Genomic DNA, 56,111 nt, shown 5'->3' with positions numbered 1-56,111 from the left:
GGCAGCGCGCCGGGCCGGTCCATGACCTCCTCGACGATCCGGGCGGTCAGCTCGCGTTCGACGATGAACCCGGCGACGGCCGCGGGCCCGGTGACCGCCTCCCGCAGCTCGGTGGCGGACATCGGCCCGATGAGCAGCCCGCAGTGGCGCAGCGCGTCGACGAGCCCGGGGTGGTCGGCGCACTGCCCGTAGAAGTCGGCCCGCATGGCGATCACCACGTGCAGCCGGGAGTCCGGCTCCCTGGCCGCCAGCAGCAGGTCGATGAACCGGGTGCGCTCGGCGCGGTCCCGGCAGAGCGTGAAGACCTCCTCGAACTGGTCGACGATCAACCAGCTGTCGGGAGCGCCGTCCCCGGGTGTCAGCAGGTGGCCGTAGGTGGCCGCGGGCCGCTCACCGGGCGTGAGGATCCGGACGACCGCGGGGCGCCCGCGCTCCCCGGCGGCCTCCTGGAGGGCGGGGATCAGCCCCGCCCGCAGCAGCGACGACTTGCCGCTGCCGGACGCGCCGAACACGGCGGCGAACCGGTGCTCGCACACGAGGCCGAGCAACTCGGCGACGAGCCGCTCACGCCCGAAGAAGAGTTTGCGGTCCCCGGGTTCGAACCGGGCGAGTCCGCGGTACGGCGAGGTGGCGTCTCCGCCGGACCCGGTGGCAGCCGCCTCCTGCGTCTCCGCCGCCTCCTCGGCGGCCGCGCCGCGGCGCGCTTCCCATACGTCGGGGTCCCCGTCGCACGCCTCCACGTAGGCGCGGACCACCGCGGCCGAGGGCAGCCGCTCACCCGCGGCGGCGCGCGAGAGCGCGGACACCGACAGGCCCGTACGGTGGGCCATCGCGCGGTACGAGGGACTGCCCGCCTTCTGCCGCAGCAGGCGCAGTTCATGGGCGAACAGCTGCACCGGACCGGCGCTCGGATCGACCGGACGTTCTGGACGACCCAATGGAACTCCCAGGAAAACCCCTCAAACACAATCTTGGCCGAACTATGACCGACCGGGCGAGGCGACGACAATGCCCGGCCCGGTGACGTTGGTCACCGGGCCGGGCACGAAGCCGCGGGGGCCTATGCGTGCTCGTACACCGAGATGTGGCTCTTCCAGTTGAAGACCGTGTCCGGGATATAGGTGCCGCCGGGGGGGAGTGATCAGGAACTGGTCGTCGCAGCCGGTGTTGGTCAGGCACCTGCTGCCCTGGCCGATCAGGTAGCCGATGGCGCCGTCCCCGTTGATGTGCGGGGTCTCGGCGACGTCCCAGTTGTAGTACGGGCTGTTGTAGTTGCCCGAGTACAGGTCGTCGTGCACGGCACGGCCGGAGGCGAGGGAGGGGATGCGGAACCGCACCCCGTCGGCGATCGGCCGGCCGCGCTTCTCGGCGATGACCGGCTCGATGGAACCGCCGCCGTTGTAGGCGACCGGCAGCGTGGCCCGGATGCCCCTGCCGACGTAGGACTCGTCCAGCTTGTCGAGGCCTGAGAAGGTCACTTCCGGTTCAGGTAGCCGTCGGTCAGGTACTGGAAGGCCGGCGCGCCGACGAACCCGCCGACGAGGGACGCGAACCGCACGCCCCACTCGCAGCCGACCGGACCGGTGAGCGAGCAGATCAGTGTGGAGCCGAGGATGGTGATGACCGCGTCCGCGGGCCTCCTTCTTCTTGGAGGCGAGGACCGCCACCTGGTGCGTGGTGAGCGCGTACGAGGTGATGGAGACCGTGGTCGTGGAGGAGCCGGAGTCGTAGGCCGCGCTCTGGACGACGGGCCCGTTCGCCACCGGCCGTACCTGTGCGCGGTGGGCGGCCTCGACCGCGTCGACCGTCCCGTCGCAGAGCTGCGTGACCGAGGTGGACGTCTTCCTGTCCGCGTCGGACAGGCGGCTGCCGAAGGAGGCGTCGAGAAGGGTGGTGGCCAGGGCGGTGACGAGCACCGTGACGAGGAGTGTGCGTGTTCAATCCCCCCTTCCGAGGCGGCAACAACTCGGTGACCTGGGGACGAAACACCCTGCCGTGTCCATCGAAGGGTTGAATCCGGTCCCGGCGTTCGGGCGACGCGCAAGAGGGCCACGTCGCGCAAGACTTGCCGAGCCGTCGAGCCCGAGTCGCCGACGACATCACAGGTCGGACACGAGGAGAGGATCCCCACCATGCCCACGGACTTCAGCAGGCGCCGGCTGCTCGCCGCAGGCGCGGGTGCAGGCGTGGCGCTCGCCGGTGCCGCGGCCGGCCAGGCGTCTGCCGCACCGGGCGCCCGAAGCTCCGGGGCCGCTGCCCTGCCGGGTGTGCGAGAGGAGCGGCGCTCGCTGGAAGAGCTGTACGAGGCCGCCGTGGCCGAGGGCGGCAAGCTCGTCCTCTACCAGGGCGGCGACGTCGACAGCCAGGCCGCAGCCGTCCGGACCGCCTGGGCGGCCGCCTTCCCCAAGGTCGACCTGACGGTCGCCGTCGACTACAGCAAGTACCACGACGTCCGCGTCGACAACCAGCTCGCGACCGGCACCCTGGTCCCCGACGTCGTCCAGCTGCAGACCCTTCAGGACTTCACCCGCTGGAAGCGCCAGGGCAAGCTGCTCCCCTACAAGCCCGCCGGCTTCTCCGAGGTGCACCAGGGCTTCAAGGACCCCGACGGCGCGTGGACGGCGCTGATGGTCATCGCCTTCAGCTTCATGTACGACATCCAGGCCGCCGGCGCGAACGCCCCCAAAACCCCGGCCGACCTGGTCGACGCCCGCTGGAAGAACGCCATCGCGTCCTCCTACCCGCACGACGACGACGCGGTCCTCTACCTCTACTCCCTCTACCAGCGCACTTACGGATGGGACTGGGTAGCCGCCTTCGCGGCCCAGCAGCCGCAGTTCGCACGCGGCACCAACTCTCCCGGCGCCGCGGTCAACGGCAAGCAGAAGATCATCGGCGTCGGTGGCGGCGGCGGCGCGGCCTCCGCCTCGACAACGGTGAAGTGGGTGCTCCCTGACGAGGCCCCCTTCATGGCCTGGGGGCAGCGCGCGGCCATCCTGAAGCAGGCCGCGCATCCGGCAGCGGCCAAGCTCTACATGAACTGGCAGCTGTCCGAGGCGCGTCAGAAGGCAGCCTTCAACGGCTGGTCGGTCCGTGAGGACATCACCCCGAACGCGAGCCTCAAGCCCGTGTGGGACTTCCCGAACGCCAACATCGACGGCTTCCCGGCGTTCATGGAGGACCGTGCCGGGATCGAACGGCTGAAGCAGACCTTCGCCCTGTACTTCGGCGAGGTCAAGGGCGACCCGTCGCCTGGGTGGCTGGGCCTGCACCCGGGGCGGTGACCGCGGCACAGGGTGCTTTACCCGGGACACACAGGGCGCGTTCTACACTTCTGGCTTCGTTGTCGACTGCGTCCCCCGCCGCAGGGAGCCCGTGTGTCCCTCTCCACCCCCCTCGCACGCCGTCGGCTGTCCCCGGCCGTGCGGCACCTGCCCCACCTCGTCTTTCTGCTTCCGGTCGCGGGCACTCTCGTGCGGCTCGTCGAGCTGAACAGCCAGGTGTGCTGGAAGGTCGCACCGGCAGTCACCGCCCTCGGCCTGCTCTACATCGCCGGACCGGCCCGCTGGGACCGGTTCGGCGTGGCGGGACGGCCGGTCTGGCTGTGGACACTGGTGCTGCTGTGGACCTGGACGGCCTGGCAGATTCCGGTACCACTGGCCTTCGCCTACACCTGGCTCGCCGTCCCACTCGCGGTGCTCGCGCTGCGGATGCCCGGGCGCGGGGTGACAGGTGTGACGCTCGGCGCGATCACGGCCGGGCTGCTCGCCACGCTGGTACGCATCGGCGGCGCCGATCTCGACGTGGTGGCGCCGCCGCTCGCCGCGCTGGGCGCCACGGTCGTCCTGTACCGCTCCCAGCAGCGCCTGAACAGTCAACTGGCCGCTACTCGCGGCGAGTTGGCGAGGCGTCAGCGCGATGCCGGGCGACTGGCCGAGCGGACCCGGATCGCCCGTGACCTGCACGACACCCTCGCGCAGGAACTCGCGGGCAGCCGCATGCTCCTTCAAGCCGCCGAACGGGACTGGGCACGCAACCCCGACGCCGCCCTGCGCCGGGTGCGTGCCGTCTCCCAGGCCCTCGGCGCGCACCTGGAAGAGACCCGCTGCATCATCAGCGACCTCACACCGCCCGCACTGGAGCGGGACGACCTGGAAACCGCCCTGCGCGGCCTGTGCGCCGGCACTCAGCCCTCCACCACGGCACCGCGCACCGCGTTCCGCACCGAAGGAAAGCCGCACCTCCTGCCTACCGAACGGGCCGTGACGCTGCTGCGGGTGGCCCAGGGCCTCCTCGCCAACGCCCGCGAACACGCCCGGGCGACCCAGGTCCAGGTCACCCTCACCTACGAGGACGGCGGGGCGGCCGTCGAAGTCCACGACGACGGACGGGGCTTCGACCAGCGCACCACCCAACCCGCCGGTCCGGACCGGGGGTTCGGACTGGCCGCCGCCCGCGAACGGCTGAACGCCCTGGGAGGCACGCTCACCGTCGACAGCGCCCCGGGCCACGGCACCCGCGTGCGAGCCGTGCTGCCCGCGGCCGACCGCGTCCTGGCCGGCACACCGTGACCGAGCAGGCGCTGCGGATCCTGATCGTCGATGACCACACGGTCGTACGGGCCGGTCTGCGCGCCCTGCTGGAGGGCGAGCCCGGCCTCACGGTGATCGCCGAGGCCGGCGACGGCACGGAGGCCGTACGCCTGGCCCAGCAACTGCGGCCCGATGTGGTGCTCATGGACCTGCGTCTGTCGGACGCCGCCACCCCGGCCGACGGCCACGGCGGCATCGAGGCCACTCGCCGCATCACCGCCACCGTGCCGGGGGCCAACGTCGTCGTGCTGACCAGTTACAGCGGTCGTGGCGACGTCGTGCGCGCCGTGGAAGCGGGCGCCAGGGGCTACATCCTCAAGGCCGGTCCGCCCGAGGAGTTGTTTCGTGCCGTGCGCGCGGCGGCAGCCGGCGGTATGGGCCTGGCCCCCGAGGCGGCGGCCCGCCTCGTCCACCGGGCTCCCGACCCGGCACCGGCGCTCAGCGAACGGGAGACCGAGGTCGTGCGACTGCTCGCTCAGGGACTCAGCAACCGGGCGATCGCCAACTCCCTGTTCCTGACCGAGGCGACGGTCAAGACCCACCTGGTCCGGATCTACCGCAAGCTCGGCACCGAGAACCGGGCCGGCACGGTCAGTGAGGCCGTCCGGCTCGGGCTGCTCGAACTCGACGCGGGCTGACCGGCGGCAGCGCTCTTGGCGGGGTGCACGCCGGGTGGTGCTGCGGTGAGCCCCGCGGGAGCCGGTTGTTCCGCCGGGGCCACGGGCATAGCCGGCGCATGGCGAGACCGGAGGACGACGAACAGCGGCGACAGGCGGATGCGGGGCTGTGGGAGCACCACCTGCACACCGACACCATGGTCTTCCAGCGCGGCAACCTGTTCCTCGTCGCGCAGTCCTTGCCGGCGGTGGCCTGCAGCACCACCGCCGCATCGGTCACCACACATGCGGCAGCACGCGTGATGGCGGGCTTCGGTCTGGCGCTGACCGCCGTCTGGGCCTCCGGTACCACCGCTGTCTGCTCATCGTCACGTAGGGATAAATCGTTTGTGTGTTTCTTGCACTGTGGTGGATCGCCGTCATCGTGCTCGTCGTCTGGCTGCTCGGCTTCGTCATGCGCTCCGCGGACACGGGTGGCCGCAAGGGACGCTGGTATCGCTGGTAACCCGCCAAGCACCAGCATGCCTGTGGGCCCCGGATGCTCAGGAGCCGACGATGCGGCGCACGTTGTCGACGGCACCGCAGCCTGCCTTGAGCTGTCGCTCGCGCTCTTCCAGGAACGCCTGGCCCAGCTCCTCACGGCGCTCCATGGCCACATTCTCGCGCGCCCCGTTGAGGATGGTGCGCTCCTCCTCGTCGGCGTGGTGCGTGACGGCCTGCACGAGTTCTTCCAGCTTCTCGTCCCACTCCTGCGAGCCGACCTCATCGACTTTCAGGAGTTCCAGGAGTGCCTTGTTGCCCTCCTCGTGCTCCTCCTCGCCGTGTTCGACCTCGTCGTCGTCGATTTTCTTGTAGCGCTTGAGGGCGGGGTAGACCTTCGCCTCTTCCGCCAGGGCGTGCGCGATCAGCAGGTCGGAGAATTCGCGAAGGGCGGCAGCCCGGTCCGCTTCGACGCTGCGCATCAGGCGAAAGAGATCCTCCATCCTTCGGTGGTCCTGGAGAATGAGTTCAACCACGTCTCGTGTGTGCGCCATGGGAGCAGGAATCACTTTCGTGCGGGGACCTTGCAGGACTCCAGCTACCCCGTCCTGCGGTTTTCAGCAGGGGTACGGCGGCGTCCCCCTCTCGGATGCCGCGCGCACCGAACGGATCAGCGACTGGCCCTGATCCGAGGACCGCACGAGGCCGATGTCAGTGCCGTACTGAACAATGCGCAGAAAGCGAGATCAAGATCGCCCGCACCGGGTAGGTGATCGTGCGTCCCCGCGGCAGAAAGGCCACCGTTGATGCAGTCCACGTCCGGCACCCAGGGAGGTCTGACGACGCTCCTGCCCTTTCGCAGTCGACCCTCCACGCCGGTGGGTTCCACGGCCGCCGAGGTGCTGCGCGTCATGTCCGATCCCCGCACCCCCGTCTTCCTGACGGTGCACGCCGACGGCCGCCGCAGGTACAGCTACTGGCAGCCGTTCGACCCGGACACCGGCAGGGGAAGCTGCTACGTTGCCCTGCCCACCGCCGACTGCGACGCGTTGTACTCCTCCGCGAGGATCAGCCTCGGCGAGCCCGTGGTCGATCCGGCCAGGACGACCTACCGCGTCCGGCCCGTCCGTACCCCAGCCGCTCCGGTGCCCCGCGTACGTCCGGTGCGCACCGTGCCCCAGCGAGCGCGCGTGGCCTGACCTGGTGCATCGTAGGGTGCCCCACTCCTCGCTCGTCCCCCGGCGGGCGACATGCAGATGTCCTTGGGGTGGCTGAGCGTGCGGAGGTCGTCCTGCGCGACGTGCATGGTGGTGACGGATGGGGCCGGAGATCTCCTCGTGGACGACATGTTCGGCCTCTACGACACCGCCGTACAGGCCGTCCGCCGCCCACCTGAAAGCCGGCCGCATCCATCTCCGCCACGGGCGGGTGCGGGTGCGGTGCGGCCGTGCGCCTCACTCTTGCGGCGAGTGCGGCGAGTGCGGCGGGGTCGGTGCGGACGGCGTGGCCGATCGTCGCAGAAGGTGTTCGATGAGGCGCTCCTTGGCCAGGGCGAGGTGGCGACGGTAGGTGCCGTAGGGCACGCCGAGTCGGCGGGCGGCCGCCCTGTGGGTGCGCGCGGCCGTGATGTAGGTGGCGGTGAGCGCCTCGTGGGCCTTGACGCCCGCAGGGTCGATCGGCAGCGCGTCGAGGGCGGTGATGATGGCGCCGCGCAGGTCGGCGGTCGGGTCGGGTGAGCCCGGCGGCACGAGAGGGGAGTGCAGCAGGGCGCTGGTCGCGAATTCGCGGGGAGCATGCCAGGTACGCAGGGCATCGAGCACGCCCTCCGCGAACGCGTCGCGCCCCGGCCGGTCCTCGCCGACACCGGGCGTGGCGGCGGTTGCGGGCCAGGTCGTCACGGGTGTGACCGTGGTGCGAGCCCGGTGCTGCACCCACTGTTCCACTGTCTGCCGTCGCCAGTCCCGGCCGAATACGTGCTGCCGTCGCCCGCCGAGGTCCACGGCCGCCACCTCCGGCAGCCCGGCCTCGGCGAGGTAGCGTCCCCACCGGTCGGCGTCTTCGAAGACGGTGAAGGTGACCGCGCGTCCGCGCGTCCTCATCTCCTCGCCGATCGTGCGCCGGCTGATGAGCTCCATCAGGGGCGAGGGCCGCTGTTGCCCGCCGGGTTGCACCGCGAAGCGGCGGATGCCGAGGTGTTCACCCGGCCCCAGGGGAGCGGTCGCCTCCACGAGGTCCCAGACCGCTGCGATCACCGGGTCCTCGGCCCGGTCCTCGGGCAGGGGGGTGTCCAGCCGCAGAACGGCCATGAACGACACGGGTGCGGGAGAGCCCGTACAGCGGTGGACGCGGAAGGCCTCCGGCTGGCGGCGCACCCAGTGCGCGACCGCTGCCGCCGATGCCGGGCCTTCGGCTTCCTCGGCCATGCGCAGCACGCCGGGCACGTCCTCGGGTCGCAGCGGGGTGTCTTCGATGTGCGGGTGCATGCGGTAGTTGTAGAGATTGTCCGGTCCCTCCTGGTGGCGGAAGAGGAACATCCACTCCGCGACCCGTAAGGGCGCGTCGTCCTCGGTGGCGCCGCGTACCGCCCGTAAGCCCGCGAGGGAGATGCGGACGCGGATGTCGTCGTAGCGCTCGGGGTCCCGCCAGCGCAGGTCGGCCTCGAGCGTTGCTCGCACCGCGTCGTGGGGGTGCAGCCCTTGGGAGGTGGCCTCGATGTAGGGCAGCTGGCGCAGCCAGGAGAACACCGTGTCGGTGTCCTCGTCATCCAGCACCGCCCGCAGCAGTGACTCGCGGGTGACGTAGGCCTGCGCGACGACCTCGAGGGCGCGGCGGTGGACGGCGCTGGGGAGGTCGCCCACCAGCCTCTCGACCAGGGTGGTGAGGACGTCGCCGGTGGGCTCCCACGGCGCGCCGGGTGCGGACGGGGGCAGGGAGGCGGCCAGGGTGAGCGCGAGCGGACTGCCTCCGGCGAAAGCGACGAAGGTGCTGCGCTGCTCGGCGGGAACGCCCCGGGCGGCGAGCAGGGCGTGGGACTGCGCGGCGTCAAGCGGCCGCACGGCGAGAGCGGTGAACAGTTGCGCCCACCCGGGGTCCAGCGACCATTCGGCGTCGGGGGCGACCCTGCCGGCCACCACCACGACCGCGTGGTCGGCGAGCCGCGGCAGGAAGCTCTCGCGCAGCCACGCCTCGAGTGGCTGACACTGCTCGAAGGTGTCGATGAGCAGCACCGCACCGGGTTCGGTGCACGCCGCGGCCGCGGCCTCCTCCAGCCGACGCGGATCGGCGTCCAGGAATCGTCCGTCCACGTGTACCACGCGGCGGCCGGCGATCTCGGCCTGCCGGGCGGCGTAACGCACCAGCGAGGACTTGCCGATGCCGCCGGGCCCGTGCAGGTACGCCACGAGGGGAGCGTCCGCCGCGCCCGACAGCATCCGGTCGAGGACCGCCCGTTCCGGCTCCCTGCCCACCAGCGCACCGGCTCGTGCCGCGGCCAGCCGGCCCCCCAGTCCAGCCGCTCCCAATCCGGGCTCCTTCTTTCGGGTGCCGTGATGCCTCCGCGGCCCGGCAGGGACGGACAGTTACGTAAGTAGCAGAGCTATTTTCAGGGAAACAGCATGGCCGGCACAGGCAATCGCCCCTGTTGGTGGATCGGCGGACCGGGCGGGAACGAGACCGCCGCGCGCACTGTGCCGGCCCCGGGCGTCAGTGTCCTTATGCTCCACTTTTGCGTCGGCGAGGCGCGGCCGAGCGAGGCGGCGTCGAGCGCATGTGGTCGCGGACCGGCGCCAGCAGCCGGGCGAGAGCCTCGACGTCGTCGCGCGAAAGGGGCTCGAACAGGAGGCCGCTGACCACTTCGATGTGACCGGGCAGCACCTTCGCCAGCAGAGTGCGCCCGGCATCGGTGATGGTCACGGTGATGCTCCGCTCGTCGTCCGGTGAGGGAGCGCGGACGACCAGGCCCTCCTTCTCGAGCAGACCTACCTGGTACGTCAGGCCGCTGCGGCTGTAGACGACACCGTCGGCCAGGTCGGTCATGCGGTGGCTGCCGGTGGGCGAGTCACCGAGGCGGGCCAGCAGCTGGAACTGCACGTAACTGAGATCACCGGTCTCGCGCAACTGCTGCTCGACCGCGTGCCGGAGCAGGCTGGTCACCTCGACGAGGTCGAAATAGGCGCCGAGCTGCACGGGGTCCAGCGACGGCGGCGAATCAGGCATGCCCCGAAGTCTACTGCTTCGAATTCGAAGAGTATGGCGTGCCGTTCCAGCTACCACGGGTGGCGCTGGAACCGGGCTCCTCCGCGACGTGTGGGCAGTGTTGGACCCGACTGGGCACCGCAGGCCATGGAGATCGGGCAGCGGAGTGCCGAAGGGTTGCGCACAGGAGGACGGCGCCGCCGCCCACGGATCCCGAGGACCGGCCATGAGCATCCCCCATCTCGCGCAACGTGAGGACCACCAGCAGCTGGAGTGGATCGGCGGGAGCGTCTTCAGCATCCTGCTCGACGCCGAGGCGACCGGTGGGCAGCTGACCGTCGGCCGCTTCGACGTCAGCAAGGGCGAGGCGCCGCCGTTCCACGTGCACAACAACGAGGACGAGGTCTTCCTGCGGCTGTCCGGTTCGGCGCTGGTGTGGGCCGACGAGGAGGAGCACGAGCTGCGGGAGGGCGGCATCGTCTTTCTGCCCCGGCGCATCCCGCACGGCTACCGCATCACCTCCGAGAAGGCGGACCTCCTGCTCATCTCGACTCCCGGGGGGCTGGAGAAGATGTTCCGCCACGCGGGCCGGGACCTTCGGGAACCTCGCCCCGAGGGCTTCGAGATCCCCCTGCAGCTGCTCGCCGAGGCCGCGGAGCTGTCCGGCAACGTCGTCCTCGGTCCTCCCCGGTGACCTCGCCCAGCACTTCTCCCGCGGCCGCCGCGGCCTGGACCGGCACCACTTGCTTCGAATTCGAAGCAGCTGTACTGTCATCACCAGTTACTTCGAATTCGAAGCAACTTGTCATCTTGGATCGCAGCGAAGGTGAGAACAGCAATGAAGGCAGTACGTTTCCACGAGTACGGCGACCCCGGCGTCCTGCGCTACGAGGACGTGGAGCTTCCCGTCCCCGGGCCCGGTGAGGTCCGCGTCCGCGTGGCCGCGACGTCGTTCAACCCCGTCGACGGCAACATCCGCGGCGGCTTCATGCGCGGCCCCATCCCGGTGGAACTGCCCCACACCCCCGGTATCGACGTAGCCGGCACCGTCGATGCGCTGGGCGAGGGAGTGCACGGACCCGCGGTCGGCGACGACGTTGTCGGCTTCCTGCCGATGGACAAGCCCGGCGCCGCGGCGCAGTACGTCATCGCCCCGGCCGAGATCCTCACGGCGGCGCCGAAGAGCGTCCCGCTGGCCGACGCCGCCGCACTGCCCCTGGTGGGCCTCACCGCGTGGCAGGCCCTGTTCGACCACGGCAAGCTGACGGCCGGACAGCGGGTGCTGATCAACGGCGCGGGCGGAGCGGTGGGCGGCTACGCCGTGCAGTTGGCCAAGAGCACTCCTGCCTACGTGATCGCCACGGCTGGCCCGCGCAGCGCCGACGCGGTCAAGTCCGCCGGTGCCGACGAGGTCATAGATCACACGACCACGAGTGTGATCGACGGAGTGACCGAGCCGGTCGACGTCGTGCTCAACCTCGCACCGGTCGACCCGGCCGAACTCGCCGCGCTCGTCACGCTGATCCGTCCGGGCGGGGTCCTGGTCAACACGACGGTGTGGATGCCCGCCCCCAGCGACGAGGAGCGCGGCGTGCGCGGCATCGACCTGTTCGTCCGCAGCGACGCCGACCAGCTGGCGCAGCTGGTGGCACTGGTGGACCGCGGGGAACTGCGCGTCGCCGTCGCCGAGCGGGTGCCGCTGGCCGAACTGCCGGCACTGCACGCCCGCGCATCAGAGGGCGCGGTGCACGGCAAGGCCGTCGTCGTCCCGCCCGCCGGCTGATTCCGGCGCGCGGCGTCCGCGGTCATCACCGCACCAGGACTGAACGTCGCAGCCCGATACGCCACGATCGCCGTCGCCGGTCCCCTCGTCGCCGGCGATGCCCGTCGGCGGGCATCAGCGTTCCGACGCCACGTGTGTCGTGCACGCCCGCCGTCACGAGAGGTGTACCGGGCTGGGAAGGAGCTCCCGGGCCGGCACCGGTTGCCACTGAACCTCGTGGGTGCGGTGATTCCGTACGACACGGCCGAAAGCCTGGTCACCGAAGTGGAACGCGAAGGCGTAGGTACGGGGGGCGAGGAGCTGGGCCAGGAGGGTTTCGCGGGCCTTGAGCACTTCTTCGGCATGCACGTCCGGGCCGGAGGGCCACTCGGGGTGGGTGAGCTGCGCGGGAGTGTGGAAGGCGTCTCCGAGGATCAGAACGCGCCGTCCTTCCGACGCCGCGATCACGTACGTGGTGTGTCCGGGGCTGTGGCCCGGAGTGACCAGGGCGGTGACACCGGGCCAGACCTCGTCGCCGTCGTCGAAGCGTCGCAGGACTCGGGACATCGGCACCATGAACCCCTCCCACGACGGGGCTCCGACCGGGATCTCGCCTCTCCAGAACGGCCCCCACTCGGCGTCCGCCACGAGATAGTCGGCGCGCGGGAACGCCCTGCGCAGTTCCTGGTCGGGGCCCTTCACGAAGCCGAGCCCGGTGTGGTCGGTGTGCAGGTGCGTGAAGGACACGGTGTCGACGCTCGCGGGTGGCACCCGCAGCGCCCGCAAGGTGCGCAGCAGCGCACCGCCTCGGGAGACGCCGAGTGCCGGCGGGAGCACGTTGGCGCCGAGCCCCGCGTCCACCAGCAGCCTCCGTCGGCCCCGCTCGACGAGGACACCTCCGGCCGAGGCGGCGATACGGCCGGACGGCGCGAGCGCTTCCGGATGGGCCCTCCAGTACGCGGCGGGGACAGCGGGGAGAAACCCGGCCGGGTCCAACTCCATGGCGGCATCGACCACATAGGTGAGCCGTACGTCGCCCAGCGTGAAGGTGCGGACGGCGGACTGGTCGCCCAACGCGCCGATCCGGGGGCGGTGTGGCACGGCGTGCGCGGTGCCCGCGGGCCCGCCCAGGAGCGGGGCGGTGAGCGCCGTGGTCGCGAGTGCGTTGCGCAGCACTCGGCGGCGCGGGAGGTCGGGGGTGTGCGTCATGGCGGGACTCCGGTTCGCGGGGGAGGGCGGCGGGCGCGGAAGCTGTCAGCCGGTGTTGCGCAGACCCGCGGCGACGCCGTTGACGGTGAGGAGCAGGGCCCGGGAGAGCAGCGGGTCGGGCTGTTCGCCGGCGGCGGCCGCGTCGCGCTGGCGCTTGAGGAGGGTGACCTGGAGGTAGGAGATCGGGTCGAGGTAGGCGTCGCGGATGGCGAAGGTCTGCTTGAGGACCGGGGTGGCGTCGAGGAGTTCGTCCTCGCCGGTGATCTTCAGGACCTCGCGGACGGTGAGTTCGTGTTCGGCCTCGATGTCGGCGAAGACGTGCTGGAGTTCGGCGGGGACCAGGGTCTCGACGTAGTGGCGGGCGATGCGCAGGTCGGTCTTGGCGAGGGTCATCTCGACGTTGGAGATGAAGTTGCGGAAGAAGTGCCACTGTTCGTGCATCTCGTCGAGCACGGTGTCCAGGCCCGCCTCGCGCAGGGCCTTGAGTCCGGAGCCGACGCCGTACCAGCCGGGGACGATCTGGCGGGACTGGGTCCAGCCGAACACCCAGGGGATGGCGCGCAGTCCGTCCAGGGAGACTCCCGAGCCGGGGCGGCGGGAGGGCCGTGAGCCCAGGTGCAGGTCGGCGAGCTGGTCCACCGGCGTGGAGGCGAGGAAGTACGTCGGCAGGTCGGGGTCCTCGACCAGCCTGCGGTAGGCGGCGTGGGCGGCGTCGGAGACGACGTCCATCGCCGCGTCCCAGCGCGCGAGCGCCTCGTCGGACTGGCGGGGCGCGGTGTGCAGGGCGGAGGCCTGGAGGGTGGCGGCGACGGTGAGTTCCAGGTTCTCGCGGGCCAGGGAGGGCACGAGGTACTTGTCGGAGATGACCTCGCCCTGCTCGGTGACCTTGATCTCGCCCTCCAGGGTGCCCCAGGGCTGGGCGAGGATGGCGTCGTGGGAGGGGCCGCCGCCGCGGCCGACGGTGCCGCCGCGGCCGTGGAACAGACGCAGGCGCACGCCGTAGCGGTGGGCGACGTCACGCAGGCGGCGCTGGGCGCGGTGGATCTCCCACTGGCTGGTGGTGATGCCGCCGAACTTGGAGGAGTCGGAGTAGCCGAGCATGACTTCCTGGACGTCCCCGCGCAGCGCGACCAGGCGCCGGTAGGAGGGGTCGGAGAGCATGTCCTCCAGGATGGTGTCGGCGGCCTTGAGCTCGTCGGTGGTCTCCAGGAGCGGCACGATGCCGATCTTGGCCCAGCCGGCGTGCAGGTCGAGCAGCCCGGCCTCGCGGGCCAGCACCGCGGCCGCGAAGACGTCGTCGGCGCCCTGGCACATCGAGATGATGTACGACTCGATGACCTCGGGCCCGAAGACCTCCAGGGCCCGCTTGACCGTCTGGAACACCCCGAGGGTCTTCTCCCCGGCCGCGTCCACCGGCGCGGGACCGAGCATCCGACGCGAGGTCAGTTCCTTTCCCAGCAGGCGCAGTCGGTAGTCGCGGGGCATGTCGGCGTAGCGCCAGGACTCCTCGCCGAGGCGGTCGAAGAGCTGGCCGAGGGCGTGGTGGTGGGCGTCGGCGTGCTCGCGGACGTCCATGGTGGCGAGCTGGAGGCCGAACGCGGAAAGGGTGCGGATGGTGCGGTCCATGCGCCCGTCGGCGAACAGGCCGCCACGGTGTTCCCTGAGCGAGCTCTGGATCAGGGTCAGGTCCTTGAGTAGTTCGCTGGTGCCGAGGTAGTCGCGGCCGTCCTCGTGCGGGATGCCGCGGGCCAGGCGGGTCTTGGTGTTCTCCAGCTTCTGCCGGATGCAGGTGGCCTTGAGGCGGTACGGTTCCTCGGCGTTGAGCCGCTTGTAGCGGGGGCTGATCTCCGGCAGGCGCTCCAGGTCGGCATTGAGGGACTCCAGGAGTTCCTCGGTGGCGCCGGTGTAGCGGATGGAGTTCGACAGGAAGCCGCGCAGCTCGTCGATGAGCTCCAGGGCGTCGTTGATGCCGTGCTCGTGCTGGAGGATCAGGACGTCCCAGGTGACCTGGGGGGTGACGTTGGGGTTGCCGTCGCGGTCGCCGCCGATCCAGGTGCCGAAGGTCAGGGGGCGGGTGGCGTCGGGGATCCGGACGCCGACGCGCTCCAGTTCCGCGGTCAGGTCCTCCAGGACGTCCCCGACGGCGCCGGCGTGCAGTTCGTCGAGGTAGTAGATGGCGTTGCGGGCCTCGTCGGCGGGCTCGGGGCGTACCACCCGGAGTTCGTCGGTCTGCCAGACGAGGTCGATGTTCTCGGCCAGACGGGTGTCGTGGCGGCGGCGGTCCGCCTCGATGACCGGGGTCTCCAGGAGGGTGGCGATCCGGCGCAGCTTGTTCAGCACCGAGCGGCGGGCGGCCTCGGTGGGGTGGGCGGTGAAGACCGGGCGCACGTTGAGGTTGGCGACCGCGCGGACGAGCAGTTCCGGCGCGATCTCCGCGCTCTGTCTCACCACCCGGGCCAGCGCCGACTCCTCCCGAGCCCGTCGGGCCCGCAGCTCATGGCCGCGGTGCACCTGCTCGGTGACGTTGGCCAGGTGGAAGTAGGTGGAGAAGGCGCGCACCAGCTTGGCGGCGGTCTCCAGTTCGATGCCGCGCAGCAGTTCGGCGGCGGCCTCGCCGTCCTCACGGGTGAGGCGGCGCACCTTCTCGACGAGTTCCAGCAGCTCGGGGCCCTCCTGGCGGACGAGGGTCTCGCCCAGCAGGTCGCCCAGCCGGCGGATGTCGGCGCGCAGGGCGGCGTTCGGGACGCGGAGGTGCATGAGTACTCCCTGGGGTGTGGCGTGGACGGAGCCGGGTCAGGGCGTCAGCAGCCGCGACGGGTTGCCGGAGGTGATGGCCTCGACCTCGGCGGGCGTGAGCTCCGCCTCCGCGAACCACTGGCGGCTCACCGCCAGCCAGCCCGCGAGGTCCGGCTGATCCGGCTGACCGAGATCGGAGCTGAACACCACGTTCGGGTGAGCGCGCACCACGTCTGCGAGGTGCTGGACGTCCCGGTGGCCCAACAGGAGGGTGAGTGCGGTGAGTTCGACGTACAGACCGGGGAGTCCGGCCAGCCGGGACAGGTCCTCCGGGGTGAGGCCGGACATCGGATGGGTGGCGTGCGTCAGCAGCAGACGCGGCAGCTCCAGGCGTACCGCCTCGTCGATCACCCGGAGCGTCTCCTCCCGGTCGCAGTGCCCGGTCGCCAGAACGACGGGCAGGTCGCGGGCGGCCCGGAGGACTTCGCGCACCGGCCGGCTCAGCCGGCCCGAGCCGTCCAGCACGCGATCGCCGCGCCAGCGGTCGGTGTCCAGCAGCGGATGGAACGGCTCTCGGCGCAGAGCGGACCGGTGTGCGGGTCCGACCAGGGTGGGCAAGTGCACGACCAGCCGAGCCGGAGCGTCCGGTCCATGGGCGTAGACCGCCTGTTCCACCACCTGGGGGCGAACGCCGCCGACGAGGTCGTTGAGCACGACGGCACCGGACACGGGCAGGCCCTCCTGGCGGGCTTCCCAGGCGCTTGCCGCCGTGGACCCCAGATGGCTCTTGATCACCACCCAGCCGTCGACCGCGGCGTACGCCCTCCCGGCGCCACCTGTCGTCAGGCGGCGCCGGTAGAGGTCTGGCCCCGCGTGGTAGTGGACGTCCACCACCCGTCGCGTCGGCTCACGCATGGGCGGACCGCTCGGCCGGACCCTCCCAGGGCTTGGCGTAGCCGAATTGCCGACGAGCCTCGTCCAGCCGCAGGCCGTTGGCCACCGCTTCGGCGATGGCGGACTCGGTCCCCTCCACGCGTTCGGCCCGGTCGGCCACCTCGGCCGCCCGCTCGGCGGGCACCACGAGGACGCCGTTGTCGTCGGCCACCACCACGTCTCCGGGCCGTACGGTGACCGCGCCGGCCGTGATCTCCCGTCCCGTCCCGGCGAGTTCCACGCGGTTCTTGCCGCTCACCATCGTGGCTCCGGTGCTGAACAGCGGGTATCCGGCGGCCCGGATCTCCGCGATGTCCCGGGCCGAGCCGTACACCGCGGTGCCGCGCACGCCACGGCTCTGTGCCACGGACGTGAGCAGCGACCCCCAGTTGGTGCAGCTGGTGCTGCCGCCGTTGTCGACCACCACGAAGGAGCCCGCGGGTACGTCGTCCAGGTAGTTCGCCGCGTTGCGGAAGCCGCCGTCGGACGTGTTCACGGGGCGGTAGGTGACCGTGTACGCCAGCCCGGCCGTGCGGGCTCCGGGCACGCGCGCGGCCACACCGGTGAGCACCCCCTCGATGCCGAGGCTGTCCAGCGCGTCGGAGACCGAGGCGGTGTCCAGCGCGGCCAGCCGGTCCACGACGTCCATGGGGACGGCCGCCACGGGCTCCCTCTTCTCGGCGGGCGTCACCGCCGACTCGCCCTCGCGGCCCGGCAGTTCGCGGGCGACGGCCAGGGCCACCTGCCGGGTGCCGGCGGTACCGCCCAGGTCGTACGTGACGGTCGTACGGGCCCGTGCGACGGCGCGTACGGCGCCGCGCAGTTCCTCGCCCGGTACGGACAGGCCGAGATGGTCGAGCATCTGCGCGACGGTCAGCAGCATCGCCATCGGGTTGGCCCGGTCCTGGCCCGCCATGCCGGGGGCGCTGCCGTGCACCGGCTCGAAGTAGCTGCCGTGATCGCCGATGTTGCCGCTCGGGGCGAGTCCGAGGCCTCCCATGACGCCTGCGCCCAGGTCGGAGAGGATGTCGCCGAACATGTTCTCGGCGACGAGGACGCCGAACCGTTCGGGCCTGCGCACCATCCACAGGGCGACGGCGTCCACGTTGAGGATCTCGGTCTCGATGTCCGGGTGGTCGCGGGCGATGAGTTCCAGACGCTCCCGCAGATGGTTGCCGCTGTGGCGCAGCACCATCGGCTTGTCCACGACGGTGAGCCTGCGGTGGCCGTGCGCCTCGGCGTACGCGAAGCCGAAGCGCAGGAGGCGGTCGATACCGAAGCGGGTCTGCAGCCGGAGCGTGACGCTGGTCCCCTCGGGGCCGGAGGCGGTGGCGTTGGGGTGGTCGCGCACGGTGTCCCACAGGGCGCCGTCGAGGCCGTGGAGGTCGTAACCGGCGTACAGCCCCTCGGTGTTCTCCCGGATGACGGTGAAGTCGAAGCGGCCGTGATCCAGGTCGGTGACCGGGCGGATGTTCGCGTACAGGCCCAGGCGCTGGCGGAGCTGGATCACCGGGGAGACGAACTCCCTTCCGGTGCCGCGCAGTTCGGGGGCGAGTTCGGCCTCCGCCTCGCGCAGCGGCTTGCTGGTGATGGCGCCCAGCAGACAGGTGTCGGTCTCCTCCAGGAGTTTCCAGGTGCGCTGGGGCACCGTGTCGCCCTCCTGACGCCAGCACTCCCAGCCGATCTCCCCGAAACGGAACTCCAGGGGGAGGCCGAGCCGGTCCACGGTGTCGAGTGCGGCGGAGACCACCTCCGGCCCGACTCCGTCGCCGGGGAGGACGGCGATGCTCTTCTTCGGGGGCGGCTGGTCGGTTGCCGACTTCATCGGATTCCCTTCTCCCACAGGAAGGCCTCGACGAGCGCGGCCACTTCGGTGGGCTGTTCGAATTGGGGGCGCATGCCGGCCTCCGGGGCGACATGCACCGTGTGGTGCGGGGCGGCGGCGGTGTGCCGGCGGGTGACGAGTTGGGAGCGGCCACCGACGATCTGGAGCAGTGGACCCCGGTGCGCGAGCACGGCCTGCGAGACGTCGATCCCGCACAGCAGCCGCATTCCGGCGGCGAGCCTCCGAGCCGCGACCGCGTCGGCGGTGACGGGCTCGGCGTCGCGGTCGGCGGTCGCGGTTCGGGTGCCGCTGCCTGTGGTCGTGGGCCGGGCGCCGGAGGTGGTGCTCGGCGGCCGGGTGCCGCGGCCACCGGCGAGGGGCCCGGTGCCGGCGGCGCTCCCGGGCCGGGAGGCGCCGTGGGCGACCGGCTCGGTGTCGAGAGCCGGCGGACCGGCCGGCAGGACTCGGTGGTTCAGCAGAGCGAGCGCCGCCTCGGCGTCGCCGGTGGAGGCCAGGTCGGCGATGGCGGTGAGGCGGGACTCCAGCAGGGGGTCCGTGCGGGCGGGGCCCGAGACGAGGAGGGCGGCTGTGGCGGGATCGACGTACGGAAGCAGGGCCTGCGCCACCGCCCCTCCCAGCGCGTTCCCGCACAGCAGGTCGACTCGGCCGAACCGCGGCAGCAGCGCGCGCCAGCGGGCGACGAAGGAGGCCATCGAGTCGACCTCCTCGTCCCACAGGGAGAGCGTGTCCACCACGGTCACCCTGAGTCCGGCGCCGGTCAGGGTCCGGATGACGGGGGCGAAGAACGCTCCTTCGTCCCAGCGAGGGGTGACCGGGGCGAGGACGAGGGCGTGGGCCGTGCCGACGGCGGTCCGCGGTGCGAAGACCGCCGTCGGCAGGTCCGGTCCGGTGTGGATCACCGGACGGTGGCGAGGGTGCGCGCGGTGGCGATGGCCTCTCCGTGCTCGCCCAGCAGGGCCTTGCGGTGCTCCACGGACAGGTCGTAGCGGCCCAGCACCAGGTCCGGCAGCGGCAGCGAGGGCCTGCCCTCGGGAATCTCGGCGAGCAGGAGGTCCGCCAGTTCCAGGACGGGGGCCAGGTCGAGCCGCGCGGCTGCCCCCGGATCGGTCCGGTCCAGGTGCGCCAGCCACTGCTCGGCGATCAGGTTGCCCGGCCCCTTGCCCATGCCCTGGATCGACGAGTCCATCCAGGTCGCGCCCGCGGCCACGGCACTGATGGCATTGGCGAGGGCGAGCCCCAGGTTGTTGTGGGCGTGCAGTCCGACCGCGCCGCCGGTGACGGACCGGGTCAGGTTGGTGAGGTCGGTGGTCTCGACGGGGGAGAGGCTGCCGTTGGAGTCCGCCAGGTAGACGAACTCGGCGCCGGCGTCCGTGGCCGCCGTCGCCACCTCGACCACGTCCCGGCCCGTCCACTGGGTGATGCGGGCGAAGTTCACCCCCACCGTGAAGCCGATGTCCCTGGCCTGGCGGATGTAGTCGAGGCCGGCCTCGTAGCCCTCGGAGGGCAGGATGACCCGGACGAGACGGGCCCCGGCCGCGTACATGGCGGGCAGGTCGTCGCGGGTGATGTTCTTCGGGTGGAGGATCACCGCCACCCGCTGCGGGCCTATCTCCTGGGCGACCGCGGCGATGTACTCGTCGTCGCCGCGGCCCGTCAGCCCGAGGTGGGGCATCGGGGCGAACGAGCCCTTGCGGTAGGCGATCTCGACCCAGTCGAACCCGCCCTCGACACTGAGCCTCGCGTGCTTGAGGGCGTAGGCGAGCGGGAAGTTGAAGCCGTTGCGATAACCGCCGTCGCGGAGCGTGACGTCGATGTTGACGATACTCATGGAGTCTCCAGGTGACTGACGTGAGGTGGGGTCAGACGGACTGGGCGGCGGCCGCGTGGTGTGCGGCGATCCGCCCGAAGATGAGCGAGCGCAGAACGGACGTGGCCGGCGGGTAGGCGTGGTAGAAGAGGCCCGTCGCCTCACCGGCCGCGTACAGACCCGGGATGGCGGTGCCCGAGGGGGTGACGACCCGGGCGTCGAGGTCGGTGCGGATCCCGCCGTAGGTGAAGCAGATCGCGGCGGTGACCGGGACACCGATGAACGGCGCGGTGTCCAGCGGGGTGGCCCAGTTGGACTTCGGCGGGGTGAGGCCGACCGTGTGCTTGCCGTCGGGGCGGGTCGGGTCGAACTCCCCGGGAGCCACCGCCGCGTTGAACTCGGCGACGGACTTCTCCAGCGCCTCGGCGTCCACACCCAGCTTCCCGGCGAGCTCCTCCAGGGTGTCCGCCTGCTCCGGCGGAAGGTCGCTGAGCAGCGAGTTCATGATGCCGGGGATGGCCAAGGTCTTGGCGTCGGCGATCCAGTACGCCTCCTGGTCCTGGTTCTTCCAGATCTCGTAGCCGAGGTGCTCGAAGGTGTTGTCCCAGGTGTCGCGGCCCTCGTCGAAGAAGCGCTCCAGCCGGCCGTTGACGAAGATGCCCGCCGCGAACCCGTACAGCACCGAGTCGGCCTTCGTCGTACGGCGGTCCACCGGCTCGGCGTGGATGCCGTCGAACTGCCCGGCGGTGTCGGCACCGAGTTCCAGCGCCATGCGCAGCGCGTCACCGCGGTTGTTCGCGATGCCCGGCGCGATCAGCGGGAGGTCGCAGGCGCGGTCGCCGACGTAGCGGGTGAGCATCTCGGTGTTGCCCTCGAAGCCGCCGCAGGCCAGGACCACGGCCCGGCCGGTCAGCCGCCGGGTGCGTCCGTCGGCGCCGCGGACCACCACGCCGTCGACCGTGCCGTCCTCCGCGGTGGTCAGCCGCAGGGCCTCCGTCTCGTAGTGGATGTCGACGCGAGGGTCCTTCTCCAGGGCGGTGCCCAGGTGTTCGACGATCGAGGCACCGCCGCCGCGCGGGCTGGCGGGCGGCGCCATGGACGGCGTACCCCCGTCGAAGGTGTGGGGGAGGGGGAAGTCCTCGTAGGCGATCTCGACGCCGTGCTTCTCCACGAAGGCCAGGGTCTGCGGGGTCTCCCGCTCGACGGCGCGGCAGTAGTCGATGTCGGCCAGGCCGCCCGAGACCCGGCCGACGTGCTCGGCCCAGTCGGTGTCGAGCCGCCGCTGCTGGTCGACACGGAGGAAGGCGCCCGTCCAGCGGGTGGCGCCGCCGCGTTCCGCTTCGGTGGAACGCTCGAGCACGGCGATCCGCGCGGGCTGCTCGCGGCCTTCGGTGGTCTCAGCGAAGGACAGGGCGGCCGACAGGCCGGCGGCTCCGAATCCGACGACGATGAGGTCGTACTCGGCGGAGTTCGAGGCTGACATGGGTCTCTCCTAAAGGTGTGACACGTTGTGGGGCGGGACTGCGGGCGGGGTCAGCGGTTGGGGGTGATGACCCGGCTCGTGCGGTAGAGGCGGTACTTGGCACCGGTCGTGGTGGCGGCGAAGGCCTGGTAGCGGCGCTGGAACTCCGGGTCGTCGAAGATGGCGTCGAACCGCTTCTGGTCCGTCCAGGCCGCGAGGTTGACGATGGCGTCGCCGTCGACGCTCGTCAGCAGACGCGAGCCGCGGAACCCCTCGGCGGTGGCGGCGACGTGGTCCACGGCCGAGGCGAGAGCGTCGACGCTGGCCGGTGCGTCGTCGGTGGTGGCCACATTGATGAGCAGCACGCTGTCGTCCGGCTCGGCGGCGGTCACGACACCGGGGCTGGCCCCCCGGCCCTCGAAGCCGATCCGCTCGTAGGAAGCGATGCCGAGCCGGTGCCACGGGTCGCTCTCGATCAACGTCTGTACGAGGGCCTCGTCGAGGTCGGCCGTGACGATCACGGCGCCGCCCTCGGGGCGGGGACCGCTGAGCAGGATGCGTCCCTGGTCGGCGTGTTCGCGCAGCCATGCCTTGTGCTCGGGCAGATGGGCCGTGACGGTCTCGCGGGGGACGAGGTAGGTGAGGGTCAGGACGTGGATCATGAAGGGCTCCGGTCGGTGTTTCGAAGGTCGTTCAGGCGAATGGGGTGCTGCTCACCGTGAGGGCGTGAGCTTTCCGGCGAGTCCGCGCAGGATCGTTTCTGCCTCGGCGACGGTGTCCCGGACCACGCTCGCCGCGGGCCGCACGTCCTGGACGAGGCCGATCACCTCGCCGGCGAACAGGGCGCGCTGTGCCGTGTCGTCGCGGGCGACCGCGGCCGCCCAGGCGGGTTCCACCTCGGCGCGCCGGGCCGCCAGTTCCGCGTCCCGCCCGGTCCACTCACGGGTGAACGCGTTGCCGACCGACCGCGCCTGGTACATCTCGTTCCAGGGGATGCCGCGGACCACGTCGAAGGCGCGCGTGTCGACGGTGTCGGCGGTGGCGGCGGACACCAGGGAGGCCTTGAAGCCGGCCGTGCCCATCGACTCCTCGGTGAGGGCGAACCGGGTGCCCATCATCACGCCGTCGGCGCCCAGCGCCAGCGCCGCCGCCAGACCCCGGCCGTCCGCGACACCGCCGGCGACGACCACCGGCACCATGCCCTGGGCGAGGTCGACCACGGCGGGCACGAGCGGCAGGGTCGCCAGCTTCTTGTGGTGGCCGCCGGCCTCGGCGCCCTGGGCCACCAGCACGGAGGCCCCGGCCTGCAGGGCGACGGCCGCCTGCTCGGTGTCGTGCACCTGTACGACCACATGCGCGCCGCTCTCGGCGGCGGAACCCACGTACCGGCGCACCTGCTCGGCGTCGCCGAACGACAGGGCGATCACCGGCGGCGCGTAGCCGAGCACCTTGTCCCACAGGCCCGGACGCTCGTCGAAGGTGAACATGACACAGCCGACGCCCCAGACACCGCCGCTCTCCGCGGCCCGGGCCACATGCTCGTCGATGAAGGCCGCGTCGCCGTAGCTCACGCCCACCAGGCCCAGCCCGCCGGCGTGGGTGACCGCGGTGGTGAGCTCCGCGCCGGACACGGAGCCCATCGGGGCGCAGACGACCGGATGCTCGATTCCCAGCAGCTCTGTCAGTTTGGTCGAGATCACGCTTCTCCCCTGTATCCGGCACTGCCGGTGAGATTGCTCAGAAAGTGAAGGCGAAACGCTGTGGTTTCACGTTGAAGAGCTTAGATTCCGGCGCTGTTCGGCGTCCAAGACGCAAAGCGCGTGGCAGATATACGGCTGAGCCTATGGGTAATGCGCGGCCGTTCAACGGAATGAAATATTCCGCGCGTCGGAAACGAAAAAGCGGCCCGGATCCGTGAGGATCCGGGCCGCTTGACCAAAGAAAGGTGTGAGCGGAAAGAGGGTGAGGTGCGAGGTACGGAAAAAGGACTCAGGTGAGGAAGGGCCAGCCGCGCAGGGCGGCGGCCCTGCTCAGGAAGTGGGCCGAGCGGGTCCCCGCCAGCGCGGTGACCGCCAGCTGTTCGCGCGGCGCGGCCCTGGTGGGCAGAGGGCGCCAGACGAGCTGGGGAGCACTGTGCACGGCGAGCCGGGGGCGCAGGGCCACGAGGTCGCCACCGGTCTGGAGCGCGTGCACGAACAGGGCCTGCTGGTCCTGGTCGACAGGGTGCAGCGCGGCCTTCCAGCCCAGCGCGGCGAGTTGCGCTGGGACGCTGTCCGCATAACCCGGAGCGCAGCCCTCGTCGTACCACAGAAGCCGCTGCGTGGAGAGATCCGACCAGGTCAGCTCGGTGCTGCGGGACAGCGGATGGTCGGCGTGCAGGACGACTCCGAGTGGCTGGTCCCAGACCACGGCACGCACAAGACCGGGTACCGGGACCGGTAGCCGCACGATGCCGAACGCGATCTCGCCGTGCTGGAGCAGCTCCGGCTGGTCCGCCGCGCCGACCGAGCGCATGCGCAGGGGCGGTCTGCCCCGGCTCGCGGTCCAGTCGGCGTCCTGTCCGGCGAGCCCGTGCTGCACCTCGGCGAGTACCTCGGCCGGCACCCCGCCGCAGACCCCCACGGGCCAGCTGCGGGGCGACGGCGCGGCGGCCGCGATGGCGGACCGGAGTTGCTCCGGAATGCTCTGGATTTCCCGCAGAAATGCCCGTCCCCCTGTGGTCAATTCAACCCCGCGTGAACTTCGGATGAACAGCGGAGCGCCGATGCGGTGCTCCAGGCGTTTGATCTGCTGGCTCAGACTCGGTTGCGATATACGCAATTCCTGGGCTGCTCCGGAAACGGTCCCGGCACGGACCACGGTCAGAAAATACCGAAGATGTCGCATGTCGAAGTCATCGACATGCTCGGCGTGGGCGGTCGCGCGCCGAACCCATTCGGGGTTCGCATCACCCTGGGTACTGCCGGAGTTCGTGCGGTCGAGCGACGACGGCCCAACCCTTTCGTCCAGCACGCTCATGAGCTTCCCTCCTTCACGACATGTCGACCGGTGACTGCGAGTTGATCTGTCCTGTGCCGGGCGGAGGCCGCCCGCACAGAGTCGGGGAGCCTCAGCATGACATAAAAACCTTCCCGAAGGTATTTTTAATGGATCCGCAACAAACTGCTCATCTGGCGTGCACCTTGTCCGCCGCCTCCGCCTCCTGTCCCTCCGGCAGCTGCCGGGGGTCACCCGAGAGCGCGTCCAGGAGCAGCCGCCACACGGCCTCCCAGGCGGCCGCACCGCCGCACCCGGCCGACCCGAACGACACATGGAGCGCGCCGTGCATGGCGGCCAGCAGCAACTGTGCGACCAGTTCGGGCGGATGCGGGGGCATCCCGCCCTCCTGTTGCGCGCGACGGATGAGGGCGACGAGGTTGCGCCGAACCTCCTCGAAGACATCCGGTACCGCGCGGCTCAGGTTCGGGCAGTCGGTGGCCAGGCGCAGCGCCGCCCGCAGCCGGACATCCGCCTTGAGCCGGTGCGCGAGATCCAGGACCAGTGACTCGAGCGCCGTCCGGGCGGCGACGCCGGGTGTGTCCCGGGTCAGCAGCATCTCCTCCCACACCTCGTGGGACTGGGAGAGCAGGGTGCCGGCGAGGATCCGCTTGGACGCGAAGTGCCCGTACAGGGCTCCTTTCGTCATCCCTGTCCGCGTGGCCACCGCGTTGAGCGTGGCCCTGCTGTACCCCTGGAGAGCGAACTCCTCGGCGGCGGCGTCCAGTACCTTCTCGCGGGTGTGCCGCGCTCTTTCCTGCTTGGCCATGCGGGTGTCCTCCAGTGTTGATGAGGACATAAACATACCCTCGCGAAGGTATTTTTCCGGGAGAGGAAATCCGGCCGGACATCAGCCGTTTCCCGAGGCCGGAACGGGTGGCCCGGAGGTGCGGCCGTGGGCCCGGGGACCCACCTGTCCGCCGAGTACCGCCCACCCGGCCCGTGCGGCCTCCCGGGCCAGCGCGGCGGAGCCGCCCACCACCACCGGGTGCCCCACCGACCGGAGCATGGCGAGATCGCTTTCGTGGTCGCCGTACGCGTAGCAGTCCGAGCCACGCGCCCCGCGGGCGTGCACGACGGCCGAGACGGCATCGGCCTTCGCCTGTCCGATCATCGGCCGGTCGATCTCTCCCGTGAGGACGCCCTCGTCCGTCACCAGCTGCTCGGCGCACCGCACCTCGGCCCCGCCGAGGTCTTCCGCCACGGCCTCCAGGAGCGGCCGCAGCGAACCCGAGACGAGGACGACCTCGTGGTTCTGGGCCCGGTGCCGCTCGACGGCCTCGATCCCGGCGGTCACGAAGGCCCGCGCGCCACGGCGATGCGTGTCGTACCAGGCGCGCGCCGCCGACCGCAGGGTGCCGAGGGGGACTCCGGCGAACCGGCGGTAGTACTCCCGGTTCAGTGTGCCCCGGTCCACGCCCGCCGCCGCGCGGGCCCGCAGGTCGGGCACGTGGGCAGGGATCGGCCAGATGCCCGAACCGGCCCAGAAGTCCCAGAAGTCGAGCATGGTCTTCGCGGCCAGCAGGGTCTCGTCGACGTCGAAGAACGCGATCACGCCAAGCCGGCCGGCGGCGGGCGTCGCCGTGAGGTCGCCGGGGGCCGTCGGCGCCGTACGGTTCACGACGGGCCACCCGTCCCGCGGCCCAGCACCGCCTCCGCGTACGCCCTGGCCGCCGCGTCGGGATCGAGCGCGCCGTGGCCCGCCACGGCCGTCGCGTCCCGCCAGGCCTGCTGCAGAACATGGTCCGGCGACTGCGCGCGCAGACCGGCCGAGCGGAAGAGGGCGTCCACCGCCTCGCGGCACAGCGCGGCCGCGGTCACCGCGTCCCTGCGGTTCTCGGCCACCGTCAGCGGGGTGATCTCGCCGTGGTCGGCCCGCTCGGCGGCGTCGCCGAGAAGCAGCGCGGCGGAGCGGATCCGTGCCGAGGCCTCGGCCAGTACGGTGGGCGTGGCCGGGTGCACGGACGCCGCGGCCCTGCGCTCGTCCGTCCATTCGCGCAGCGCCCGCCGGGCGAGGCCGAGCAGGGGAGCGGCGAAGATGAGCGCGGCGACCATGGGATAGGGGACCGTGTGGCAGCGGGCCGCACCGGGTTGCGGGCGGAGCAGGGCGTCCAGGGTGAAGGAACGGCGGCCGGGGACCCGGACCGCGTCGGCCGTCACCGTGTTGCTCCCCGTACCGCGCAGGCCCGAGGAGTGCCAGGTGTCCACCACCGACAGCTCCGCGCGGGGGACGGCGAAGATCCTGTGCTGCCTGCCGGTCTCGCCGGGCGTCCAGGACGCCAGCAGGACCCAGTCGGCGTGGTCGACTCCGCTGGCGGGCCGCCACGCGCCCTCGAGGACCCAGTCGCCGGCCCGTGCCGTCGCGGTGCCCTGCGGCGGCACGACCGCGGCGGCGATACGGGCGTCCGGCCCGCCGCCCCACAGCTCGTCCTGTCCCTCGCGGGGGAGGTAGGCGGCCAGCCGGCCGTGCGCGGCGTACAGCGCGGAGCACCAGGCCGTGGCGGCACAGGCCTCCGCGACCGCGGCGGTGGCGGCCACCAGCTCGGCGAATTCGCCGGCCGCGCCGCCCAGGCGGCGCGGCACGAAGTGGCGCGGGAAGCCCGCGGTCGAGACGGCGGCTGCGACGTCGGAGGTGAGCCTGCGCCGCTCCTCCGCTCGCGGTGCGTCGCGGCGGGCGAGTACGGTCAGTGCGGCCGTTTCTAGGTGGCTCGGCGTGGGGGCGACCGTCATCGTGCCGGTCCGTTCCGTGATCAGCATGCCGCTCCCACGGGGCTGCGGTCGGCACGGGGCGTCGTGCACACCACGCGCGCGGACGCCAGTTCACGGTCTCCCTGCACGGCCCGCAGCGCGAAGGAGGGCCGCCCGACGCCACCGTGACCGTCGTCGTCGGGCTGCAGCGTGATGGCCACCGGCTGGTTCAGCTCGCCGAACGAGGTGAACCGGGTGATCAGCGTCCGCACGTGCCGTCCCGCGTCCGCGGCCCCCGCTCCGCGTGCGTCGGCAAGGGTGATCGCCTGCCCAAAGGCCTCCACCAGGGCCATGCCCGGTATGTGATCCGACGGGTGGTCGAAGAGCACGGGATGCCCGAGGTCGAGCTGGAGCCACCACCGGTCCGAGCGGGTCGCGTCCGCGGCCAACAGGACGTCGTGCTCCCGCAGCCCTCCGACACGGGCTGCCGGCACGGGCAGGGTGTCGGGCGGTGCCGGCTCACCAGACGTGCTGGGCAGGGGTCCGCCCCGCTTGCGCAGCACCGCGTAGCGGCGCGGTTCCATGACCTCCCAGCGGACCCGGGCCCGCCCCGGCCGGCGGCGCGCGGTGTGCACCTCGGCGTCCAGCTCCAGCCTGGTCCGGCGGGCGGGTCCCGGGAGGCGGCGGCACCGGATGTCGAGACCGAGCGCCAGCGGCGCGGGGTCCACCGGGGGCAGCGCCTCGTCGAGTTCCACGGCGACCTCGTCGAGCACGAACGGGTGGCCCTCGGGGAGGCCGTGGAAGCGGTGTGACAGATGAATGGCCGCCTGCCGCGCGGTCTCGGCCAGGAGCACGGGGTCGCCCGACGGGGCCCCTCGGTGGCCGAGGAAGTGGTCACGGTGCCAGACGGCGGAGACGGCGAACCGGTCCTCGCCCAGCTGCGCCGCGTCGGTCAGCAGTACTTCCGCGGTGGCGGACTTGTGTACCGACTCACGCGGCACCGGGTGCGCGAAACTCAGCCCGCTCCAGGGGTTTTGGAGCAGGGTGTCCGGGGGCGAGTACGGCGTTAACGGTGGTACGGCGTGCACGTTACTGTTCCTCCCCAAGTCGCGCCGGCGGGAGTGAGCCCGCTATCGTCCCGTCCCCACGGGAGGCGCCTCCGTAAAGATACCTTCGAGAAGGTTTCTTGCCGAGGGTGTTCTGCGTCACCCTGGTCGAAGCCGCCGTACAGAGGAGCCGCACCATGTCAGAGTCGTCCCCGGCCTTCTCCCCGTTCGTCCAGAAGAAGATCGTGACGAGACGGGGACCGGAACCCAAGCAGGATCGGTCCACCCGCACCAAGCAGCTGGTACTGACCGCTGCGTCCGAACTCTTCGCTGAGCACGGATTCCGGCACACCTCGGTCAAGGACGTCGCCGACCGGGTGGAGATGACCAAGGGGGCCGTGTACTTCCACTACCCGACCAAGGAGGCCCTCGCGGTCGCCGTGGTGGAGGAACACTACGGTCGGTGGCCGGCCCTGCTGGAGCAGGTGGTGGCGGAGGGGTACGGGCCGATGGACACCGTCGCGGAGATGCTCGCGCGGGCCGCGATGGCGTTCCGGGACGACGTCATCGTGCAGGCGGGCGCTCGGCTTCAGATCGAACGCCCGCAGATCGACGCCCAGTTGCCGACGCCGTACCTGGACTGGACCGAGCTCCTGGAGTCCCTGCTGGTGTCCGCGCGGGAGCGCGGCGAGCTGCGGGAGGAGGTCCGGCCGGCGGCGGCCGCACGGTCGTTGGTCGCGGCCTTCTTCGGCACGCAGCACATCTCGGACGTCCTGCACGACAGGGCGGACGTGGTGGACCGCTGGGCCGAGGCGAGTGAACTGCTCTTCGGCGCGATCCGTGCGCGGTGAGGACGACGGCGCGCGGGCTGTGGGGTGCGGGCTGTGGGGTGCGGGGTGCGGGGCGCGGGCTGAGGGCTGTGGGGCGCGGGCTGTGGGGTGCGGGGTGCGGGGTGCGGGGTGTGGGCTGAGGGCTGTGGGGTGCGGGGTGCGGGGTGTGGGCTGAGGGCTGTGGGGCGCGGGGTGCGGGCTGAGGGCTGCGGGGTGCTGACCGAGGGCTGGGGCGACCCCGGGCTCCGGCCTTGGCGGCGTTCGGCGGCCGGCCTTGGGTCGCCGCGGCGGGCTCGGCGAGCGCGTCAGGACGTTTCGCCGGGGCGGGCACAGAGCGCGGCGGCGCACCGCGGCCGTTGCCGTGATGCGCCGCCGTGGCGGAGGGACAGTGAGCGGGGCCGGCGGTCAGGCCGGCTCCGCCCCCTTGCGGCGGCCGGCGGCGACCACCAGCCCCCCGACGACCGCCAGGGTCATCAACACCACCCCGAACACCGTCGCGCCGTCCGTCAGCCCGATCGCGTCGCTGAGGTAGCCCGCCGACACCGGCAGGACGCCCGCCGGGATGTAACCGCCCACGTTGAGCGCGGCGTTGGCCTCGGCGAGTCGCTGAGGGGCGATGGTGGAGTTGAGCAGGGAGAGGCCGCCGAGCTGGCCCATGCCCTGGCCGGCGCCGGCCAGCAGGGCGGAAACGATGAGCACCGCGACCGACGAGGTGTGCACGGCGACGATCAGGGTGACCATGCTGAGGGTGGTGCTGACCGCGCCGGCGGTCAGGATGGTGTGCCTGGGCAGGCGCTGTACCGCGAACTGCACACCCGTGGCGGCCAGGAACATCGCGAACGCCATGGCTCCGGCGACGATCCGGCTGGTGGTGCCGAGCAGACCGGAGAGGAGGGAGGGGCCGAGAGACAGGACGAAGGACGTGGCCGTGATGCCGGGGGCGAACACGGCGATCCCCAGGGCGAGTTGCAGACCGTTGCCGCGGGGCACGCCGGGCACGCGGATCCACGTCCCCTTGGACGGTCCCTGAGGACGTCGTACCGGCATGCGCAGCACCGCGAGGAACGCCGTCGCGAGCAGCACCATCTCGACGAGGAACACGGTGACGGTCGGGGAGGGCGCGGTCTCGGACAGGATGCCCGCGAGGAGCGGCCCGAGCCCGGCCCCGAAGACCATCGCGCAGGAGGCGAGCAGCGCGGCGAGCCGCTTGCGGCCCTGTCCGGCGACGTCGGTCACGGCGGCCATGCCCGCGGAGACCACGGCACCGACGGCGATGCCCGTGAACAACCGGGCCACGATCAGCGCGGCCACGCTGGTGGCGGTCGCGAAGATGACGCACGCGGCCAGCGCGAGGCCGAGCGCGGGCAGCAGGACGGGCTTGCGGCCCACCCGGTCGGACACGACACCGGAGACGAGCAGGGATCCGATGAGTCCGACGATGTAGAAGGCGAAGACCACGGTCAGGGTGCCCTTGGAGAACCCGATGTCGCGCTGCCACAGCACATACAGCGGGGTCGCCGCGTTGGACAGGACGAAGACCGCGGTCACGGGCCAGGCGGCCAGCCACACCCACCAGGTGGGCGTCGTCGGCTCCAGGGCCGCCCCGGCGTGCTGTTCGCCCGCTTCCCTCACGGCCGCTGTTCGGCTTTCCGGCATGACAGGTTCCTCCAGCTGTGAAGTACGAGTTTTCTCGAACATAGCATGCAGTACGATCGGAGTCGTACATAGGAATTGGCAATAGGAGCTGTCCGTGCCTTCGATCAAAGTGCTGCCGGAACCCACAGGACTGCCCGAGGCGCTCCCGGAACCGGCCGTGGAGGAGCTGCGGCTGGAAACGGTGCTGGGCGCTCTGAGCGACCCCCTGCGCCTGCGTATCGTGCGCAAACTCCTCCTGGAATCAGAGCAGTTCGACCATTCGTGCGGCTGGTTCGGTCTCGACCGCCCCAAGTCCTCACTGACCCACCACTTCAAGGCCCTGCGCGAGGCGGGCGTCACCCGCCAGCGCCAGTACGGCCTGGAGCGCCGCAGTCACGTCCGCGTCGACGATCTCAACGCTCGCTTCCCCGGTCTCCTCGACCTGGTGGCCGCCTGGACGCCGGACGAGGGGTGAGCGCGTCCGCCCAGGGGAGCTGTCCGTCGGTGGTCGGGCCTGTGGACTCGGCGCCCTTTCCAGCGGCCCGGGTCGGATCCGCGTACGTGTAGCCGTACTTCCGCATACGGCGTGATCAGGCACGGAAGACTCTCACCACCCGCGGAACCTGCTGCGCGTCGCGGCAACTGCCGATGTTGATCGCGCCGACGAGTTCCCGGTCGCCGATCCTCCGCGGGGCTCCCGACAGGGCCGCCGTGGCCTCAGCCTGGCATCCGCCCGCCGGGACGGTGCGTCCGATGACCTCCTTTGCGGCATGTGCGCCGTCCTCGTGGAGGCCCGTCAGGACCAGCATCTCTTCCAGCCGTGGGTTCGGCCCGGACCCTCCGGTTTGGTCCGGCCAGGCATCGTGCCGGGAGCGGGCTGGTACGCGAGCGCCTGTTCCGGGAGCGGGCCGTGCTCACCGCGTCCTGTGTGGAGCGTTTCGGCCACGGCTGGTCCGTCCCGGCGGAAACCGCGCCCGGGTGCTGCTTCCGGCCGGCGCGGCCAGGGGCGAACGCGTTTCACCCGTGAGGCTGAATTGCTCGTCAGGTGTGGGCGGATGGCGCATGGCGGCGGACGGGTCAGGAGATGGAACGGGGAGGGGCGTTGGTGACAGCAAGGAGAGGGCATGTGAGTGCCGTCGCGTTCAGCGCCGATTTTTCCTCGGAACGCCAGTGGGTCGCGGGCCGGTCCTGGGCTTATCCGGACGGCGGGCCCACCAACCAGGGCGACAACAAACTGGATCACCTCACGGCCGACCCCGCCTACTCCCGGCTGGGCACGTTCAGGGCCCGGCGCAGGGCGGACGGCCTGTGGGACGCAGGGCTGCTGACCACTGAGGGGAGCGCCGAGGGGTTCATGGTCCGTACCGGGGACCACCTGGAGACCACCGTACGGCTGCCCACCGCGCTGGGGGCCTGGCCCGCCGTCTGGACCTGGCGGGACGGCGGCAACGAGGTCGATGTCTTCGAGTACCACCCCGACAACCCTGACCTTTTGGAGCTGACCAATCATGTACGGCGGGGCCAGAGTTATGTCCGCCACGAGGCGGTGCGTCCGGGAGCCGTCCTCGATCTGGGCGTGACCTTCGGTCGGCGCAGTGTGGTGTGGACCCTCGACGGCGAGCGGATCTTCGCCGACGGACGGGGAGTCGGCTCGGGCTGGCAGGCCTACCTCATCGTCAACCTGTCGGTGTGCGCGGGCCGTTACCACCCCGCGCCGGAACCCGAGACCGCCGAGATGTCCTACGAGGTGCGCAGTCTCGTGGTCACACGGCCGCTCGGTGGCCACCTGACGGACGACCCGTCTGAGGATGCTTGACCCGGATCAGGCTCACAGTGCCTGTCTTCCGGGCCCGTGCGGCAACGCGGGCTCTGCCGGTAAGAACCGAACCCCGGGCGGAGTGCTCGGCTGCGTAGGTGGCGTTGCGAACTTCTTGCGGTCAACGGGAGTACGGCGTCAACAGCGCGCGAGCTGGAGGTTGGCGGTCGAACGACTGCCACCGTCCATCCAGCTGCCGGCCCGCCACGGGCACCGGAGGCCTGCACTTCAGTCGTGGATGTCGGGGCGGGAGACGGCAGCCTCGGCGAACAGGCGGCGATAGAAAGGGCGGAGGCCGTCGGGGACGGCCAGGGACTGGAATGCCTCCGCCACCGGGAGAAGACGGCGGTGAGCCATCTCGAATCGTGGGTCCCACGGAGCCAGACGCACCTCTGCTCGCCACATCGACCGGACCAGCACCAGCCCTTCCTCCGGGCCTCGCACGCAGACGCCCCGGCTGAATCCGAGGAGTCGGCAGTCCATCACTTCGGCGCAGGCTTCCTCACTGACCTCGCGGCGCATCGTGTCGACCCACTGCTCATGCGGCTCGGGGCGACCGCCGGGCAGGCCCCACCGCTGTCCATCCGGGCTGACCATGACGATCCGATCGCCGACGACGCACACCGCCTCCGCGCCGTGTGGCGTACCCGGCGGCGGGCCAGAAGGGGGATACCACGCAACGCGGCATTCCTGACCGTTGATGAACGCGGTGAAGTAGACGCCATTTTCAGCAATGTCGTTCATGGTCGACGTCGGCTTCCAGCGCGGCGGCCGGAAAGCGCCGTGCGCCCTCGTCGACGAGCACGGGGCCGCTTCGGCGGTGTCGAGTTGATCTGCCGTGTGCTGACCGCACACGGCTGCGAGATCGCCCCTTCCACGCAGGCGCTGCCGCGCGTCACAGGGTGGAGGTCGTCCCCTGGCCGGCGGCGCTGCCCGCGAGCCACTGGTCCCATCCCAGGTTGAAGTCGGCGTAGCCGTTGTCGGCCGGGGCCTTGCCGCGGGGTGAGCCGGTGATGGTGATGGGGTCACCCTGCTTGACCTGGCCGTAGAACCACTTGGCGTCCGACAGGGACAGGTGGACGCAGCCGTGCGAGCCACGGGCGCTGCCGCTGCCCGGGTTCGGGTCTCCGGTGGAGTAGTGGACATAGGTGCCGGACTGGGTGAGGTGGATGTCCCAGGGCAGTGTCAGGTCGTAGTAGTTGGCGCTGCCCTTGTCGCAGCTGATCCCGACACTGCAGGAGGTCATGTGGACCTTCTCCTGCTTGTCGATGACGGCCATCGTGCCGTCCCACGTCGGATATTCGGCGCTGCCCGCGTTGATCGACAGGGTGCGCACCGGCGCGCCGTTCCGGGTCACCTTCATGGTGTGGCCGGTCACCGAGACGTCCGCGCGCACGTCGTCACCGATCTTGAAGGTGTGCGTGTAGTTGTGTACGCCGTAGCGTCCGTTGCCGTTGCTGACACCCGTCATGTCGGCGTCGATCTTCACCGTCGTGCCGGAGGGCCAGTATGTCTTCGGGCGCCAGTCCGCGCGCTTGTCGCCCATCCAGTGCCAGGCGCCGACCACCGCCTGTGAGGCACTCACCTTCATGTGCTTTTCCACTGTGGCCCGCGCCTTGGCCGCCACAGGGTTCGTGAAGATCACCGAGATCGGCATGGCCACGCCGACCGTGGTTCCCGTCTGCGGGGTGATCGTCTCCAGCAGCATCGGCGGGCCCGCGGGTGTCGTAGGTGACGGAGAGGCGCTGGCGCTCGGCTGTGCGGACGCCTTCGCGTCGCCCCCGCTCGCCTGGTCGCTGCCGCCCCCGCCGCAGGCACTCGCGCCCATCAGCGTCACACCCGTGACGAATGCGATCCATATGCTGCTCTTGCGCCGTCCCACGAACTGCCCCGGTCTGCTCGCTCTTCGGCCCTGGCGGGCCCGTCTCCCTGTCAGACAGGGAGGGTGTGGGCCGCAGTTCCGCGCATCGCGTAAAACGTGTCCCAAGGCTTGGTGCGGGAGCGTCGTGCGGCCGCACGGGCCGTACCTGGCAGCGGCTCGCCTCCACCCGGCCCGGACGGTGCTGATGACCGACGCCGAAGCCGCCGACCGGATCACCACCACGGCGGCCGGAGACGACTGACGCCGCCGCGAACACACCTCGGGCCCCGGGAACAAAAGCATCCCCGGGGCCCGGTGTATGGCGTCGTGCCGTTCACCGGGAACGGCACGACGCCCTTACGCCTCGTTCGCGCCCGTTGTCCCGGGCGTGAGTGACATGGCAGGTCAGGTGAGCCAGGAGTTGGAGGCGCAGGCGGAGGCGGTGACCCACACATGGGACATGATGTTGTCGTCCACGGGGCCGACGGTGCTGCCGTCGCGCTTCTGGAAGACGTTGTCCCTCAGGTTGTCCGCGTACTTCTCGCCCGGTGCGAGGCAGGTGTACCCGCTGATGTCGCTCTGTCCCGGGTAGTAGTAGAAGGCGACGACGTCCTTGCCGCCGATCGTTCCGCTGTTCATGACGGACGAGGCCTGGTTCTGGTCACCACTGGTGAACGGGCCCACGTTGTCGGACCAGTCTGCATCGTTGCCCTGGGTGGCACCGAGCAGCGTTCCCTGGCAGTCGGGGTCGGCCCAGGCACGGACGTACCCGTCCCGGCCCGGCCACTTGGCGTTGCAACCGGCTCCCTGGACCGAGGCCTGAGCTGAGGTGGCCGGTACCGCGAGACCGAGCGCCGCCAGGCCGATGACCGCGGCGGCTGTTGCGAACTTTCGCATGATTCTCCCTTTTGTCTGCCTCGTTCGAGGCGCACTGGTCCTCTTGCCGGACCAGCGTGGAAATCTGTGGGGTCAGGTCCGGGGGCCGACGATGCCCGCGGCCCGGACGTATGCCTCGCGTTCGATACGGCGGCTCGTGTCCAGCGCCTGGCCGTAGCGGCCGCGCAAGGCGTTCACGTAGTGCTTCTCGCGTTCCTTGCCGATGGCGGCCAGCGATGCGGTGCGGGCGCAGGTGGCATCGGCGACGGCGAGCCGCCGCTCGGCTGCGAACGTCTTGTCGGACGTGCTGCGCAACGCCCGTTCCTTCGCTGCCTGACGTGCCGCTCCCGGGTCCTTGTAGGGGTGACCCGCGCGTTCCATGCACCTGGACCAGACGTGCAGCGCCGCGACGAACTGCTTGTCCCGCATCACCTGGGGGACGTAGAGCGGCTGCAGATTCGAGGCGATCTTGTTGGCCCGGAACCACACCACCGGATCGCCGTACAGCCGTTTCTCGGCTTCGGCCACGCATCCGCCCATCTGTCGGCGGATGGTGGCGCCGTTCGGGAGCTCCGCCGTGATCTCCGGCGCGCTGATCCCGCCGTCCAGAGCGTCGTCGTACGCCTTCCGCCGCTCGTCCGAAAGGCCCTTGCGGTAGACGAGGTTGGGGTTGGCGAGTCGTGCGCGGTCCTCCTTGGCCGCGATACGGCTGCCGTACCCGTGCTTGCGGGCCCAGGCCACGTCGTCCGCCACATAGCCGAGCGTCCGGCTCTCCTCCAGACTCGGCCGCTCCGCCTCCCAGTACCTGAAACCCTGCCGGTTCAGACACTGCTTGATCAGCCGCTGCTCGGCATCCGCGATCCGCAGCTCCTGCGCGTCGGTGAGCCCTTCGTCGGCCGTGGACGCCTTGGCCTGTGCGGCCGGTGAGGTGCGCTGGACCGCATCGGTGTCTGCCGTGCAGCCGGTCAGGACGAGGGAGGCCAGTGCGGCGATCGCACCCACCGTGGTGGTCGCGCGTGCTGTGCTGCGTCCACTCGGTACCACCGTCCAGGGTGGGGCGTCGGCGCGCTTCATCGGCATGCTCCCGGGGGAAGTCGAACTGGGTTGTTCCTACGAGCCGTTGACGCTCCGGAAGGCACATCCGTATGACACTCGGACCGGTCTTTTCTCGCGCAGCCCGGCGTCCAGCGCTCTACGGGAGGCACCATCGGACCGCCCGAAGCCGTCCGCGCCTGCGGAACTTACGGCGCGAACGGCTCTACGACCGGCCCCGACGGTCGGGAGTTCATGTGTTCCCGCTGACGCCATGGTTCGGAACACGGGGAAAGTCGTCCCGCGCGCCGGGCCGGTCCTACTAAGGTTGCCCCTATGCGTTCCATGATCCTGCCGCCGCCCGTCCACTAGCGGACGCCGCACCGACCCGTTTCGACCCCGCCCAGTCGGCGGGGCGGTTGATGCTGCCCGCGGACGTGGCCCCCTTCCGGCGATCCATCGTGGAGACGCACCCCATGACCTCGTACGCCCTCACGCCGCTCCGACGCGGCTTCATTTCCGTCTCAGCCGCTGCCGTCGCCTGGGGAGCCGGCGGCGCGGCAGCAACTGAGCTGTTCCGTACCAGCGGCCTCGGCCCCATGGCCGTGTCGTTCTGGCGGTTCGCCATCGCGACCATGATCCTGCTGGCGCCGCAGGTCCGGAAGACGGCTCCCGTCAGGCCTGTCTGCTGGCGTACCGCCGTACCCACCGGCGTCGCCCTGGCGGCCTATCAGACGGCCTATTTCGGCGCTGTCCAGGAGGCCGGACTCGCCCTCGGCACCCTGGTCACACTCGGCGCGAGCCCGATTCTGGTCAGCGCCGGAGCACACTTCATCCTGGGTGAACGGCTCACCCGGCGCGGTGCCGCCGCCATGGGGATCGCGCTGATCGGCCTGTTGATCCTGGTCACACACCCGGTTTCCGGTCCCCGCCCGCTTGTGGGCATCACGCTGGCCCTGCTGTCGGCCGTCGGCTACAGTGCCGTCACTCTGTGGGGCCGCCAGGCAGGCAATACGAGCCAAAGTCCGGCCACCTGGGGCGCCGGAGCCCTGTGCCTGCTGCCCTTCGCCTTGATGCAGGGAACGTGGCCCCGCGCCGAAGGCGCCGCCGAGTCCACCTTCTGGCTGGTCTTCCTCGGCGTGGTGCCGACCCTGCTGGCCTACCGCTGGTACTTCAGCGGACTCACTACGGTCCCCAGCACTACCGCGGCCGTGCTCGTGCTCCTCGAACCCGCCACGGCCGCGCTCCTCGCCGTTCTGCTCGGCGAGGAGATCAGCACCACGCTGGTCCTCGGATCGTTTCTGCTGCTGACGGCCATCGCTGTTCTGGCCCGCGAGCGATCATGAACTCCTCGCCCTCGCCCTCGCCCTCGCCCGAGACTCATGCACGGTTCTTGACGTGATGAAGCGGCGTGGGCCCGTCTCCGTGGGTGTCCTGGGCACGTCCCAGCCGGCCACCGCGGCACGGGAAGGAGGGGCCCACGCCCGAGCGCGTGCGAAGACCACCTACACGCCGGTGCCGACCCGCACGGGGAGGGGCCGGTGACGGCGTGTGGGACGGACGACGGCATACGACTGTGCGCTCACTGCGGTGCAGCCGGGAGGTACCCGTGTTGTACGGCGTAGACGCCGGCCTGGAAGCGGCTTTGGGCGCCGACCAGTTGCAGGAGGTTGGTCGTGATGCGGCGCACGGTGCGGGTGGAGACTCCGAGGCTTGTGGCGATCGCCTCGTCCGTTCGCCCCTGCCCCATCTGCCGGAGCACTTCGGCCTGTTGCTCGGTCAGCTCGCCGGGGACCCGTTCCGGTAGCACGTTGAGCGGTTTGGACGTCTGCCAGACCTGGTCGAACAAGGTGTGCAGCAGGGAGAGCATGCCGGCATTCGTCACGATGATCGCCCCGGCCCCTGTGTTGCCGGAATCGCAGGCGATGAGTGCGGCCCGCCGGTCGTGGAGGATGACCCGGTTGGGTAGGGTGGGCGAAGTGCGAATTTCGGCGCCGAGGTTTTCAAGCCACTGAGCATGTTCCGTCGTGGCGCGGTCACGGCGAATGCTTTCGAGGTACACGGTCCGCATCTGTACACCGCGCTCCAGCATTCTGGAGTTCAGCGGCCTGGAGGCGCGCATGTTCTCAGTCGTCTGCGGGCCACCAGGAGCGAAGGTGAGGAACTCTTCGAGAACCCTGGCGTGAATCGTGACGATGTAATTGCGGATCGCGTCGATTCCCTCGAGGTATTCCACTCCGCCGCTCGAACTGGAATGCTTTTGCGTGTAGTACGCGATAAGTTCGGCAGCGGCGGCCTGGGTTTCCTCGACCTGTTGCTGACGGGCTACCAATTCCGCCTGCTGGCGCGCGAGCAGCGCTTCCAGACCGAGCAAGGGGTGGACGGCCTGCACACGCACATCATCATGGCTGGATACGCTGACCAGCGCCAACTCACTCAGTCGGTCCAGGGAGCTTTGCACTATGCTGACGGGTACGTTCAGCTGTGAAGCCCACTGATCAACGCCCCCTGCTGGATCGGACAAGAGCAGACGATAGACGGATTCGGTTAATGAGTCTATTCCGAGTCCTGCCAGCATGGGATCCCCCCCGGTTGCGATGCCCGGACCTGCAAGCCCGGGAACCCGAGAGTAACCGAGAATCACCTCACGGTCATAGTTTTTGGGGATCTCTTAGACGAGCTGCCGGCGGTGTCATGGGCTCTCCTTCCGGCTTGTCCATGTGAGCCCCGGAATGTCAGCCGTAGGATCTATGACCTGCTCCTCGGCGCGGATCGAGAACATGCTCCGGCTCCGCGTCCCGCCCCTCCTACCGGAATCTCCGCTTCCCTGGCGGTTGCTTCCGGAAAGCGACAAGGTCAGTGACGAACGCGGCGCCGGGACCGTGTCACGCGTTCCGCAACCGGCCGGCGGACGTCGGCCACCGTCTCGACACGGTCCGGCAGGAGCGGTGCAAGGTCCCCAAGTCGGCTTGGCTGCCGCCCTGCTGAGGCCAAGCTTCCATGGCGACTTCTGTGCATCCACCCCGCGGTGGCGGCCTACAGTGGGCGCATGAGCTGACGGGAATCCCCTGTTTCGACTCGGTATTCCTCCACGCCTGCTTGACTGGCCGGAGGATGTCGTTCTCCAAGGCCGGTGGTTGGGCGGGCTCTTGGAGGGGGTCCCGCACACTCGACCGGTACAGCGGTCGCGTCCGACCGCCGCGAGTGCTGGAAGCCTGGAGGGCTCTCACCGCCGCCGGGCGCAGTACGGTCTCTGGATCCCCGGCGCGCCGGACCGCGGAGCCGGTCGGTTCGGATCCGGGGCGCGCGGAATTTTTACCGGAAGTTCCCACTCGACGTCGATCACACCATGAGGACCTACGTGTATCTCGTACACATTCATCTGGTGCCCAACCCTCACGGTGATCGGTTACCCGGCCGCACGCGTGCAGCCATCACCGCTGCCGCGGCAGGCATCGCCGATGTCGTGCACGTCGCCCTCCATTCCGGTGCCAGACCGGGACCGGTCATCGGCGTCTATCTCGCGATCGCCTCGCTGAGGGAAGCGGAGGCGGCCGCGCTGGACATCTGGAACGCCGCTTGCGCCAGCCACGCCTGGCTGCGTGATTGGGAGCTGGTACAGGCCGAAGTGCCGATCATGCCTGGTTACGACTGGTGAGTGGGCGCGCCCGAAGGCTCGACGACGCCTGCTCGCTCCGCCGTCTCGACACGGTCCGGTGAGTCCCGCCACCGGTGAAGCGCTGTCTATGACCGCCAGTGGACATGGCCGCATTGCCCCCGCCGTCCCCCCTTCAACCCGGTGCGCTCGTGACCCAGACTCGATCTCGGAAGAACGACGCGACATCTGATGAACGGGGACAGTGAAATGGATCGAATGAGAGCGGCGGGTACGGCAGCTGTGACAGCCGTGCTCCTGGGCGTGAGTTCGTGGGCCTTCACCGGCAGCGCCGCCGCCGAGGCCGGCCACGTGGTCAGCGCTCCCGACGCCGTCGTACAGGCCGACGGGCTCCACAGCGGGGAAGATGACGCCGGCTGGCAGTGACCGGTCGGGGCGACTCGTGACACCTGTCCGAATGCCCCGTTGACCGACCCCGAGTCGGCCGGCCCCGGCCGGTATGTCGAGACTCGGTGCTCTCTCTCCGGGGCGCGACCGCCCCGTCGATCCCCTTCCGGGGCAATGGCTTTGTCGAATTCTGCGCGCGTGTGCATCCATGCACCGGCGCTCACCCGCGTGACCGCACACACAAGGACTCTCTCCATGGATACCCGTGAGCTCCCTGCCCATGTCACAGTGCCGCACGATCCGATCGCCTTCGTCGACGAGGTGTCCAGCTGGCTGACGCGTGACGCCGCCGACGTCGACGCGCACTTTTCCGGCGAGTACCGGGACCGGCTGACGGCCGGAGTGGACCAGCTGAACGACAAGGTCCTGACGGGAGACCAACAAGCCCTGTACGCACAGCAGTTGCTGCTCTCCAGGATCTATCAGATGCACACCGTGCTTCCGGAGGGCACGACCGCCGAGGGCTCTGTCTTCGTGTCCGAGGTGACGCGGCAGCTCGAACGGGCCACCGCCCAGGCGGAGGACGCCTGGATCGACCCCGAGCTCCTCGACCAGGCCCCCGACGAACCGCGTGCCTATCTGTCCTGGCTGAAGCAACTGGCCCGCGGCCACCGGGTGTTCAAGCACCCGTACTACCACGAGTTCATCCGCAACCAGGCCGATGTCAACGACCTGCGTGACTACGTGATGCAGGAGTCCGTGGTCGACGGGCGGTTCGACGATCTCCTCGCCATGATGCAGATCGGCACTTCGGGGCCGGCCAAAATGGAGATCGCCACGAACTTCTGGGACGAGATGGGCAATGGCGATCCCGACCAGGTGCACACCCTGCTCTTCAACAAGATCTACGAGGTGTTCGAGATCGGGGCGGAGGAGCTGGAGCGCAGCCTCACGGCCAACGCCCTGCTCTCCGGGAACCTCGCGGTCATGCTCTCCCGGTTCCGCAAGTACTACCCGGAGGCGGTCGGCTTCCTCGGTATGACCGAGTGGATGGTGCCCGACCGGTTCGTCCAGGTCGTCCACGCGTGGGAGCGGCTCGGTCTGCCGGACATCGGCATCGTGTACCACCGTCTGCACATCACCGTGGACTCCCAGCACGCCGCCGGGTGGTTCCACAACGTGGTGGTGCCGGCCGCGGAATCCGAGCGCATGCGCAGGGCGATCGCCCGTGGCACGCTCTGGCGGCTGAACTCATCGGCCCGCTACCTCGACGAGCGTATGCCGGTCGCTGCCGCCTGAATCGCCACAGCCCGTCTTCATCGCACGAAAGGCTATGCCATGCCCCTGAACGCACAGGGATTCGCGGTCATCGACCTGCCCGAGGTCTCAACGGACATCCTCGCCAGTTACGACGACCTTCCGGTCGACGACTACATGGGGAACGGCACCCGCTTCAAGCGCTTCGACCAGTACCGGCTGACGCCCAAGGACGGCACATGGCACTTCCAGCTGCTGCCGCACCGTGACTACACGACGTACAAGACGTTCAACTCCGTCGGTGGGGGAATGCGCCGCGGCTACGAGCCGATCCAGGTCGACTTCACTCCGCTGATCGCCGTGGGAGCCAAGGAACTCGGCCTCGACCAGTCCGAGGACTGGCAGATCAACGTGCACCAGAACCGGACCCGCGCGGACGGCGAAAGGCCCGGCCCGCTGACTCCCGAGGGCGTGCACCACGACGGCCACGAGTTCGTCATGATCGCCGTCTTCCGCAGGGAGAACGTGGCGGGCGGGGAGACCCGGCTCTGGGAGCCCGGAGCGGATGCCCCGTTCTGGAACGGCACCCTCGACCCCGGCCAGGCCGTGCTGCTCGACGACCGCGCGCTGGCCCACGACGTCACCGACGTCCTGTCCGCGGACGGCGGACCCGGTCACCGGGACATCGTCATCGTCGCGTTCTCGCGCTGGAGCGAGAAGTGGTACGGCGAGGAGCACGACGAGGCGGCGTTGGCCGACCGCCCGGCCTGACCAGGCACGCGGCAACGGATTCGGGGACAGGGCAAGCGCGATGAGCGACTTTACGAAGTACCAGGCACTGGGCAACGACTACCTCGTGATCGATCCGCTGCGGATCGAGTTCACGCCCACCGCGCAGACGGTGCGGCTGCTGTGCGACCGGCACACGGGGGTCGGCGCGGACGGTGTGCTCATCGGGCCCATGGCCGCCCCCCGTCCGGGCGAGCCGGTGGAGCTGCGCATCTTCAACTCCGACGGCAGCCCGTGCGAGAAGAGCGGGAACGGCCTGCGGATGTTCGCCCTGTACCTGGCGGAGCACTACGGCGCCGAGCCGGCACGGCAGGACGAGGCCGGGCAGCGCTCCCTCGTGCTCAGGACCGTCGCCGGTGACTCCCGTACGGACATCCTGGACTTCGCCGAGGGCCGGGTCCGGGTGGAGATGGGGCGTCCGGTCTTCGGCTCGGACGCGCCGGTGGCCCTGACGGCGGGGTCGCGCAGGCTCGACGTGCTCAACCTCCACCTCGGCAACCCCCACACGGTGGTCCCGCTCGACGACGTCTCGTCCGGCCTCGCGAAGGAGTTCGGGCCGCTGATCGCCTGGCACCCCGAGTTCCCGCAGGGGACCAACGTCCAGTTCCTGCGCGTCGTGGATCGGGGCAGGATCCGGATCGAGGTGTGGGAGCGGGGCGCCGGTTACACCCTGGCCTCCGGCAGCAGTGCCTGCGCGGCCGCGGCCGCCGCGCATCGTCTCGGGCTGGTCGACGGGCACGTGGTGGTGGAGATGGCGGGCGGGACCATGGAGGTCTCGGTGGGCGAGCAGGGTGAGATCGCCCTGACCGGTACCTCCGAGCAGGTGGCCACCGGCCGGTTCTCGCCGGCCTTCCGGGCCCGCCTGGCCGAAGGAGCGTCGGCGTGACCACTCTCGACGACGGCCGGCAGGTCGCGGCGCGCGGGTTCTACCCCCTGCTGGCCACCAGACTCTCCTCGGTCGCCGCCACCGGTGTCTATTTCATCGCGGCGGCCTGGCTCCTCATCGACCAGGGCGGTAACAGCACCGAGGTCGCGGGGCTCGCCATCGCCATGACCGTCCCCAGCGTGCTCGCGGCTCTGCAGGGCGGCGTGCTGATCGACCGCCACGACCGTCGTCGGATCGGGCAGATCGCCGAACTGGCCAGGGTCGGCGCGGTGTTCGCTCTCGCCGTGCTGCACAGCACAACGTCACTGACGCTGTGGCACGTCTACGCGATCACGCTGGTGCTGGGGCTGGGCAACGCGGTGACGCTGCCCTGTTACGGCGCCATGCTGCCCCAGGTGCTGCCCCGTCACAAACTGGTGCGGGGCAACGCGATCTGGCAGATCGCCACCCAGGTGGGCGGTATCGCCGCCTCCGCGCTGGGCGGGCTCCTGGTGGGCGGCGGCGGTGTGGGGATCGGTCTGTACACGGCTGCCCTGTGCTATCTGGCGGCTGCGGTCGCCCTGCAACTCGTCCCTGCGGCCGCCTCGCCCGCCGTGGCCGCCGAATCGAGCCGCAGTGGTGTGTGGCACGATCTGGCAGTCGCGGCGCGGAGCATCGCCAGGGACCGGGTCCACCTGCTGGTCACGGTCTTCTCGATCCTGCCGCCGAGCGTGCTGGCGGCCTCCAACGCGCTCCTCCCGGTCTTCACCAAAGAGCGACTGGGGGCGGGGCCGGTCGGTTTCGGGCTCCTGGAGGGCGTCTGGGGCGGCGGCGCGCTGCTCGCCGGGATCGCGATCTCCCGGCTGGCCGGCCGGATCACGGACGAGCTGCGCCTGCTGGTTCACTCCCTGCTGGCCATCGCCACCACGATGCTCGTCTTCTCCCTCATCACGCAGCTGAGCTATTCGCTGCCCGCTTCGCTGCTGCTCGGCCTCTCGATCAGTTGCTCAGGCATCCTGTTCCCGGCCTATGTGCAGGCCAGGACGGAAGAGGCCGTGCTCGGCCGGGTCCTGAGCGGCATCCAGTTCGCGTCGTCCATCGTGCAGCTCCTGATGTTGGCGGCCATCGGTGTCGGCGGAGCCTTCGCGCCCGCGTGGTCCATGTTCGCTGCCCTGGCGCTCATCACCCTGCTGACGGCCGTACTGCTGTCCGTGCTGGTGCGACGTACCCGTGTCATGGCCTGAAGGCATCTTCGTACCTCATCTCGTCATCATCGAAAGGATGGCTTCGCATGCCCGAGAACGTCACAGACGGGGCGACAACCCCCAAGGACAGGACGCTTCTGATCCTCGGAGCGGCCGGCCCGTCCAAGCCGCTGCTGTTCCAGGCGGCGCGGGAGCGCGGTATCCGCACCGTCCTGATCAAGAAGGACGTGACCTGGGAGAAGGAGTTCTGCGACGCGGTCCTTCCGCTGTCTGTCGAGAACTACACGGACTTCGACGCGACCGTCGCCGCCGTGGTCGACTTCTGCCGGGAGCAGAACGTCGGCGGAGTCATCACGACGTTCGACAGCGCGGTGCCGGTCATGGCCCAGGTCGCGGAGACGCTCGGACTGAACGGCCCTTCGCCCTCCATGGCCGCCGCGCTGCGTGACAAGAACGCCATGCGCGAGCGCTTCGCGGAACTCGGCCTGCCGTCGGCGGCCAGCATCCTCGTGCACACTCTGGACGAGGCCCGCAGCGCCATCGAGAAGATCGGCTTCCCGGTCGTCATCAAGCCGACCTACGGGACCGGCAGCGCGGGTGTCGTCCTGGCCCACCAGGATTCCGAGGTGGAGGCCGCCTTCACCAAGGCACGCGAGGTGGGGCTCAACCTCAGCAACTGCGCGGACCTCGTCGTGGAGGAGTACCTCGACGGCCTCGAAGTCACCGTGGACGCCCTGGTGTTCGGCGGGGAGATCCTCTTCCACAACATCTCCGACAACCCCGAACTCATGCCCGGCCCGATCTTCCCCGAGGTCGAGTTCATCACCCCCACGGCATTCCCGGGACAGACCGTCGCCGAGGCGTTCGCGGCCAACGAGTTGACCATCAAGGGCTTCGGCCTTGACCACGCGGTCGTGCACGCGGAGATGCGGATGACCAGCAGGGGCCCCCGGCTGCTCGAACTGCACCCCCGCCCGGCCGGCCAGCGGGTGCCGCAGATCATCGCCCGTTCGCTGGGCGTCGACCTGATGGGGGCGGCCATCGAGATCGCGCTGGGCCGGCGCCCCGAGATCGAGCCGCGCCGGAAGGGCTACGCCGGCTACCGGGCCGTGTGCCCCGAGGTCCCGGGCGTGCTCAAGGCCGTGCGCGGGCTCGACGCGGCCAGGAAGAGCCCGGGTGTCTTCGACATCGAGGTCGTGCTCGAACCCGGTGCCCGTCTGGTCACCGTGCCCGACGCCGTGCAGCAGGACGCGCTGTACGTGTATGTCGAGGCCGACACCTACGAGGAAGTCCACCAGCGGCTGCTGGACGCCACCGCGCTGATCGAACTCGAACTGGAGTAAGGGCCGGGACGACGAGCCGGCTCCTCCGGGCGGTCGGCACCGACCGCCCGGAGCAATCGACAGCCGGTGGCAACCAACAGGGAACGAGAGACCGTGACAGAGCCGAGAACCATCCCGGGGGCGTGCCCGCTCGACTGCCCCGACGGCTGCAGTTGGCTGCTGACGATCGAGGACAACACCGCGGTCGAACTGCGAGGCAATCCCGAACACCCCTATACGCAGGGCGCGTTGTGCGTGAAGGTCAACCAATTCCTTGAGCACACCCGCTCTCCCGACCGGCTCCTGCATCCGCTGCGCCGCGTCGGCCCAAAGGGCCGGGGGACGTTCGAGAGGATCTCCTGGGACGAAGCGCTGACGGAGATCGCCCAGCGGCTCACCGGCATCGTCGAACGCCACGGCGGCGAGGCGATCTGGCCCTATCAGGGGACCGGCACCCTCGGCTTCCTGCAGGGACTGCAGGGCAAGGCGGGCAACCGGCTCTGGAACGTGCTCGGCGCGTCCGAGCACGACATGACCATCTGCTCGATCGCGGGTCTCGCGGGGCTGGAATACACCCTCGGCACCAGCCGGGGCCTGGACCCGGAGAGCCTGCGCGACGCGCGGCTCATCCTGTTGTGGGGAACGAACACACTCAGCTCCGGCCACCACCTGTGGAAGCCGATCCAGCAGGCACGCCGGGCCGGCGCCCGGGTCGTGGCGATCGACCCCATCAGGACACGCACCGCCCAGGGGGCCGACGAACATGTCGCGCCCATCCCGGGCACCGACGCGGCGCTGGCCCTCGGTCTGCTCAACGTGGTGGTCTCGATGGGCGCCGAGGACCGGGCCTACCTGGAGCGCCACACCCTCGGCTGGGAGCAGTTCCGTGAACGGATCCTGGAGTTCACACCCACCCGCGTCGCCCGGCTGACCGGCCTGGACGAAGCCACCATCGTGAACCTCGGTGAGCAGGTGGCGACGATCCGGCCGACCGCGATCCGCATCGCCCAGGGCATCCAGCGCCACGCCGGAGGCGGCGCGGCCGCGCGGACCCTCGCCTGCATCCCGGCGGTGACCGGCGACTGGGCGCTGCCGGGCGGCGGCCTGCACTACACCACCGACGGCTACTTCGGAGGAAACCGCGAGGCGCTGTACCGGGACGACCTGCGGCAGCGCCCGGTGCGGTCCCTGTCCATGACACGCCTGGCGGAAGGGCTGCTGGAAGCGGCCGACCCGCCGGTCAAGGCGCTGGTGGTGTACGGGGCGAACCCGGTGGCCAGCTCACCCGACCAGAACCGGATCCGCCGCGGCCTGGAGCGGGACGACCTCTTCACGGTCGTCCTGGACCACTTCCAGACGGACACCGCCGACTACGCCGACATCGTGCTCCCGGCCACCATGCAGCCGGAGCACATGGACCTGCACGACGGGTACGGCCACCTCTACCTCACCTGGAACGAGCCCGCCGTACCGCCGCCCGGCGAGTGCCTGCCGACGACCGAGACCTTCCGCCGGCTGGCCCGTCACATGGGCCTGAAGGAGCCGAGCCTGTACGACTCGGACGAGGAACTCGCCCGACAGCTGCTGGACTCCGAACACCCCTCACTGGAGGGAATCACTCTGGAGAGTCTGCGCAAGAACGGCTGGGCGCGGCTCGCCTATCCCGCCTCCTTCGCCCCGTACAAGGACGGATTCCCCACCGCGTCGGGCAAGGTCGAGTTCCTGTCGGAGCGGGCAAGGGCAGCGGGGCTCGACCCGCTGGCCGGATTCACCCCCGCCCAAGAGGTCTCGGACTCCGAACAGGCGGGCCGCTACCCGCTGGTGCTGCTGTCCGGCGCCTCGCACTTCTTCCTCAACACGGTGTTCGGCAACAAGCCGAAGCTGCGCCGACGGGCAGGCGAGACGCATGTCGTCCTGCATCCCGACGACGCCGCCGCGCGAGGCATCACGGCGGGCGACCCGGTGCGGGTCTTCAACGCCCGCGGTTCCTTCACGGCCACCGCCCGCGTCGACGACGTCGTCCGGCCCGGCGTGGCATCGAGCCCCAAGGGCAACTGGCCCAAGCTCTCCGGCGGTTCGGGGGTCAACGCCACGGTCGAGGAACGCGACGCGGACATGGGCGGCGGGGCCGTCTTCAACGACAACCGGGTGGAGGTCGAGTTGATCACCCGCCCGCCCAGAGACGAGGACTGATGGAGTTCAACAGGCTCGGCAACAGCGGCCTGAAGGTCAGCCGGATCGCGTACGGCAACTGGCTGACCCACGGCTCGCAGATAGAGGAGGAGGCGGCCGTCGAGTGTGTGAGGGCTGCCCTGGACGTGGGCATCACCACCTTCGACACCGCGGACGTCTACGCCGGGACCAGGGCCGAGGAGGTCCTGGGCCGTGCCCTCAAGGGGCAGCGCAGGGAGTCCGTCGAGATCTCCACCAAGGTGTGCCTGCCGGTCGGCAGCGGCCCCAACGACAGGGGACTGTCCCGCAAGCACATCACGGAGTCGGTGCACGGGTCACTGCGCCGGCTGGGCACCGACTACGTGGACCTCTACCACGCCCACCGTTTCGACCGGGAGACTCCGCTCGCGGAGACACTCAAGACGTTCGACGACCTGATCAGGCAGGGAAAGGTCCTCTACATCGGCGTCTCGGAGTGGACCGCCGACGAGATCCGGCAGGCGCTGCGCCTCGCCGACGAGCTGGGGCTCGAGCGCTTCGTGGCCAACCAGCCGCAGTACTCGATGCTCTGGCGCGTGATCGAGGAGGAGATCGTCCCGCTCTGCGAGCAGGAGGGCCTGAGCCAGCTGGTCTGGTCGCCGGTCGCGCAGGGCGTGCTCAGCGGCAAGTACCTGCCGGGCCGCCCGGTGCCCGCCAACTCGCGCGCGGCCGACGCCAACGGCGCCCAGTGGGTCGGCGCGTTCCTGCGCGACGACGTGCTGGAGCGGGTGCAGCTGCTCACCCCGCTGGCCCGCGAGGCCGGGCTGACCCGGGCCCAACTGGCCATCGCCTGGACCCTGCAGAACTCCAACGTGGCGGCGGCCATCGTCGGGGCGTCCCGTCCCGAGCAGGTGCGCAACAACGCGGCGGCCGCCGGGATCACTCTCGACGACGTCCTCATGAAGCAGATCGACGAAGTCCTCGCCCCGGTCGTCGAACGTGATCCGAAGAAGACCGACAGTGCGTGGTGACGCCGGTCCCACCCACGCCGGTCCCACCCCGCCCCAGCCGGAGGAAGTGCTTATGGACTACGCCCCGTTCGAACTCCTCGAATGGCAGTCGTTCGACGACGGCGCCGCCCGGTACAGCCTTGCCGACAGCGGGTGTCAGCCGGTGACCGTCCGACAGCTCCTGGAGGGCGACGAGGACGCGCTCGGCCGGCTGCTCGACACCCCGCTGCACTACCCGCCCGAGCGCGGCCAGGACCGGCTGCGGCAGCTCATCTCGGAGCACCACTGCGGACAGCCGGACGAGGTGATCGTCACGGTCGGCGCCGCGGAGGCCAACTCCATCGTGATCGACGCCCTGGTGCGCCCCGGCGACCACGTGGTCACGTTCGCACCCGGCTACCGCCAGGTGTGGGGCTGCGCCGTGAACGCGGGGGCCCGCGTGGAGGAGATCCAGTCCTCCGCGGCCGCCGGCTGGCGCCCCGATCTGGAGGCCCTGCGCAAGGCCGTGGGCCCCGCGACCCGGCTCATCTCCCTGACGAACCCGAACAACCCGACCGGCACGATCCTCACCGAGCAGGAGATGGACGAGATCGTGGCGATCGCCGCCGAGGCGGGCGCCTGGATCCTCGCCGACGAGGTGCACCGGGGCACCGAACTGCTCACCGACCTGGTCACACCCACGTTCTGGGGCCGCTACGAGCGGGTGATCTGCGTCGGCAGCCTCTCCAAGGCCTTCGGCATGCCGGGTCTTCGCCTCGGCTGGCTGGTCGCCCCCGCACAGATCGTCCCGGATCTGTGGCGGCGGCACGAGTACGCCACCGTGTCCACCGGCTCCGTCTCCATGGCGCTCGCCGAGATCGCGCTGACCGAGCGGAACCGTACCCGCCTGACGAACCGCTACCGAGGGCTGATCCGGGAGAGCAGGACCTGGCTCGACGACTGGGTCGCGGCACACCAGGACCTGGTCGCGTTGGTCCCACCGCAGGCCACGGCGCTGGGATTCATCGCCTACCACCTCGACCTGCCCAGCCGTCAGGTCGCCGAGACGCTGCGCGTGCAGGGCGACGTGCTCGTGGGCGCGGGAGCCCACTTCGGCACGGAGGGGCATCTGCGGATAGCCCACGGACACGAAGCGGCCTACCTCGCCGCCGCGCTCGACCGTACGGCCGCGGTGCTCAAGGACCTGGCGAGTCGTCACGGGCTGTCCCCGGCCGGAGCCACGACCCCGGTGCCCACACAGTGAATGTCAGACGCCGTACCAGGAAAGAGAGATGTGTCCGCATGAGCAGGAAGACACTGCTGGCCGCCGTGACGGCCACGGCCGGGCTGCTGACGGCCGGATGCGGTCAGGGTCTGCTGGCCGGCAGCGATGACAGCGCCGGACAGGACGGTCCGATCGTCCTCGGCATGACGGCTCCGATGTCCGGGACCAGCGCCGACATCGGCCCGTACATGAAGAACGGCGCCCAGCTCGCCATCGACGAGATCAACGCCAAGGGCGGTGTCCTGGGCCGCAAACTGGAACTGCGGGCCGAGGACGACGCCTGCGACCCGAAGACGGCGGTCGCCGCCGCGACCAAGCTCGTCACCTCGAAGATCGCGGTGTCCGTCGGCGGATACTGCTCCGGCGCGACGCTGCCGACCCTGCCGATCTTCGCCAAGGCCGAGATCCCGATGATCATCCCGGCGGCCAACTCCGACGAGTTGTACCAGCAGGGCATCAAGAGCACCTTCCTGATCAACGGGACCGGCACCCAGCAGGCCGACGCCGCCCTGGCCTGGATGACGGACGCGAAGTCCGACCGGGTCGTGGTGGTGGACGACAACACCAGTTACGCCGAGAACATCGCGACGCTGATGGGCCCGCGCCTGAAGAAGCCGGGCGGCCCCGAGGAGGTCGCGGCGCTGTCCCTCACCCCCGGTGAGAGCGACTACAGCACCACCGTCGCCGCGGTGCTCGACGCGAAGCCGGACTTCGTCTACTGGACCGGGTACGACAAGGAGGGCGGGCTGCTCATCAGGCAGCTGCGGCAAGCCGGTTACGACGGGACGATCATGGTGGCGGACGGCGCCGTCAGCGCCTCCCTCGCGAAGATCGCCGGTGGCGACAACGCCGAGGGCGTGCTGGCGACCATGACCCAGACCCCCGACACGATCAAGGGCGGCGAGAAGTGGGTCGCCGGGTACCGCAAGCGGTTCGGTGCGCGGCCGGGCCCCTACTCGACCCAGTCCTACGACGCCGTGCGGCTCGCGGCGGACGCCATCACCAAGGCCGGCTCCACCCGGTCGGCCGATGTGGTCGCCGAGCTGGAGCACGTCAAGGGCTTCCCCCTGTTCTCGGGGCCGCTGACCTTCACCAAGGACCACACCCTGTCCAAGGGCGGATTCGTGGTCCTGAGGCAGCGCGACGGCCGGTTCGTCCTCGCGGACGACGAGAAGTAGCCGGCGTCCATGGTGCAACTCATCTGGGACGGCCTCTTCGTCGGGGCGTTCTACTCACTCATAGCCCTGGGCTACAGCCTGGTCTACGGAGTCATCAGGCTGCTCAACTTCGCCCACGGCGACCTGTACATGCTCGGTGCCTTCTTCGGCCTGTGGCTGCTCAGCGCCTTCGGTACGGTCCCGGCCACCCTCCCGGTCCTCGCGCTGCTGGTGGTGCTCGTCGCGGCCTCGCTGGCGACCGGACTCGCCGGAATGGCGATCGAGCGGGTGGCCTACCGCCCGCTGCGCAAGGCGCCGCGACTCTCTCTGCTGATCACCGCGGTCGGCGCGTCCTTCGTCGTCGAGTACGGGGTCCGCATCATGGCCGGACCCAGTCCGCAGGTCTACCCCCTGCGCCTCGACGGCCGGGCACTCACCTTCCTCGGCGCGCGCTTCACCCCCCAGCAGCTGCTGCTGATGGGCGTCGCCGTCGCCTTGATGCTCGGCCTGGACGCCTGGATCAGTCGCAGCCGCGACGGCCGGGCCATGCGCGCCGTCGCCCTCGACCAGAAGGCCGCCCGGCTGATGGGCATCGACGTCGACAAGATCATTTCGCGGGTCTTCTTCGTGGGCTCGGCGCTGGCCGGGGCGGCGGGCGTGATGGCCGGCGTGTTCTACGGGAAGGTCGACTTCCTGATGGGCTTCATCATCGGCCTCAAGGCGTTCACCGCAGCGGTCATCGGCGGCATCGGAAACCTGAAGGGCACGATGCTCGGCGGCCTGGTCCTCGGCCTCCTGGAGTCCTTCGGCACGCACTGGCTCGGCGGCGAATGGCGTGACGTCTTCGCCTTCGGTTTCCTCATCGTCCTGCTGAGTGTTCGCCCCACCGGGCTGCTCGGCGCCCGTGAGCAGGAGCGCGTATGAACCTCGGGATCCGGCGTCTCGCCGAGAACCGTGCGATGGGCCCGCTCGGCTTCGCGGCCGCGGCACTCGCGCCGTTCCTCATCGCCACGCCCTACTCGCTCAACGTCATGACGAGTGCCGCCATCTTCGTGATGCTCGCGGTCGGCCTCAACATCGTGGTCGGCTACTGCGGGCTGCTCGACCTGGGGTTCGTGGCCTTCTTCGCGGTGGGTGCCTACACGAGCGGCGTGCTCGCGACGAAGTACGGGCTCTCTCTGGTCCAGACGATCCCGGTGGTCGTCGTGGTGACACTGCTCGCCGGTGTCCTGATCGGGCTCCCCACCCTGCGGCTGCGCAGCGACTACCTCGCCATCGTGACGCTGGGGTTCGGGGAGATCATCCGCATCCTGGCGAACAACCTGGACATCACGGGCGGACCGTCGGGCATCTACGGGATCCCCGGTCTGACGCTGTTCGGCACCGGCCTCGACCAACCGGTGGAGCTCTACTACACCGTTCTGGTCCTGGTGGCGGCCGCCGTGGTCCTGGCGGGCCGGCTCGACCGGTCACGGCTCGGCCGGGCCTGGAGCTTCATCCGCGAGGACGAGGACGCTGCCGAAGCCATGGGCCTGCACACCTACCGCGTCAAGCTCGCGGCGTACAGCGCCGGCGCGGTGTGGGGCGGCCTGGCCGGCGTGCTCTTCGCCGCGCAGCTGTCCGCGGTCTCGCCCGAGAGCTTCCGCTTCATCCAGTCCGCGCTGGTTCTCATGGCCGTGGTCCTCGGCGGCCGGGGCAGCTCCCGAGGAGTTGTCGTGGGAGCCGTGTGCATCAGCCTGGTGCCCGAGCTGCTCCGTGGTGTCGAGGACAACCGGTACTTCGCCTTCGGCGTGGTGCTCATCGCCGTCATGATCTTCCGGCCGATGGGACTGTGGCCGCGCCCCTCCCGGGAGCCGGCCCGCACCGCGCGTCGCTCGGAGCCGGAACCCGCATCCGCACGAACGGAGAAGGCCGCATGACCACTTCCGAGCTGCTCGCGCTCGAACAGGTGGAGGTCGCCTTCGGCGGGGTACGGGCCGTGGACGGAATCGACCTCGTGATCGGGTCCGAGGAGATCGTCTCCGTGATCGGACCCAACGGAGCGGGCAAGACCTCGCTGTTCAACTCCGTCACCGGCTTCTACCGGCCGACGGGAGGGCGTATCCGGGTCGCGGGACGCGATGTGACCCGGGCCCGGCCCTCGGCGATAGCCGCCCTCGGGGTCTGCCGCACCTTCCAGAACCTGCGCCTGTTCCCCACGCTCTCGGTGCTGGACAACGTACGGGCCGGTCTTCACCTGCGGGGCGGGCAGAGCGTCTTCGACGCGCTGCTGCGCACCCCGCGCTACCGCCGCTCGGAACGCCGGGGCACGGACGAGGCCCACCGCTGGCTGGACTTCGTAGGCCTGCACGAGGGCGTGCCCGGGGCCATCGACCGGGCGGCGGCCGTCGGGCAACTTCCCTACGGCGCCCAGCGCCTGGTCGAGGTCGCCCGAGCGCTGGCCATGCGGCCACGCCTGCTGCTGCTCGACGAACCCGCCGCCGGTCTCAACCCGGCCGAGAAGACCGCGCTCATGGACCTGGTGCACCGCATACGCGCGCTGGGCACCTCCGTCGTACTCATCGAGCACGACATGCGCCTGGTACGTGCGGTGTCGGAGCGGGTCGTGGTGCTCAACTTCGGCAAGAAGATCGCCGACGGTACGCCGGACCGCGTGTGGAACGACCCGGCCGTCGTCGAGGCGTATCTCGGGGCGGACCCCGACTACGAGAGCGTCGCCACCGGACCGGACGAAACCGTGCCCGGCCGTGAGGAGAGCCATGTCTGAGCGCACGGACCTTCTGGAACTCACCGGCGTCGACGTCCGCTACGGGGGAGTGCGGGCCCTGCACGGCCTCACCCTCTCCGTGGCGGCCGGCGAGGTCGTCGCCCTGCTCGGCGGCAACGGCGCGGGCAAGACATCGACGCTGTCCGCGATCTCGGGACTCGAGATGCCGAGCGCCGGACGCATCACCTTCGCAGGACAGGACATCACGCGGGCGAAACCGCACGAGATCGTCGGGCGTGGCCTGGTGCACGTACCGGAGGGACGCCGGGTCTTCAGCCGGCTGTCGGTGCACGAGAACCTTCAGCTCGGCGGGTATCTCGTGCGGTCCGCCGGCGAGCTCACGGCACGCCTCGACCGCGTCTACGCGACGCTGCCCAGACTGGCCGAGCTGCGCGGCCAGGCCGCCGGCAGCCTTTCGGGCGGTGAGCAGCAGATGGTGGCCATCGGCCGGGCGCTGATGGCGGATCCGCGGCTGCTCATGCTGGACGAGCCGTCGATGGGGCTCGCGCCCGGCATGGTGGCGACCGTGATGGGACTGATCCGGGACATCCGCGATCAGGGCACCGCGGTGCTGCTCGTGGAGCAGAACACCCGGGCCGCGATGCGCGTCGCGGACCGCGGCTACGTCCTGGACACCGGGACCTGCGTGGTCGAGGGGACGATCGGCGAGCTCGCCGACGATCCCCGGATCGCCGAGGCCTACCTCGGCATCGCCCAGCCGTCGCAGGTGCAGGGGTGAAGGACATGGATCTCGGCTCACTGCCGCGTATCGACGCGGGCACCCTCGGCCGGCTGGTGCCGATGCGTGCGGCCGTCACGGCCGTGGAGGAGGCCCTGCGGTCCGGCGTCCTGGCCACCGGCGACCCGGTGCCACGGACCGTGACCGACGTCCGCGCAGGACAACTCCTCTTCATGCCCGCCGAGTCGGGCCCGTACGCGGGCGTGAAGCTCGCATCGGTCGCACCCGGCAACACGGCCGTCGGCCTGCCCCGGATCGCGGGGCTGTATGTACTGCTCGACGGCGAAACCCTGCTCCCGCTGGCCTTGTTGGACGGTACGGCCCTGACGTCGCTGCGCACCCCCGCGGTCTCCGCGGTGGCCGTGGACCGGCTGGCCGTTCCCGAGGCGGCACGCCTGGTCGTGTTCGGCACCGGGCCGCAGGCGTGGCGGCATGTCGAGGCCATGCGAGTGATCAGGCCGGTGAGTCATGTCGGGGTCGTCGCACGCGACGCGGGGCGGATCAGCGCTTTCCTGGACCGCTGCCGGGACGCCGGTGTACGCGCCACCGGGGTCGGCCCGGAAGCGGTGCGTGACGCCGACATCGTCCTGTGCTGCACGACGGCGCGGCAACCGCTGTTTCCCGGACGGCTGGTGCCCGACCACGCCACGGTGGTGGCCGTCGGTTCGCACGAGCCGGACGCCCGCGAGGTGGACACGGAACTGGTCCGCAGATCGACCCTCGTCGTGGAGAGCCGGCCGGTCGCCCTGAGCGAAGCCGGCGACATCCTTCTCCCCGTCGGCGCAGGGGAGTTGGGGGCCGATTGCATCACGGCGGACCTCTCCGAACTCGTCGCGGGCCGGGTCGACACGGCTCGTCCCGGTCCCCGGCTCTTCAAGAGCGTGGGCATGGCCTGGGAGGACCTGGCCGTGGCGGCGGCGGCCTATGAACGCCTGCGGAACTCCTTTTCGATGGAAGAAAGGATGGTGCTCGATTCGCCGTAATGCGAGGGCGGGCTATCGCCCCCCTTCGTTGAATTAAGGGCGACAATTCTTTGCGCCGGAATTCGCGTGTGCGGCACTGAGGCAACAAAAAGGCCCGAGTCGCACCGTTCCCGAAGTAGCGTGCTGGTTTGCCGAGGGAGA

At 70.5% G+C, this 56,111-nt stretch carries 52 protein-coding genes and 2 pseudogenes (1 of these 54 running past the window's edge); 27 read left to right on the top strand and 27 right to left on the bottom strand.

Translation table 11 applies throughout. The features are described from left to right. Together ACFYZ8_RS27090 and ACFYZ8_RS27085 are read right to left on the bottom strand one after the other, a co-directional pair. A protein-coding gene (locus tag ACFYZ8_RS27090; protein ID WP_388533671.1) for a hypothetical protein crosses the window boundary here: on the bottom strand, positions 1 to 896 show its start. Its footprint begins 2,881 nt before the window's first position; only the first 896 of its 3,777 coding nucleotides appear in the window; the start codon lies at positions 894 to 896; the stop codon falls past the left edge of the window. 84 nt (positions 897 to 980) lie between these two features. Then, a complete protein-coding gene (locus ACFYZ8_RS27085; protein ID WP_388533673.1) occupies positions 981 to 1,916 on the bottom strand; it encodes a hypothetical protein in 936 nt (311 codons plus the stop codon). A gap of 216 nt (positions 1,917 to 2,132) precedes the next feature. Here ACFYZ8_RS27085 and ACFYZ8_RS27080 point away from each other — a divergent pair, with 216 nt between their 5' ends. From ACFYZ8_RS27080 to ACFYZ8_RS27065, 4 genes and pseudogenes are all read left to right on the top strand, one after another. Then, the gene (locus ACFYZ8_RS27080; protein ID WP_359036150.1) at positions 2,133 to 3,284 is read left to right on the top strand and encodes an ABC transporter substrate-binding protein; all 1,152 of its coding nucleotides are present in this window, start codon (positions 2,133 to 2,135) and stop codon (positions 3,282 to 3,284) included. 93 nt (positions 3,285 to 3,377) lie between these two features. Beyond that, entirely contained in the window at positions 3,378 to 4,571 is a 1,194-nt protein-coding gene (locus ACFYZ8_RS27075) for a sensor histidine kinase (RefSeq protein ID WP_388533675.1), read from the top strand. Continuing rightward, a complete protein-coding gene (locus ACFYZ8_RS27070; RefSeq protein WP_388533677.1) occupies positions 4,568 to 5,230 on the top strand; it encodes a response regulator in 663 nt (220 codons plus the stop codon). Before ACFYZ8_RS27075 ends, ACFYZ8_RS27070 begins: the two co-directional genes overlap by 4 nt. Before the next feature lie 379 nt (positions 5,231 to 5,609). Next, positions 5,610 to 5,714, top strand: a pseudogene (locus tag ACFYZ8_RS27065) (DUF5670 family protein); the annotation flags it as partial. A 37-nt stretch (positions 5,715 to 5,751) separates the two neighbouring features. Here the strand turns inward: ACFYZ8_RS27065 and ACFYZ8_RS27060 are convergent. Further along, complete coding sequence (locus ACFYZ8_RS27060) at positions 5,752 to 6,243, bottom strand: hemerythrin domain-containing protein (protein ID WP_388533680.1); 492 nt, start codon at positions 6,241 to 6,243, stop codon at positions 5,752 to 5,754. Between the two features lie 324 nt (positions 6,244 to 6,567). Here ACFYZ8_RS27060 and ACFYZ8_RS27055 point away from each other — a divergent pair, with 324 nt between their 5' ends. Continuing rightward, a complete protein-coding gene (locus ACFYZ8_RS27055; RefSeq protein WP_359036140.1) occupies positions 6,568 to 6,888 on the top strand; it encodes a hypothetical protein in 321 nt (106 codons plus the stop codon). A 255-nt stretch (positions 6,889 to 7,143) separates the two neighbouring features. On the opposite strand, the gene ACFYZ8_RS27050 is transcribed toward ACFYZ8_RS27055, so the two are convergent. Both ACFYZ8_RS27050 and ACFYZ8_RS27045 read right to left on the bottom strand, forming a co-directional pair. Further along, entirely contained in the window at positions 7,144 to 9,210 is a 2,067-nt protein-coding gene (locus tag ACFYZ8_RS27050) for an AAA family ATPase (RefSeq protein ID WP_388533684.1), read from the bottom strand. Between the two features lie 190 nt (positions 9,211 to 9,400). Then, positions 9,401 to 9,904: a MarR family winged helix-turn-helix transcriptional regulator gene (locus ACFYZ8_RS27045; RefSeq protein ID WP_388533686.1), complete on the bottom strand. Its 504-nt coding sequence runs from the start codon at positions 9,902 to 9,904 to the stop codon at positions 9,401 to 9,403. 205 nt (positions 9,905 to 10,109) lie between these two features. Between ACFYZ8_RS27045 and ACFYZ8_RS27040 the strand changes: the two genes are divergently transcribed. Both ACFYZ8_RS27040 and ACFYZ8_RS27035 read left to right on the top strand, forming a co-directional pair. Beyond that, complete coding sequence (locus ACFYZ8_RS27040; RefSeq protein ID WP_388533689.1) at positions 10,110 to 10,577, top strand: cupin domain-containing protein; 468 nt, start codon at positions 10,110 to 10,112, stop codon at positions 10,575 to 10,577. A gap of 144 nt (positions 10,578 to 10,721) precedes the next feature. Further along, positions 10,722 to 11,666 (top strand): NADP-dependent oxidoreductase, encoded by a 945-nt coding sequence (locus ACFYZ8_RS27035; RefSeq protein WP_388533691.1) that lies wholly within the window; start codon positions 10,722 to 10,724, stop codon positions 11,664 to 11,666. Between the two features lie 153 nt (positions 11,667 to 11,819). Here the strand turns inward: ACFYZ8_RS27035 and ACFYZ8_RS27030 are convergent, their stop codons facing one another. The 15 genes and pseudogenes from ACFYZ8_RS27030 to ACFYZ8_RS26960 all read right to left on the bottom strand — a co-directional run bounded on the left by ACFYZ8_RS27030 (position 11,820) and on the right by ACFYZ8_RS26960 (position 28,363). Next, complete coding sequence (locus ACFYZ8_RS27030) at positions 11,820 to 12,854, bottom strand: MBL fold metallo-hydrolase (RefSeq protein ID WP_388533694.1); 1,035 nt, start codon at positions 12,852 to 12,854, stop codon at positions 11,820 to 11,822. A gap of 45 nt (positions 12,855 to 12,899) precedes the next feature. Then, complete coding sequence (gene ppc / locus ACFYZ8_RS27025; protein ID WP_389050119.1) at positions 12,900 to 15,611, bottom strand: phosphoenolpyruvate carboxylase; 2,712 nt, start codon at positions 15,609 to 15,611, stop codon at positions 12,900 to 12,902. 36 nt (positions 15,612 to 15,647) lie between these two features. Further along, on the bottom strand, positions 15,648 to 16,505 hold the full coding sequence (locus ACFYZ8_RS27020; protein WP_388539500.1) for a DUF6282 family protein: 858 nt from the start codon (positions 16,503 to 16,505) through the stop codon (positions 15,648 to 15,650). Beyond that, positions 16,498 to 18,348 (bottom strand): isocitrate/isopropylmalate family dehydrogenase, encoded by a 1,851-nt coding sequence (locus ACFYZ8_RS27015; RefSeq protein WP_388539503.1) that lies wholly within the window; start codon positions 18,346 to 18,348, stop codon positions 16,498 to 16,500. The genes ACFYZ8_RS27020 and ACFYZ8_RS27015 overlap by 8 nt, the downstream gene beginning before the upstream one ends. Beyond that, positions 18,345 to 19,268, bottom strand: a complete 924-nt coding sequence (locus ACFYZ8_RS27010; RefSeq protein ID WP_388539506.1) for a hypothetical protein — start codon at positions 19,266 to 19,268, stop codon at positions 18,345 to 18,347. The genes ACFYZ8_RS27015 and ACFYZ8_RS27010 overlap by 4 nt, the downstream gene beginning before the upstream one ends. After that, positions 19,265 to 20,197, bottom strand: coding sequence for a hypothetical protein (locus tag ACFYZ8_RS27005; RefSeq protein WP_388539508.1), 933 nt, complete (start codon positions 20,195 to 20,197; stop codon positions 19,265 to 19,267). Before ACFYZ8_RS27005 ends, ACFYZ8_RS27010 begins: the two co-directional genes overlap by 4 nt. A 31-nt stretch (positions 20,198 to 20,228) precedes the next feature. Further along, positions 20,229 to 21,659: an FAD-binding protein gene (locus ACFYZ8_RS27000; RefSeq protein WP_388539511.1), complete on the bottom strand. Its 1,431-nt coding sequence runs from the start codon at positions 21,657 to 21,659 to the stop codon at positions 20,229 to 20,231. A 50-nt stretch (positions 21,660 to 21,709) separates the two neighbouring features. After that, positions 21,710 to 22,300 carry an antibiotic biosynthesis monooxygenase gene (locus ACFYZ8_RS26995; protein WP_359038239.1) on the bottom strand — a complete coding sequence of 197 codons (591 nt, stop codon included), beginning with the start codon at positions 22,298 to 22,300 and terminating at the stop codon, positions 21,710 to 21,712. Between the two features lie 51 nt (positions 22,301 to 22,351). After that, complete coding sequence (locus ACFYZ8_RS26990; RefSeq protein ID WP_388539514.1) at positions 22,352 to 23,338, bottom strand: NAD(P)H-dependent flavin oxidoreductase; 987 nt, start codon at positions 23,336 to 23,338, stop codon at positions 22,352 to 22,354. A gap of 289 nt (positions 23,339 to 23,627) precedes the next feature. Further along, positions 23,628 to 24,242: a LysR substrate-binding domain-containing protein gene (locus tag ACFYZ8_RS26985; protein ID WP_388539870.1), complete on the bottom strand. Its 615-nt coding sequence runs from the start codon at positions 24,240 to 24,242 to the stop codon at positions 23,628 to 23,630. Positions 24,243 to 24,356: 114 nt separating this feature from the next. Then, positions 24,357 to 24,524, bottom strand: a pseudogene (locus ACFYZ8_RS26980) (LysR family transcriptional regulator); the annotation flags it as partial. A 280-nt stretch (positions 24,525 to 24,804) separates the two neighbouring features. Continuing rightward, positions 24,805 to 25,443 (bottom strand): TetR/AcrR family transcriptional regulator, encoded by a 639-nt coding sequence (locus ACFYZ8_RS26975; RefSeq protein WP_359038235.1) that lies wholly within the window; start codon positions 25,441 to 25,443, stop codon positions 24,805 to 24,807. Between the two features lie 81 nt (positions 25,444 to 25,524). Beyond that, positions 25,525 to 26,295, bottom strand: a complete 771-nt coding sequence (locus tag ACFYZ8_RS26970) for an HAD family hydrolase (protein WP_388539517.1) — start codon at positions 26,293 to 26,295, stop codon at positions 25,525 to 25,527. Continuing rightward, a complete protein-coding gene (locus ACFYZ8_RS26965; protein ID WP_388539519.1) occupies positions 26,292 to 27,431 on the bottom strand; it encodes an oxidoreductase in 1,140 nt (379 codons plus the stop codon). The genes ACFYZ8_RS26970 and ACFYZ8_RS26965 overlap by 4 nt, the downstream gene beginning before the upstream one ends. Further along, entirely contained in the window at positions 27,425 to 28,363 is a 939-nt protein-coding gene (locus tag ACFYZ8_RS26960; protein WP_388539522.1) for a ScbA/BarX family gamma-butyrolactone biosynthesis protein, read from the bottom strand. The genes ACFYZ8_RS26965 and ACFYZ8_RS26960 overlap by 7 nt, the downstream gene beginning before the upstream one ends. Before the next feature lie 242 nt (positions 28,364 to 28,605). Here ACFYZ8_RS26960 and ACFYZ8_RS26955 point away from each other — a divergent pair, with 242 nt between their 5' ends. Continuing rightward, on the top strand, positions 28,606 to 29,259 hold the full coding sequence (locus ACFYZ8_RS26955) for a ScbR family autoregulator-binding transcription factor (protein WP_388539525.1): 654 nt from the start codon (positions 28,606 to 28,608) through the stop codon (positions 29,257 to 29,259). Between the two features lie 384 nt (positions 29,260 to 29,643). On the opposite strand, the gene ACFYZ8_RS26950 is transcribed toward ACFYZ8_RS26955, so the two are convergent. Next, on the bottom strand, positions 29,644 to 30,894 hold the full coding sequence (locus ACFYZ8_RS26950; RefSeq protein WP_359038224.1) for an MFS transporter: 1,251 nt from the start codon (positions 30,892 to 30,894) through the stop codon (positions 29,644 to 29,646). Between the two features lie 88 nt (positions 30,895 to 30,982). Here ACFYZ8_RS26950 and ACFYZ8_RS26945 point away from each other — a divergent pair, with 88 nt between their 5' ends. Continuing rightward, complete coding sequence (locus tag ACFYZ8_RS26945) at positions 30,983 to 31,348, top strand: ArsR/SmtB family transcription factor (protein ID WP_388539873.1); 366 nt, start codon at positions 30,983 to 30,985, stop codon at positions 31,346 to 31,348. 115 nt (positions 31,349 to 31,463) lie between these two features. Here ACFYZ8_RS26945 and ACFYZ8_RS26940 read toward each other — a convergent pair whose 3' ends face one another. Continuing rightward, on the bottom strand, positions 31,464 to 31,682 hold the full coding sequence (locus ACFYZ8_RS26940) for a hypothetical protein (RefSeq protein ID WP_359038222.1): 219 nt from the start codon (positions 31,680 to 31,682) through the stop codon (positions 31,464 to 31,466). A 317-nt stretch (positions 31,683 to 31,999) separates the two neighbouring features. On the opposite strand from ACFYZ8_RS26940, the gene ACFYZ8_RS26935 reads away from it, so the two are divergent. Next, positions 32,000 to 32,689, top strand: coding sequence for a beta-glucanase (locus ACFYZ8_RS26935; RefSeq protein ID WP_359038220.1), 690 nt, complete (start codon positions 32,000 to 32,002; stop codon positions 32,687 to 32,689). 228 nt (positions 32,690 to 32,917) lie between these two features. Here ACFYZ8_RS26935 and ACFYZ8_RS26930 read toward each other — a convergent pair whose 3' ends face one another. The 4 genes from ACFYZ8_RS26930 to ACFYZ8_RS26915 form a co-directional block, all read right to left on the bottom strand. Continuing rightward, positions 32,918 to 33,433, bottom strand: a complete 516-nt coding sequence (locus tag ACFYZ8_RS26930; RefSeq protein ID WP_388539529.1) for an NUDIX domain-containing protein — start codon at positions 33,431 to 33,433, stop codon at positions 32,918 to 32,920. Positions 33,434 to 33,584: 151 nt separating this feature from the next. Then, positions 33,585 to 34,517 (bottom strand): Ig-like domain-containing protein, encoded by a 933-nt coding sequence (locus ACFYZ8_RS26925; protein ID WP_388539532.1) that lies wholly within the window; start codon positions 34,515 to 34,517, stop codon positions 33,585 to 33,587. A gap of 438 nt (positions 34,518 to 34,955) precedes the next feature. Beyond that, complete coding sequence (locus tag ACFYZ8_RS26920) at positions 34,956 to 35,447, bottom strand: hypothetical protein (protein WP_388539535.1); 492 nt, start codon at positions 35,445 to 35,447, stop codon at positions 34,956 to 34,958. Positions 35,448 to 35,519: 72 nt separating this feature from the next. Continuing rightward, positions 35,520 to 36,500: a hypothetical protein gene (locus ACFYZ8_RS26915; protein ID WP_359038212.1), complete on the bottom strand. Its 981-nt coding sequence runs from the start codon at positions 36,498 to 36,500 to the stop codon at positions 35,520 to 35,522. Positions 36,501 to 36,934: 434 nt separating this feature from the next. Between ACFYZ8_RS26915 and ACFYZ8_RS26910 the strand changes: the two genes are divergently transcribed. Beyond that, positions 36,935 to 37,804 (top strand): EamA family transporter, encoded by an 870-nt coding sequence (locus tag ACFYZ8_RS26910; protein WP_359038210.1) that lies wholly within the window; start codon positions 36,935 to 36,937, stop codon positions 37,802 to 37,804. A 236-nt stretch (positions 37,805 to 38,040) separates the two neighbouring features. Here ACFYZ8_RS26910 and ACFYZ8_RS26905 read toward each other — a convergent pair whose 3' ends face one another. Then, positions 38,041 to 38,982, bottom strand: coding sequence for a LuxR C-terminal-related transcriptional regulator (locus tag ACFYZ8_RS26905; protein WP_388539538.1), 942 nt, complete (start codon positions 38,980 to 38,982; stop codon positions 38,041 to 38,043). A gap of 825 nt (positions 38,983 to 39,807) precedes the next feature. Between ACFYZ8_RS26905 and ACFYZ8_RS26900 the strand changes: the two genes are divergently transcribed. The 16 genes from ACFYZ8_RS26900 (at position 39,808) to ACFYZ8_RS26825 (ending at position 55,970) form a co-directional block, all read left to right on the top strand. After that, positions 39,808 to 40,116 carry a hypothetical protein gene (locus tag ACFYZ8_RS26900; RefSeq protein ID WP_359038206.1) on the top strand — a complete coding sequence of 103 codons (309 nt, stop codon included), beginning with the start codon at positions 39,808 to 39,810 and terminating at the stop codon, positions 40,114 to 40,116. Between the two features lie 240 nt (positions 40,117 to 40,356). After that, positions 40,357 to 40,500: a hypothetical protein gene (locus tag ACFYZ8_RS26895; protein WP_388539541.1), complete on the top strand. Its 144-nt coding sequence runs from the start codon at positions 40,357 to 40,359 to the stop codon at positions 40,498 to 40,500. A gap of 216 nt (positions 40,501 to 40,716) precedes the next feature. After that, on the top strand, positions 40,717 to 41,760 hold the full coding sequence (locus ACFYZ8_RS26890; protein ID WP_359038202.1) for an iron-containing redox enzyme family protein: 1,044 nt from the start codon (positions 40,717 to 40,719) through the stop codon (positions 41,758 to 41,760). Positions 41,761 to 41,799: 39 nt separating this feature from the next. Continuing rightward, positions 41,800 to 42,489, top strand: a complete 690-nt coding sequence (locus ACFYZ8_RS26885) for a 2OG-Fe dioxygenase family protein (RefSeq protein WP_359038200.1) — start codon at positions 41,800 to 41,802, stop codon at positions 42,487 to 42,489. Between the two features lie 40 nt (positions 42,490 to 42,529). After that, on the top strand, positions 42,530 to 43,393 hold the full coding sequence (gene dapF / locus ACFYZ8_RS26880) for a diaminopimelate epimerase (RefSeq protein WP_388539545.1): 864 nt from the start codon (positions 42,530 to 42,532) through the stop codon (positions 43,391 to 43,393). Beyond that, positions 43,390 to 44,616, top strand: a complete 1,227-nt coding sequence (locus tag ACFYZ8_RS26875) for an MFS transporter (protein ID WP_359038196.1) — start codon at positions 43,390 to 43,392, stop codon at positions 44,614 to 44,616. The genes dapF and ACFYZ8_RS26875 overlap by 4 nt, the downstream gene beginning before the upstream one ends. Before the next feature lie 47 nt (positions 44,617 to 44,663). Further along, complete coding sequence (locus ACFYZ8_RS26870; protein WP_359038194.1) at positions 44,664 to 45,920, top strand: ATP-grasp domain-containing protein; 1,257 nt, start codon at positions 44,664 to 44,666, stop codon at positions 45,918 to 45,920. Positions 45,921 to 46,013: 93 nt separating this feature from the next. Then, entirely contained in the window at positions 46,014 to 48,092 is a 2,079-nt protein-coding gene (locus ACFYZ8_RS26865) for a molybdopterin oxidoreductase family protein (protein WP_359038192.1), read from the top strand. Beyond that, complete coding sequence (locus ACFYZ8_RS26860) at positions 48,092 to 49,081, top strand: aldo/keto reductase family protein (protein WP_359038190.1); 990 nt, start codon at positions 48,092 to 48,094, stop codon at positions 49,079 to 49,081. The genes ACFYZ8_RS26865 and ACFYZ8_RS26860 overlap by 1 nt, the downstream gene beginning before the upstream one ends. Positions 49,082 to 49,133: 52 nt before the next feature. Next, positions 49,134 to 50,303 carry an aminotransferase class I/II-fold pyridoxal phosphate-dependent enzyme gene (locus ACFYZ8_RS26855; protein WP_359038188.1) on the top strand — a complete coding sequence of 390 codons (1,170 nt, stop codon included), beginning with the start codon at positions 49,134 to 49,136 and terminating at the stop codon, positions 50,301 to 50,303. A 38-nt stretch (positions 50,304 to 50,341) separates the two neighbouring features. Further along, complete coding sequence (locus tag ACFYZ8_RS26850; RefSeq protein ID WP_388539550.1) at positions 50,342 to 51,502, top strand: branched-chain amino acid ABC transporter substrate-binding protein; 1,161 nt, start codon at positions 50,342 to 50,344, stop codon at positions 51,500 to 51,502. Positions 51,503 to 51,511: 9 nt separating this feature from the next. Next, complete coding sequence (locus ACFYZ8_RS26845) at positions 51,512 to 52,405, top strand: branched-chain amino acid ABC transporter permease (RefSeq protein WP_388539552.1); 894 nt, start codon at positions 51,512 to 51,514, stop codon at positions 52,403 to 52,405. Then, positions 52,402 to 53,400, top strand: a complete 999-nt coding sequence (locus ACFYZ8_RS26840) for a branched-chain amino acid ABC transporter permease (protein WP_359038182.1) — start codon at positions 52,402 to 52,404, stop codon at positions 53,398 to 53,400. Before ACFYZ8_RS26845 ends, ACFYZ8_RS26840 begins: the two co-directional genes overlap by 4 nt. Continuing rightward, entirely contained in the window at positions 53,397 to 54,248 is an 852-nt protein-coding gene (locus tag ACFYZ8_RS26835; protein ID WP_359038180.1) for an ABC transporter ATP-binding protein, read from the top strand. The genes ACFYZ8_RS26840 and ACFYZ8_RS26835 overlap by 4 nt, the downstream gene beginning before the upstream one ends. Next, complete coding sequence (locus tag ACFYZ8_RS26830) at positions 54,241 to 54,987, top strand: ABC transporter ATP-binding protein (RefSeq protein ID WP_388539555.1); 747 nt, start codon at positions 54,241 to 54,243, stop codon at positions 54,985 to 54,987. The genes ACFYZ8_RS26835 and ACFYZ8_RS26830 overlap by 8 nt, the downstream gene beginning before the upstream one ends. A gap of 5 nt (positions 54,988 to 54,992) precedes the next feature. After that, complete coding sequence (locus ACFYZ8_RS26825) at positions 54,993 to 55,970, top strand: ornithine cyclodeaminase family protein (RefSeq protein WP_388539876.1); 978 nt, start codon at positions 54,993 to 54,995, stop codon at positions 55,968 to 55,970. Positions 55,971 to 56,111 lie beyond the last annotated feature (141 nt).

The organism is Streptomyces sp. NPDC001668 (assembly GCF_042893155.1).
Lineage (GTDB): Bacteria > Actinomycetota > Actinomycetes > Streptomycetales > Streptomycetaceae > Streptomyces.
This window is presented reverse-complemented; position numbering and strand designations above follow the sequence as displayed.

What these genes read in the sequence shown, in the direction of transcription:
- ACFYZ8_RS26910 (WP_359038210.1), top strand. Translation starts at nt 36,935, where the DNA reads ATGACCTCGTACGCCCTCACGCCGCTCCGACGCGGCTTCATTTCCGTC.
- ACFYZ8_RS27080 (WP_359036150.1), top strand. Translation starts at nt 2,133, where the DNA reads ATGCCCACGGACTTCAGCAGGCGCCGGCTGCTCGCCGCAGGCGCGGGT.
- ACFYZ8_RS26850 (WP_388539550.1), top strand. Translation starts at nt 50,342, where the DNA reads ATGAGCAGGAAGACACTGCTGGCCGCCGTGACGGCCACGGCCGGGCTG.
- ACFYZ8_RS26925 (WP_388539532.1), bottom strand. Translation starts at nt 34,517, where the DNA reads ATGGGCGCGAGTGCCTGCGGCGGGGGCGGCAGCGACCAGGCGAGCGGG.
- ACFYZ8_RS26890 (WP_359038202.1), top strand. Translation starts at nt 40,717, where the DNA reads ATGGATACCCGTGAGCTCCCTGCCCATGTCACAGTGCCGCACGATCCG.
- ACFYZ8_RS27045 (WP_388533686.1), bottom strand. Translation starts at nt 9,904, where the DNA reads ATGCCTGATTCGCCGCCGTCGCTGGACCCCGTGCAGCTCGGCGCCTAT.
- ACFYZ8_RS27000 (WP_388539511.1), bottom strand. Translation starts at nt 21,659, where the DNA reads ATGTCAGCCTCGAACTCCGCCGAGTACGACCTCATCGTCGTCGGATTC.
- ACFYZ8_RS26855 (WP_359038188.1), top strand. Translation starts at nt 49,134, where the DNA reads ATGGACTACGCCCCGTTCGAACTCCTCGAATGGCAGTCGTTCGACGAC.
- ACFYZ8_RS27020 (WP_388539500.1), bottom strand. Translation starts at nt 16,505, where the DNA reads ATGCGTGAGCCGACGCGACGGGTGGTGGACGTCCACTACCACGCGGGG.
- ACFYZ8_RS26965 (WP_388539519.1), bottom strand. Translation starts at nt 27,431, where the DNA reads ATGCTGATCACGGAACGGACCGGCACGATGACGGTCGCCCCCACGCCG.
- ACFYZ8_RS27060 (WP_388533680.1), bottom strand. Translation starts at nt 6,243, where the DNA reads ATGGCGCACACACGAGACGTGGTTGAACTCATTCTCCAGGACCACCGA.
- ACFYZ8_RS27035 (WP_388533691.1), top strand. Translation starts at nt 10,722, where the DNA reads ATGAAGGCAGTACGTTTCCACGAGTACGGCGACCCCGGCGTCCTGCGC.
- ACFYZ8_RS26845 (WP_388539552.1), top strand. Translation starts at nt 51,512, where the DNA reads ATGGTGCAACTCATCTGGGACGGCCTCTTCGTCGGGGCGTTCTACTCA.
- ACFYZ8_RS26835 (WP_359038180.1), top strand. Translation starts at nt 53,397, where the DNA reads ATGACCACTTCCGAGCTGCTCGCGCTCGAACAGGTGGAGGTCGCCTTC.
- ACFYZ8_RS26950 (WP_359038224.1), bottom strand. Translation starts at nt 30,894, where the DNA reads ATGCCGGAAAGCCGAACAGCGGCCGTGAGGGAAGCGGGCGAACAGCAC.
- ACFYZ8_RS26975 (WP_359038235.1), bottom strand. Translation starts at nt 25,443, where the DNA reads ATGGCCAAGCAGGAAAGAGCGCGGCACACCCGCGAGAAGGTACTGGAC.
- ACFYZ8_RS26870 (WP_359038194.1), top strand. Translation starts at nt 44,664, where the DNA reads ATGCCCGAGAACGTCACAGACGGGGCGACAACCCCCAAGGACAGGACG.
- ACFYZ8_RS26920 (WP_388539535.1), bottom strand. Translation starts at nt 35,447, where the DNA reads ATGCGAAAGTTCGCAACAGCCGCCGCGGTCATCGGCCTGGCGGCGCTC.
- ACFYZ8_RS26900 (WP_359038206.1), top strand. Translation starts at nt 39,808, where the DNA reads ATGAGGACCTACGTGTATCTCGTACACATTCATCTGGTGCCCAACCCT.
- ACFYZ8_RS26995 (WP_359038239.1), bottom strand. Translation starts at nt 22,300, where the DNA reads ATGATCCACGTCCTGACCCTCACCTACCTCGTCCCCCGCGAGACCGTC.
- ppc (WP_389050119.1), bottom strand. Translation starts at nt 15,611, where the DNA reads ATGCACCTCCGCGTCCCGAACGCCGCCCTGCGCGCCGACATCCGCCGG.
- ACFYZ8_RS27005 (WP_388539508.1), bottom strand. Translation starts at nt 20,197, where the DNA reads ATGAGTATCGTCAACATCGACGTCACGCTCCGCGACGGCGGTTATCGC.
- ACFYZ8_RS26955 (WP_388539525.1), top strand. Translation starts at nt 28,606, where the DNA reads ATGTCAGAGTCGTCCCCGGCCTTCTCCCCGTTCGTCCAGAAGAAGATC.
- dapF (WP_388539545.1), top strand. Translation starts at nt 42,530, where the DNA reads ATGAGCGACTTTACGAAGTACCAGGCACTGGGCAACGACTACCTCGTG.
- ACFYZ8_RS26860 (WP_359038190.1), top strand. Translation starts at nt 48,092, where the DNA reads ATGGAGTTCAACAGGCTCGGCAACAGCGGCCTGAAGGTCAGCCGGATC.
- ACFYZ8_RS26825 (WP_388539876.1), top strand. Translation starts at nt 54,993, where the DNA reads ATGGATCTCGGCTCACTGCCGCGTATCGACGCGGGCACCCTCGGCCGG.
- ACFYZ8_RS27030 (WP_388533694.1), bottom strand. Translation starts at nt 12,854, where the DNA reads ATGACGCACACCCCCGACCTCCCGCGCCGCCGAGTGCTGCGCAACGCA.
- ACFYZ8_RS27015 (WP_388539503.1), bottom strand. Translation starts at nt 18,348, where the DNA reads ATGAAGTCGGCAACCGACCAGCCGCCCCCGAAGAAGAGCATCGCCGTC.
- ACFYZ8_RS26885 (WP_359038200.1), top strand. Translation starts at nt 41,800, where the DNA reads ATGCCCCTGAACGCACAGGGATTCGCGGTCATCGACCTGCCCGAGGTC.
- ACFYZ8_RS26840 (WP_359038182.1), top strand. Translation starts at nt 52,402, where the DNA reads ATGAACCTCGGGATCCGGCGTCTCGCCGAGAACCGTGCGATGGGCCCG.
- ACFYZ8_RS27040 (WP_388533689.1), top strand. Translation starts at nt 10,110, where the DNA reads ATGAGCATCCCCCATCTCGCGCAACGTGAGGACCACCAGCAGCTGGAG.
- ACFYZ8_RS26930 (WP_388539529.1), bottom strand. Translation starts at nt 33,433, where the DNA reads ATGAACGACATTGCTGAAAATGGCGTCTACTTCACCGCGTTCATCAAC.
- ACFYZ8_RS26830 (WP_388539555.1), top strand. Translation starts at nt 54,241, where the DNA reads ATGTCTGAGCGCACGGACCTTCTGGAACTCACCGGCGTCGACGTCCGC.
- ACFYZ8_RS26915 (WP_359038212.1), bottom strand. Translation starts at nt 36,500, where the DNA reads ATGAAGCGCGCCGACGCCCCACCCTGGACGGTGGTACCGAGTGGACGC.
- ACFYZ8_RS26940 (WP_359038222.1), bottom strand. Translation starts at nt 31,682, where the DNA reads ATGCTGGTCCTGACGGGCCTCCACGAGGACGGCGCACATGCCGCAAAG.